At 47.0% G+C, this 55,484-nt stretch carries 65 protein-coding genes and 1 other annotated feature (2 of these 66 running past the window's edge); of the genes, 53 read left to right on the forward strand and 12 right to left on the reverse strand.

What is annotated here, in order from left to right; all coding sequences use genetic code 11:
- The 12 genes from ACRYI5_RS01695 to ACRYI5_RS01750 form a co-directional block, all read left to right on the forward strand.
- On the forward strand, positions 1 to 320 hold the 3' end of the coding sequence (locus tag ACRYI5_RS01695; protein ID WP_448224053.1) for an APC family permease. The gene continues 1,084 nt to the left of window position 1, outside the view; only the last 320 of its 1,404 coding nucleotides appear in the window; the start codon falls outside the window, past its left edge; the stop codon is at positions 318 to 320.
- Entirely contained in the window at positions 320 to 1,414 is a 1,095-nt protein-coding gene (gene aguA, locus ACRYI5_RS01700) for an agmatine deiminase (protein WP_448224054.1), read from the forward strand. The genes ACRYI5_RS01695 and aguA (ACRYI5_RS01700) overlap by 1 nt, the downstream gene beginning before the upstream one ends.
- Positions 1,415 to 1,423: 9 nt before the next feature.
- Positions 1,424 to 2,368 carry a carbamate kinase gene (gene arcC / locus ACRYI5_RS01705; RefSeq protein ID WP_407878275.1) on the forward strand — a complete coding sequence of 315 codons (945 nt, stop codon included), beginning with the start codon at positions 1,424 to 1,426 and terminating at the stop codon, positions 2,366 to 2,368.
- A 142-nt stretch (positions 2,369 to 2,510) separates the two neighbouring features.
- Positions 2,511 to 3,608, forward strand: coding sequence for an agmatine deiminase (gene aguA / locus ACRYI5_RS01710; RefSeq protein ID WP_448224055.1), 1,098 nt, complete (start codon positions 2,511 to 2,513; stop codon positions 3,606 to 3,608).
- Positions 3,609 to 3,612: 4 nt separating this feature from the next.
- Positions 3,613 to 4,404: a MurR/RpiR family transcriptional regulator gene (locus tag ACRYI5_RS01715; protein ID WP_407878277.1), complete on the forward strand. Its 792-nt coding sequence runs from the start codon at positions 3,613 to 3,615 to the stop codon at positions 4,402 to 4,404.
- Positions 4,405 to 4,518: 114 nt separating this feature from the next.
- Positions 4,519 to 4,716, forward strand: a complete 198-nt coding sequence (locus ACRYI5_RS01720) for a LacI family DNA-binding transcriptional regulator (protein ID WP_448224056.1) — start codon at positions 4,519 to 4,521, stop codon at positions 4,714 to 4,716.
- Positions 4,656 to 5,507: a LacI family DNA-binding transcriptional regulator gene (locus tag ACRYI5_RS01725; RefSeq protein ID WP_448224057.1), complete on the forward strand. Its 852-nt coding sequence runs from the start codon at positions 4,656 to 4,658 to the stop codon at positions 5,505 to 5,507. The genes ACRYI5_RS01720 and ACRYI5_RS01725 overlap by 61 nt, the downstream gene beginning before the upstream one ends.
- A gap of 281 nt (positions 5,508 to 5,788) precedes the next feature.
- A complete protein-coding gene (gene speC, locus ACRYI5_RS01730; RefSeq protein WP_407878279.1) occupies positions 5,789 to 7,954 on the forward strand; it encodes an ornithine decarboxylase in 2,166 nt (721 codons plus the stop codon).
- Between the two features lie 62 nt (positions 7,955 to 8,016).
- Positions 8,017 to 9,339: a putrescine-ornithine antiporter gene (gene potE / locus ACRYI5_RS01735; protein WP_407878280.1), complete on the forward strand. Its 1,323-nt coding sequence runs from the start codon at positions 8,017 to 8,019 to the stop codon at positions 9,337 to 9,339.
- A gap of 70 nt (positions 9,340 to 9,409) precedes the next feature.
- Positions 9,410 to 10,201, forward strand: a complete 792-nt coding sequence (gene thiD / locus ACRYI5_RS01740; protein ID WP_448224058.1) for a bifunctional hydroxymethylpyrimidine kinase/phosphomethylpyrimidine kinase — start codon at positions 9,410 to 9,412, stop codon at positions 10,199 to 10,201.
- A gap of 235 nt (positions 10,202 to 10,436) precedes the next feature.
- Positions 10,437 to 10,658: a hypothetical protein gene (locus ACRYI5_RS01745; RefSeq protein WP_407878283.1), complete on the forward strand. Its 222-nt coding sequence runs from the start codon at positions 10,437 to 10,439 to the stop codon at positions 10,656 to 10,658.
- A gap of 12 nt (positions 10,659 to 10,670) precedes the next feature.
- Entirely contained in the window at positions 10,671 to 10,913 is a 243-nt protein-coding gene (locus tag ACRYI5_RS01750; protein WP_407878284.1) for a hypothetical protein, read from the forward strand.
- Positions 10,914 to 11,035: 122 nt separating this feature from the next.
- Here ACRYI5_RS01750 and ACRYI5_RS01755 read toward each other — a convergent pair whose 3' ends face one another.
- The gene (locus ACRYI5_RS01755; RefSeq protein WP_448224059.1) at positions 11,036 to 12,085 is read right to left on the reverse strand and encodes a hypothetical protein; all 1,050 of its coding nucleotides are present in this window, start codon (positions 12,083 to 12,085) and stop codon (positions 11,036 to 11,038) included.
- 378 nt (positions 12,086 to 12,463) lie between these two features.
- Here ACRYI5_RS01755 and ACRYI5_RS01760 point away from each other — a divergent pair, with 378 nt between their 5' ends.
- The 3 genes from ACRYI5_RS01760 (at position 12,464) to ACRYI5_RS01770 (ending at position 15,279) form a co-directional block, all read left to right on the forward strand.
- A complete protein-coding gene (locus tag ACRYI5_RS01760; RefSeq protein WP_448224060.1) occupies positions 12,464 to 13,417 on the forward strand; it encodes an alpha/beta hydrolase in 954 nt (317 codons plus the stop codon).
- A 156-nt stretch (positions 13,418 to 13,573) separates the two neighbouring features.
- On the forward strand, positions 13,574 to 13,795 hold the full coding sequence (locus ACRYI5_RS01765) for a hypothetical protein (RefSeq protein ID WP_448224061.1): 222 nt from the start codon (positions 13,574 to 13,576) through the stop codon (positions 13,793 to 13,795).
- Positions 13,796 to 14,088: 293 nt separating this feature from the next.
- The gene (locus ACRYI5_RS01770) at positions 14,089 to 15,279 is read left to right on the forward strand and encodes an MFS transporter (protein ID WP_448224062.1); all 1,191 of its coding nucleotides are present in this window, start codon (positions 14,089 to 14,091) and stop codon (positions 15,277 to 15,279) included.
- 74 nt (positions 15,280 to 15,353) lie between these two features.
- Here the strand turns inward: ACRYI5_RS01770 and ACRYI5_RS01775 are convergent, their stop codons facing one another.
- Together ACRYI5_RS01775 and ACRYI5_RS01780 are read right to left on the reverse strand one after the other, a co-directional pair.
- Positions 15,354 to 16,097 (reverse strand): sugar phosphate isomerase/epimerase family protein, encoded by a 744-nt coding sequence (locus tag ACRYI5_RS01775; protein WP_448224063.1) that lies wholly within the window; start codon positions 16,095 to 16,097, stop codon positions 15,354 to 15,356.
- 138 nt (positions 16,098 to 16,235) lie between these two features.
- A complete protein-coding gene (locus ACRYI5_RS01780) occupies positions 16,236 to 16,535 on the reverse strand; it encodes a hypothetical protein (protein WP_448224064.1) in 300 nt (99 codons plus the stop codon).
- Between the two features lie 221 nt (positions 16,536 to 16,756).
- On the opposite strand from ACRYI5_RS01780, the gene ACRYI5_RS01785 reads away from it, so the two are divergent.
- From ACRYI5_RS01785 to ACRYI5_RS01825, 9 genes are all read left to right on the forward strand, one after another.
- The gene (locus ACRYI5_RS01785; RefSeq protein ID WP_448224065.1) at positions 16,757 to 17,521 is read left to right on the forward strand and encodes an IclR family transcriptional regulator; all 765 of its coding nucleotides are present in this window, start codon (positions 16,757 to 16,759) and stop codon (positions 17,519 to 17,521) included.
- Positions 17,522 to 17,645: 124 nt separating this feature from the next.
- Positions 17,646 to 18,491 carry a 5-dehydro-4-deoxy-D-glucuronate isomerase gene (gene kduI / locus ACRYI5_RS01790; RefSeq protein WP_448224066.1) on the forward strand — a complete coding sequence of 282 codons (846 nt, stop codon included), beginning with the start codon at positions 17,646 to 17,648 and terminating at the stop codon, positions 18,489 to 18,491.
- 27 nt (positions 18,492 to 18,518) lie between these two features.
- The gene (gene kduD, locus ACRYI5_RS01795) at positions 18,519 to 19,334 is read left to right on the forward strand and encodes a 2-dehydro-3-deoxy-D-gluconate 5-dehydrogenase KduD (RefSeq protein WP_448224067.1); all 816 of its coding nucleotides are present in this window, start codon (positions 18,519 to 18,521) and stop codon (positions 19,332 to 19,334) included.
- Positions 19,335 to 19,454: 120 nt separating this feature from the next.
- Complete coding sequence (locus ACRYI5_RS01800) at positions 19,455 to 20,447, forward strand: 2-keto-3-deoxygluconate permease (RefSeq protein WP_448224068.1); 993 nt, start codon at positions 19,455 to 19,457, stop codon at positions 20,445 to 20,447.
- A gap of 81 nt (positions 20,448 to 20,528) precedes the next feature.
- Entirely contained in the window at positions 20,529 to 21,779 is a 1,251-nt protein-coding gene (locus tag ACRYI5_RS01805) for a PTS ascorbate transporter subunit IIC (RefSeq protein WP_448224069.1), read from the forward strand.
- Positions 21,780 to 21,827: 48 nt separating this feature from the next.
- Positions 21,828 to 22,175, forward strand: a complete 348-nt coding sequence (locus tag ACRYI5_RS01810; RefSeq protein ID WP_448224070.1) for a cupin domain-containing protein — start codon at positions 21,828 to 21,830, stop codon at positions 22,173 to 22,175.
- Positions 22,176 to 22,220: 45 nt separating this feature from the next.
- Positions 22,221 to 23,195, forward strand: a complete 975-nt coding sequence (locus ACRYI5_RS01815) for a sugar kinase (RefSeq protein WP_448224071.1) — start codon at positions 22,221 to 22,223, stop codon at positions 23,193 to 23,195.
- A complete protein-coding gene (locus ACRYI5_RS01820) occupies positions 23,192 to 23,833 on the forward strand; it encodes a bifunctional 2-keto-4-hydroxyglutarate aldolase/2-keto-3-deoxy-6-phosphogluconate aldolase (protein ID WP_448224072.1) in 642 nt (213 codons plus the stop codon). The genes ACRYI5_RS01815 and ACRYI5_RS01820 overlap by 4 nt, the downstream gene beginning before the upstream one ends.
- A gap of 532 nt (positions 23,834 to 24,365) precedes the next feature.
- On the forward strand, positions 24,366 to 25,733 hold the full coding sequence (locus ACRYI5_RS01825; RefSeq protein WP_448224073.1) for an FAD-dependent oxidoreductase: 1,368 nt from the start codon (positions 24,366 to 24,368) through the stop codon (positions 25,731 to 25,733).
- Positions 25,734 to 26,092: 359 nt separating this feature from the next.
- Here the strand turns inward: ACRYI5_RS01825 and ACRYI5_RS01830 are convergent, their stop codons facing one another.
- Positions 26,093 to 26,506 (reverse strand): hypothetical protein, encoded by a 414-nt coding sequence (locus ACRYI5_RS01830; RefSeq protein ID WP_448224074.1) that lies wholly within the window; start codon positions 26,504 to 26,506, stop codon positions 26,093 to 26,095.
- A 144-nt stretch (positions 26,507 to 26,650) separates the two neighbouring features.
- Here ACRYI5_RS01830 and ACRYI5_RS01835 point away from each other — a divergent pair, with 144 nt between their 5' ends.
- Positions 26,651 to 27,661, forward strand: a complete 1,011-nt coding sequence (locus ACRYI5_RS01835; protein ID WP_448224075.1) for a helix-turn-helix domain-containing protein — start codon at positions 26,651 to 26,653, stop codon at positions 27,659 to 27,661.
- Positions 27,662 to 27,848: 187 nt separating this feature from the next.
- Positions 27,849 to 28,352: a hypothetical protein gene (locus ACRYI5_RS01840; RefSeq protein ID WP_407878291.1), complete on the forward strand. Its 504-nt coding sequence runs from the start codon at positions 27,849 to 27,851 to the stop codon at positions 28,350 to 28,352.
- Positions 28,353 to 28,439: 87 nt separating this feature from the next.
- On the opposite strand, the gene ACRYI5_RS01845 is transcribed toward ACRYI5_RS01840, so the two are convergent.
- Positions 28,440 to 29,186, reverse strand: a complete 747-nt coding sequence (locus ACRYI5_RS01845) for a glucose 1-dehydrogenase (RefSeq protein WP_448224076.1) — start codon at positions 29,184 to 29,186, stop codon at positions 28,440 to 28,442.
- 195 nt (positions 29,187 to 29,381) lie between these two features.
- Here ACRYI5_RS01845 and ACRYI5_RS01850 point away from each other — a divergent pair, with 195 nt between their 5' ends.
- Positions 29,382 to 29,984 (forward strand): nitroreductase family protein, encoded by a 603-nt coding sequence (locus ACRYI5_RS01850; protein ID WP_407878293.1) that lies wholly within the window; start codon positions 29,382 to 29,384, stop codon positions 29,982 to 29,984.
- A gap of 272 nt (positions 29,985 to 30,256) precedes the next feature.
- Complete coding sequence (locus ACRYI5_RS01855; RefSeq protein WP_448224077.1) at positions 30,257 to 30,793, forward strand: hypothetical protein; 537 nt, start codon at positions 30,257 to 30,259, stop codon at positions 30,791 to 30,793.
- A 71-nt stretch (positions 30,794 to 30,864) separates the two neighbouring features.
- On the opposite strand, the gene ACRYI5_RS01860 is transcribed toward ACRYI5_RS01855, so the two are convergent.
- The 4 genes from ACRYI5_RS01860 to ACRYI5_RS01875 all read right to left on the reverse strand — a co-directional run bounded on the left by ACRYI5_RS01860 (position 30,865) and on the right by ACRYI5_RS01875 (position 33,066).
- Positions 30,865 to 31,050, reverse strand: a complete 186-nt coding sequence (locus ACRYI5_RS01860) for a hypothetical protein (protein WP_407878295.1) — start codon at positions 31,048 to 31,050, stop codon at positions 30,865 to 30,867.
- A gap of 343 nt (positions 31,051 to 31,393) precedes the next feature.
- A complete protein-coding gene (locus tag ACRYI5_RS01865; RefSeq protein WP_448224078.1) occupies positions 31,394 to 31,642 on the reverse strand; it encodes a DUF2922 domain-containing protein in 249 nt (82 codons plus the stop codon).
- Between the two features lie 34 nt (positions 31,643 to 31,676).
- Entirely contained in the window at positions 31,677 to 31,880 is a 204-nt protein-coding gene (locus ACRYI5_RS01870) for a DUF1659 domain-containing protein (RefSeq protein WP_407878297.1), read from the reverse strand.
- 148 nt (positions 31,881 to 32,028) lie between these two features.
- Positions 32,029 to 33,066: a DUF3114 domain-containing protein gene (locus ACRYI5_RS01875; RefSeq protein ID WP_448224079.1), complete on the reverse strand. Its 1,038-nt coding sequence runs from the start codon at positions 33,064 to 33,066 to the stop codon at positions 32,029 to 32,031.
- A 127-nt stretch (positions 33,067 to 33,193) separates the two neighbouring features.
- On the opposite strand from ACRYI5_RS01875, the gene ACRYI5_RS01880 reads away from it, so the two are divergent.
- The 19 genes from ACRYI5_RS01880 (at position 33,194) to recN (ending at position 46,411) form a co-directional block, all read left to right on the forward strand.
- Complete coding sequence (locus ACRYI5_RS01880; RefSeq protein WP_448224080.1) at positions 33,194 to 33,529, forward strand: thioredoxin family protein; 336 nt, start codon at positions 33,194 to 33,196, stop codon at positions 33,527 to 33,529.
- Positions 33,530 to 33,629: 100 nt separating this feature from the next.
- Positions 33,630 to 34,415 (forward strand): alpha/beta fold hydrolase, encoded by a 786-nt coding sequence (locus ACRYI5_RS01885; RefSeq protein WP_448224081.1) that lies wholly within the window; start codon positions 33,630 to 33,632, stop codon positions 34,413 to 34,415.
- A 97-nt stretch (positions 34,416 to 34,512) separates the two neighbouring features.
- The gene (locus ACRYI5_RS01890) at positions 34,513 to 34,728 is read left to right on the forward strand and encodes a hypothetical protein (protein WP_448224082.1); all 216 of its coding nucleotides are present in this window, start codon (positions 34,513 to 34,515) and stop codon (positions 34,726 to 34,728) included.
- A 343-nt stretch (positions 34,729 to 35,071) separates the two neighbouring features.
- On the forward strand, positions 35,072 to 35,581 hold the full coding sequence (locus tag ACRYI5_RS01895; RefSeq protein WP_407878303.1) for a hypothetical protein: 510 nt from the start codon (positions 35,072 to 35,074) through the stop codon (positions 35,579 to 35,581).
- A 138-nt stretch (positions 35,582 to 35,719) separates the two neighbouring features.
- A complete protein-coding gene (locus tag ACRYI5_RS01900) occupies positions 35,720 to 35,863 on the forward strand; it encodes a hypothetical protein (RefSeq protein WP_448224083.1) in 144 nt (47 codons plus the stop codon).
- A 175-nt stretch (positions 35,864 to 36,038) separates the two neighbouring features.
- Positions 36,039 to 36,124: a sequence feature (ribosomal protein L21 leader region), on the forward strand.
- A gap of 18 nt (positions 36,125 to 36,142) precedes the next feature.
- The gene (rplU, locus tag ACRYI5_RS01905; protein ID WP_407878305.1) at positions 36,143 to 36,466 is read left to right on the forward strand and encodes a 50S ribosomal protein L21; all 324 of its coding nucleotides are present in this window, start codon (positions 36,143 to 36,145) and stop codon (positions 36,464 to 36,466) included.
- 45 nt (positions 36,467 to 36,511) lie between these two features.
- Positions 36,512 to 36,841: a ribosomal-processing cysteine protease Prp gene (locus ACRYI5_RS01910; protein WP_448224084.1), complete on the forward strand. Its 330-nt coding sequence runs from the start codon at positions 36,512 to 36,514 to the stop codon at positions 36,839 to 36,841.
- Between the two features lie 15 nt (positions 36,842 to 36,856).
- Complete coding sequence (gene rpmA, locus ACRYI5_RS01915; protein ID WP_407878308.1) at positions 36,857 to 37,150, forward strand: 50S ribosomal protein L27; 294 nt, start codon at positions 36,857 to 36,859, stop codon at positions 37,148 to 37,150.
- A gap of 79 nt (positions 37,151 to 37,229) precedes the next feature.
- On the forward strand, positions 37,230 to 38,300 hold the full coding sequence (locus ACRYI5_RS01920) for a M24 family metallopeptidase (protein WP_448224085.1): 1,071 nt from the start codon (positions 37,230 to 37,232) through the stop codon (positions 38,298 to 38,300).
- A gap of 79 nt (positions 38,301 to 38,379) precedes the next feature.
- A complete protein-coding gene (gene efp, locus ACRYI5_RS01925; RefSeq protein WP_407878313.1) occupies positions 38,380 to 38,940 on the forward strand; it encodes an elongation factor P in 561 nt (186 codons plus the stop codon).
- Positions 38,941 to 38,958: 18 nt separating this feature from the next.
- Positions 38,959 to 39,426 carry an Asp23/Gls24 family envelope stress response protein gene (locus tag ACRYI5_RS01930; protein ID WP_407878314.1) on the forward strand — a complete coding sequence of 156 codons (468 nt, stop codon included), beginning with the start codon at positions 38,959 to 38,961 and terminating at the stop codon, positions 39,424 to 39,426.
- Positions 39,426 to 39,854, forward strand: a complete 429-nt coding sequence (gene nusB, locus ACRYI5_RS01935) for a transcription antitermination factor NusB (RefSeq protein ID WP_407878316.1) — start codon at positions 39,426 to 39,428, stop codon at positions 39,852 to 39,854. Before ACRYI5_RS01930 ends, nusB begins: the two co-directional genes overlap by 1 nt.
- A 187-nt stretch (positions 39,855 to 40,041) precedes the next feature.
- A complete protein-coding gene (locus ACRYI5_RS01940; protein WP_448224086.1) occupies positions 40,042 to 40,911 on the forward strand; it encodes a bifunctional 5,10-methylenetetrahydrofolate dehydrogenase/5,10-methenyltetrahydrofolate cyclohydrolase in 870 nt (289 codons plus the stop codon).
- On the forward strand, positions 40,911 to 42,263 hold the full coding sequence (gene xseA, locus ACRYI5_RS01945; RefSeq protein WP_448224087.1) for an exodeoxyribonuclease VII large subunit: 1,353 nt from the start codon (positions 40,911 to 40,913) through the stop codon (positions 42,261 to 42,263). Before ACRYI5_RS01940 ends, xseA begins: the two co-directional genes overlap by 1 nt.
- A complete protein-coding gene (locus ACRYI5_RS01950; RefSeq protein WP_448224088.1) occupies positions 42,253 to 42,507 on the forward strand; it encodes an exodeoxyribonuclease VII small subunit in 255 nt (84 codons plus the stop codon). The genes xseA and ACRYI5_RS01950 overlap by 11 nt, the downstream gene beginning before the upstream one ends.
- Positions 42,497 to 43,387, forward strand: coding sequence for a polyprenyl synthetase family protein (locus ACRYI5_RS01955; RefSeq protein WP_448224297.1), 891 nt, complete (start codon positions 42,497 to 42,499; stop codon positions 43,385 to 43,387). Before ACRYI5_RS01950 ends, ACRYI5_RS01955 begins: the two co-directional genes overlap by 11 nt.
- A gap of 17 nt (positions 43,388 to 43,404) precedes the next feature.
- Complete coding sequence (locus ACRYI5_RS01960) at positions 43,405 to 44,241, forward strand: TlyA family RNA methyltransferase (protein ID WP_407878322.1); 837 nt, start codon at positions 43,405 to 43,407, stop codon at positions 44,239 to 44,241.
- Positions 44,234 to 44,695, forward strand: a complete 462-nt coding sequence (locus ACRYI5_RS01965; RefSeq protein ID WP_407878324.1) for an arginine repressor — start codon at positions 44,234 to 44,236, stop codon at positions 44,693 to 44,695. Before ACRYI5_RS01960 ends, ACRYI5_RS01965 begins: the two co-directional genes overlap by 8 nt.
- Before the next feature lie 12 nt (positions 44,696 to 44,707).
- Positions 44,708 to 46,411: a DNA repair protein RecN gene (gene recN, locus ACRYI5_RS01970; protein ID WP_448224089.1), complete on the forward strand. Its 1,704-nt coding sequence runs from the start codon at positions 44,708 to 44,710 to the stop codon at positions 46,409 to 46,411.
- 81 nt (positions 46,412 to 46,492) lie between these two features.
- Here recN and ACRYI5_RS01975 read toward each other — a convergent pair whose 3' ends face one another.
- On the reverse strand, positions 46,493 to 46,879 hold the full coding sequence (locus ACRYI5_RS01975; protein ID WP_448224090.1) for a hypothetical protein: 387 nt from the start codon (positions 46,877 to 46,879) through the stop codon (positions 46,493 to 46,495).
- A gap of 305 nt (positions 46,880 to 47,184) precedes the next feature.
- Between ACRYI5_RS01975 and gmk the strand changes: the two genes are divergently transcribed.
- From gmk to ACRYI5_RS02000, 5 genes are all read left to right on the forward strand, one after another.
- Positions 47,185 to 47,808: a guanylate kinase gene (gene gmk / locus ACRYI5_RS01980; RefSeq protein WP_407878330.1), complete on the forward strand. Its 624-nt coding sequence runs from the start codon at positions 47,185 to 47,187 to the stop codon at positions 47,806 to 47,808.
- Positions 47,809 to 47,845: 37 nt separating this feature from the next.
- Entirely contained in the window at positions 47,846 to 48,106 is a 261-nt protein-coding gene (gene rpoZ, locus ACRYI5_RS01985) for a DNA-directed RNA polymerase subunit omega (RefSeq protein ID WP_407878331.1), read from the forward strand.
- Between the two features lie 314 nt (positions 48,107 to 48,420).
- Entirely contained in the window at positions 48,421 to 48,921 is a 501-nt protein-coding gene (locus tag ACRYI5_RS01990) for an MmcQ/YjbR family DNA-binding protein (protein ID WP_448224091.1), read from the forward strand.
- Positions 48,922 to 49,005: 84 nt separating this feature from the next.
- Positions 49,006 to 49,839: a Cof-type HAD-IIB family hydrolase gene (locus ACRYI5_RS01995; RefSeq protein WP_407878333.1), complete on the forward strand. Its 834-nt coding sequence runs from the start codon at positions 49,006 to 49,008 to the stop codon at positions 49,837 to 49,839.
- A 4-nt stretch (positions 49,840 to 49,843) separates the two neighbouring features.
- Entirely contained in the window at positions 49,844 to 50,353 is a 510-nt protein-coding gene (locus tag ACRYI5_RS02000; RefSeq protein WP_448224092.1) for a YbhB/YbcL family Raf kinase inhibitor-like protein, read from the forward strand.
- Positions 50,354 to 50,415: 62 nt separating this feature from the next.
- Here the strand turns inward: ACRYI5_RS02000 and pgmB are convergent, their stop codons facing one another.
- Together pgmB and ACRYI5_RS02010 are read right to left on the reverse strand one after the other, a co-directional pair.
- Entirely contained in the window at positions 50,416 to 51,096 is a 681-nt protein-coding gene (gene pgmB, locus ACRYI5_RS02005) for a beta-phosphoglucomutase (protein WP_407878335.1), read from the reverse strand.
- Between the two features lie 37 nt (positions 51,097 to 51,133).
- Positions 51,134 to 53,851, reverse strand: coding sequence for a glycoside hydrolase family 65 protein (locus ACRYI5_RS02010; protein ID WP_448224093.1), 2,718 nt, complete (start codon positions 53,849 to 53,851; stop codon positions 51,134 to 51,136).
- Between the two features lie 257 nt (positions 53,852 to 54,108).
- Here ACRYI5_RS02010 and priA point away from each other — a divergent pair, with 257 nt between their 5' ends.
- Positions 54,109 to 55,484, forward strand: the 5' portion of a protein-coding gene (priA, locus tag ACRYI5_RS02015; protein WP_448224094.1) for a primosomal protein N'. It continues 1,051 nt past the right edge of the window; 1,376 of the gene's 2,427 nt are visible here — the first part of the coding sequence; its start codon is at positions 54,109 to 54,111; the stop codon falls past the right edge of the window.

Genomic DNA, 55,484 nt, shown 5'->3' on the forward strand with positions numbered 1-55,484 from the left:
TGTCTTACACGATGATGTTCCCAGCATTCTGGAAATTACGGAAGAGTGACCCTGCCCGTGAACGGCCGTTTAAGGTTCCTGGTGGTAAAGTGATGATCAACATCATGACCTGGGTGCCTGAAGTGCTCCTGATTGCCACAATTCTCTTATCAATTCTGCCGTTAAACGGGTCCAGCGATGAGCTTAGCAATAAACTCCCAATCCTGATTGGCACAATTGTTGCGGTAGTTATCGGTGAAATCGTGGTCCGGGTTGCTGAACATAAAGAAGTTCAAGCAATGGTAAAACCAACGAGTAACGGAAAGGAACATGTTGAATAATGAAAACTTTAACGAGTACACCTAAACAAGATGGTTACCGGATGCCCGGTGAATTTGAAGAACACACTGGTGTGTACATTATCTGGCCAGAACGGACGGATAACTGGCGCAACGGGGCCAAACCCGCCCAGCACACGTTTGTGAAGGTTGCCGAAGCCATTTCTCAATTTGAACACGTCACGGTTGGGGTCAATGACGACCAGTACGAAAACGCCCGAACCATGTTGCCTGATCAGGTGGAAGTTGTGGAAATTTCCAGTGACGATTCATGGGTTCGTGACTGTGGTGCAACGTTTGTGAAGGACGACAAGGGCGGCTTGCGGGCCGTTGACTGGACGTTCAACGCTTGGGGCGGCTTGGTCGATGGGTTGTACTTCCCATGGGATAAAGATGACCGCGTGGCCCAAAAGATGGCTGAACAAGAGCGCGTTGACCGGTACCGTTTGGATGACTTTATCCTTGAAGGTGGCTCGATTCACGTTGATGGGGAAGGCACCCTGATCACAACCGAAGAATGTTTACTTTCGAAGGGTCGCAACGCCCAATTATCAAAAGAACAAATCGAAGAAGTCCTGAAAGAACACTTGAACCTGGAAAAGGTCATCTGGTTGAAGGACGGGATTTATAACGATGAAACTAACGGTCACGTGGACAACATTGCTAACTTTGTTCGTCCTGGTGTGGTTGCCTTAGCCTGGACTGATGATGAAAACGACCCTCAATACAAGATTTCAAAGGAAAACTTGGACATCCTTGAAAATGCAACGGATGCAAAGGGTCGTAAAATCAAAGTTGTGAAGTTGGCTGTGCCAAAGCCTGTTCTCATCACGCAAGAGGAAAGTGAAGGGGTTGACGCCGTTGACGGAACGTTACCGCGTCAAGCCGGTGACCGGTTGGCTGCCAGCTACGTGAACTACTACACGGCTAACGGCGGGATCGTGTTCCCAACGTTTGGTGACCCAGCGGATGAAAATGCCCAAAAGGTTCTGGAAGAACTCTATCCTGACCGCAAAGTTGTCGGGGTTCCCGCTCGTGAAATCCTCCTTGGCGGTGGGAACGTGCACTGCATTACGCAACAAATTCCAAAGGCATAGGTGACAGCAATGGCAGGTAGAAAAATCGTGGTTGCCCTGGGCGGAAACGCCATCTTAACGGATGACGCCAGCGCACAGGCCCAACAAGAAGCACTTCGGAAAACGGCAGCGGCCCTCGTTCATTTTGTGGCACAGGGTGATCAACTGGTCGTTTCCCACGGGAATGGTCCGCAAGTCGGGAACCTGTTACTCCAACAGGCGGCCGGTGCGACGGCAACTAACCCCGCAATGCCCATTGATACTGCGGTCGCAATGACCCAGGGGAGCATTGGTTACTGGCTACAAAACGCATTAAATGAAGCGTTGACTGAACAGGGGTTAAGCCAATCTGTTGCAACGGTGGTCACCCAGGTGGAAGTCTCGCCAACTGATCCCGCCTTTACGGATCCATCAAAGCCAATCGGTCCGTTTTATACGGCCGATGAAATTGCGGATCAGCGAGCTGCGCACCCAGACTTTACGTTTGTTGAGGATGCCGGTCGTGGGTTCCGGCGGGTCGTGCCATCACCGAAGCCAATCAACGTGGTGGAAGCCGACGTTGTGAACCATTTGGTTGATGACGGCATCATTCCCATCAGCGTTGGTGGCGGTGGGGTGCCCGTTGTGAAGGACGGTAACCGTTATGTGGGTCGTGAAGCCGTTATTGATAAGGACTTTGCGTCTGAAAAGCTGGCTGAGTTGATTGACGCGGACTTGCTGATCGTGTTGACAGCGGTCGATAACGTGTATGTCAACTTCAATAAGCCTGACCAAAAAGCACTCACGGATGTTACGGTGAGTGAACTGGAAGCCTACATTGAAGAAGGTCAGTTTGCCCGCGGGTCCATGTTGCCAAAGATTCAGGCAGCCAATGACTTTGTGGCGCACAGTGCGAACGGAAAAGCTGTGATCACATCCTTGGATAACGTGGAAGCCTTTTTGACAGACGGTTCCGGGACCATCATTAGTAAATAGTTTGTAAAAGAGTTGAGGATGCAATCCGTAATGGCGGTGGTGACACAGTTAAGCCATGGTTAAGGGATTGTTGAATCAACTCTTTTTTTATGGGCAGTTGTCCAGTATGCTTAATTTATCAGGAAAGTTCAGGAGGGTTCTTATGAAGAACGTGATGAAAACGACTGCCAGACGGATGGTGGCCGAGTTCGAGCGCCAGGCAGATGCGTACATGATTTGGCCGGAACGACCAGACAACTGGCGCAACGGTGGGAAGCCCGCTCAAGCAGCCTTTGCACGGTTGGCAAGCTTGATTAATGAAGTTGAACCGGTAACAATGTTGGTTTCGAACAAACAGTACCTTAACGCCCGAAAGTGGTTGCCAAAAGGGGTCCGGGTGGTGGAAATGAGCGCTGACGATGCGTTTGTTAAGGACACTGGGCCCGTGTACGTCGATGAAAACGGGCGGTTGGCCGCAACGGACTTCGGGTTTAACGCATGGGGCGGCTTACTGGACGGCTTGTACTTTCCGTGGGCAAATGATCAATTGTTGGGACAAAAGCTGGCGGAGTTAAACCGGGTGCCGTACACCGTGAACCATGAGTTAATTATCGAAGGGTGTGCCATCATGACAGACGGCCAGGGCACGCTGATCACGACGGAGGATGTGTTGTTATCAGAAGGCCGGAATCCTGGCTTCACCAAAGCAGAAGTTGAATTTGGGCTAAAACAGGAGTTGGGGATCAGCACCGTTATCTGGTTGAAACATGGTTACTTTTTGGATGAAACCAATGGGGACATTGATAACATGCTGAACTACATTCGCCCAGGCGAAGTGGTGTTGACCTGGACGGAGGATGAGGCCGATCCCATGTACAGCATTGTTCGAGAAGCGGAGACAACCCTGTTAGCCGCTCGTGATGCACAGGGGCGGAAACTGGTCATTCATCACCTGACCATGCCAGCTGCTCAACACGTGACACAAGCAGAAAGTCAGGGGATTGATCCAATTAATGGATTGTTACCACGGTTAGCGGGACAACGGCTCTTTGCCAGTTACGTCAACTTTGTGACGGTCAATGACATGATCATCGTGCCCGAATTTGACGATGAACAGGACGCGATCGCCAAGGCGACACTGGCCAAGTGTTTTCCGGACCGGCGCGTTGTTGGGTTTGATGCACGGGAAATGATCTTAGGTGGTGGCAACATTCATACAGTGGTGCACACGCGGCCAGATGCCGCAGCGTTTGGGGGTTAAACACATGAATTTCTTTGAAATCGCGAGTGCGCATTTGAAAAGCCTCACCGATAATGAACGGAAACTCTTTGATTACATCGTGAAAAACATGAACGATGTAAAGGGGATGTCAATTCGTGAAGTCTCAGCCAAGTGCTTTGTCTCCACGGCCACCTTTTTGCGGTTCGTTCGTAAAATTGGCTTTTCTGGTTACAGTGAACTCATCACTGTACTGAAATTCACCACGCGCGATGCCGTCATGACTCAAACCGCGCATCCTGAAACGCAGTTTGTTGTGCCACAAAAGAACTACCGTGAAGAATACCTAAAAAACATCGAGGAAACCGTTCACGTCTTGCGGCCAGAACTGCTGCACCAAATCACCGCAAAGATGAACACCATGCATACACTGTTCATCTTTGCGACTGGTATTAGTAAAGGGGCAGCCCATTACATTGCGGATCAATACCGGCTGGCCGGATTTAACGTGGTCTTTCCATCGGATCGCTTATACAGAAAGGCGGCCATTGGGCACATTGAACCTGAAGACCTTGTGCTAATCATTGATTACAGCGGTGAAGAACCAGAGTTCATCAGCCTCATTCAGCAATTAACGGATCACCGACCGTTACATCCCATGATTATGTCCATCACAGGTGCAGATAATAACGCGATTCAGAACCTTAGTGATGCCAACCTATACACCTTTGTTGATGAGGTTACTGGTCCGCAAGGGGCAACCATCACTTCACGCGTGAGTGCAGTGGTCCTAATGGAATTAGTCTTGTACCAATGGTTGGAGGATCAAGGAATATAAGTGGTCTAAATAGATAAGTAAAATATTTGTGCTATTTTTTTACTGGAAGCTGACTTATTATAAAGAAAAGGTAAAAGAGTATAGATTTTAAAATCGATGACTGAGGTTAAAATAATGCCTAAAAAAACAACGATTACTGATATTGCAGAAGCAGCTGGAATTTCTGTAACTACTGTGTCACAAATTTTGAATGGAAAAGGTGATAGATTTAGTGCAGTCACCCGCCAAAAGGTCTTAGGGTTGCAAAAAAAATGGGCTATCACAATACAAATAACGATCAACCATTTGAGGCTAAAATTACGATTGGAATGATTGTCCCTGATTTGGATAGTCCGTATTATCGTGAACTGATTCAGGGTGTTCAATTAGGAGTGAAAGCGCATTTTGCAGAGCTGTCAGTAGAATTTTCAGATGATTCTAAGGGTATCGGATATCACATTAATGAATTTATGGAACGTCCAGTCGATGGGATTATCGTTTGTGGAAACAATATTGATTTGGCCTATGTCCAAACTTTATTGATAAACACAGGGCTACCGACGGCTATTATGGACCCAGAACAAGATTCGGAATCTACTTTTGCAATCGATGAGTTAGAGGCAGGTAGCAAAGCGGCCGAGTATTTATTAGATAACGGTCATCGTAAAATCGCTTTATTAATGAAAAAAGGTAATAGTGAAAGTAAACTCCATAGAATTACAGGTTTTACTAATGGGTTAAAAGAATATCATTTGGATTTAAACCCGTCGCTATTTTTTGAACAACGTGATGAATCAAAAGTGAGTGGGTTCGATGCAGCAAAGCAAGTTATTGATAGTGGTGTGACTGCTGTTTTTGCATTTTCCGATGAATTGGCTGTTGGGTTAAACCGTGGATTACTTGCTCATGGTAAAAGAGTGCCAGAGGATATTTCTATTTTGGGCTTTGATGATATTGAATTAACGAGGTATGTTCAACCTGAGATGTCAACGGTTCACCAACCGCTTGAAGAAATCGGGAAAGCACTTGCGAATGAGCTATTTCAAACTAAAAACTCAACAGAAGGCAATAAAAGACAGTTTAAAGTCGTTCTTAAAAAGAGAGGTAGTATAAAACATATATAAATTTATCAATCTTTAATGCTCTGGGTTTATTTAAAAACTCGGGGCTTTTTATTTGGTAAAAAATGAGTAAAAATTAGAAAACGATGAAAACGCTTACGACAATGGAATGTCTAGTAACGCCGTGTTAACAAAGCACTCTTCGAATTTTATAAATGTAAAATCTAGGTAAAATAAAAGCGTTTTCAAAAAGCCTTGTTGTCATTCAATGTTTGTTGTAAAAATAAGTTGTAGTAATTTTTACTAGAGGTTTACTTGCACTTATTCTTAGGAGGACGATTAACATGGATCAAATGAAGATAGCGTCTACTGAGCAGGCAATGCAGTATTTTGAAACGGATCGTGAAATTGTTTCAGCGTTAGATACTGATTTTGTTGACTCAGCAGCAGTAGTGGTAATGTCAACGGAAGTTGATGCTATCAATGCAGTTAATGACACCAAGTTTGGTGTTCCTGTATTTGTACTTGCAGATGAAAATGCCACAATTGATGCCGGAATGATGGCAAAGATTTATCATATTTTGGACTTAAATAACAAATATGATCACCAACTATATAATCGTGAAATTGAAGCAGCTGCAGCAAAATATGAAGAAGGCGTGTTACCTCCATTCTTTAAGGAATTAAAATCCTATGTTGGCCGTGGTAATATTCAGTTTGACTGTCCTGGACATCAAGGAGGACAGTATTTCAGAAAGCATCCGGCTGGCCGTCAATTTTATGATTTCTTTGGCGAAAATATCTTCCGCTCAGATATCTGTAACGCTGATGTTAATTTAGGGGATTTACTGATTCATGAAGGCCCTGCAATGGCAGCTGAAAAGCATGCAGCAAAGGTTTTTAATGCGGATAAAACATACTTTGTTATGAATGGAACGACAACCTCAAATAACATTGCGATTACAGCAGCAATTGCTCCTGATGATCTTGTGTTATTTGACCGGAATAACCATAAATCTGTTTACAATGCAGCGTTGGTTAAAGATGGTGGTCGCCCAGTTTACTTAGAAACATCTCGTGACCCTTATGGCTTTATTGGTGGAATTTACTCACGTGACTTTGATGAAGACTATATTCGTAAGCAGGCTGCTAAAGTCGACCCAGAAAAGGCTAAACAAAAACGGCCATTCCGGTTAGCTGTTATTCAATTGGGGACTTACGACGGTACCATTTATAATGCTAAGCAAGTTGTTGAACGAATTGGTCACCTGTGTGATTACATTCTCTTTGACTCCGCCTGGGTTGGTTACGAACAGTTCATTCCAATGATGCGTGATTCATCACCACTATTGCTAGACTTAGGACCTGAAGATCCTGGTATCTTGGTTACTCAATCAACACATAAACAACAAGCTGGGTTCTCGCAGGCCTCACAAATCCATAAAAAAGATTCTCACATTAAGGGTCAGAAGCGCTATATCGATCATAAACGTTTCAATAACGCATATATGCAATATGCTTCAACATCACCTTTCTATCCATTGTTTGCAACGCTCGACATAAATGCAAAGATGCAAGAAGGAGAAGCCGGAAAGAAGCTTTGGCATGATGCATTGGTTACTTCGGTTAATGCTCGGAAGAGCTTGATGAAGAACGCAACCATGATCCGTCCGTTTGTTCCACCAGTTGTCAATGGGAAGAACTGGGAAGACGCTGACACAGAGAAGATTGTTGAAGATATTGATTACTGGCGTTTTGAAAAGGGTGCTAAGTGGCATGCCTTTGACGGTTATGAAGACAATCAATACTTCGTTGATCCAAACAAGTTCATGTTAACAACACCAGGAATTAACGTTCAGACCGGAGAATATGAAGATTTCGGAATTCCTGCTACGATTTTAGCTAATTATTTACGCGAGCACGGGATTATTCCTGAAAAGAACGATCTTAATTCCATCTTATTCTTAATGACTCCAGCAGAAACGCCAGCTAAGATGGATAACTTAGTTTCTCAAATTGTTAAGTTTGAATCATTAGTGAAGGAAGACGCTCCATTGGAAGACGTTTTACCATCACTTTACGAACAAAACAAAGAACGTTATGCAAATTATACGATTCGTCAACTTTGTCAAGAATTACACGACTTCTACAAGGGTAACAATGCTAAGGAATATCAAAAAGAAATGTTCTTAGCAGATTACTTCCCAGAACAGGCAATGACACCATATGATGCTAACGTTGAATTATTGCACAACAATGCAAAACTAGTCGCATTGAAAGATATTGAAGGTAAAATTGCACTTGAAGGTGCGCTTCCTTACCCACCTGGTATCTTCTGTGTTGTCCCAGGTGAAAAATGGAGTAAAGTTGCCCAGACGTACTTCTTGATTTTGGAAGAAGGAATTAATCGTTTCCCAGGATTTGCACCTGAAATTCAGGGTGTCTATTTCGAAAATGAAAATGGCAAGACAACAGCATACGGTTACACGTATGACGCCGAAAAGAAATAGGACCAGAAAAGCATGGTTAAATAATCATGCTTTTCATTAAATAAGGGAATCGAGGAAACGTCATGGCACAAGAAAAGAAAAAAATGAGTGTGGTTCAATTAACCATCATAACGGCCATTAATATGATGGGTTCTGGGATTATTATGCTCCCAACTAATTTGGCGCAAGTTGGGACGATGTCAATCTTATCCTGGATTGTAACCGCCGGGGGCGCAATGTGTTTAGCCTATGCATTCTCTAGAGCTGGAATGTACACTCGCCACTCTGGTGGGATGGGTGGTTATGCCGAATATTCTTATGGAAAAGCTGGTTCTTTCATGGCCAACTATACGTACGGGGTGTCACTAGTCATTGCCAATGCTGCGATTGCGATTTCAGCGGTTGGGTACTTGGATGTGCTGTTTAAGCTGCACATGTCACCAGTTGAAGTTGCCATTGCTACAATTATCACTCTGTGGTTAGCAACGGTTCTTAACTTTGGTGGTGCACGAATCACTGGCCGGATTAGTACGTTTACGGTTTGGGGCGTGATTATTCCAGTGTTGGTCATTTCGATTGGTGGGTGGTTCTACTTTAGTGGGCATCTATACGCCGCTTCATGGAACCCACACAACATGGGCTTTTTCACTGGGATTAGTCAGTCAATCTCCATTACCTTGTGGGCCTTTCTGGGATTGGAATCTGCTTCTGCAAACATGGATTCCGTTGAAAATCCAAAGAAGAACGTGCCAATTGCTGTGCTTGGTGGGACGATTGGTGCCGCAATTATGTACATTATTTCAACCAACGTTATGCAAGGAATCGTACCAAATGCAAAGTTAGCCGCTTCAAACGCACCATTTGGGGTTGCTTTTAGCCAAATGTTTACGCCAATGGTTGGGAATATTGTTATGGGATTAATGATTATCTCATGTTTTGGGTCCTTACTGGGGTGGCAATTTACAATTGCAGAAGTGTTCCGTAGCTCTGCACATGAAGGATATTTCCCGAAGATTTTTGGTAAGACTATCGGTAATGGAACTCCCCTGGTTGGGATGATCATTATTACATGTTTGCAATCGTTATTGGCCTTAATGACAATTAGTCCATCACTTTCTAAACAATTTACAATCTTAGTTAATTTGGCGGTGGTTACAAATGTTATTCCATACCTGCTATCAATGGGGGCGCTTAAGACAATGCAACTCGACGCAGGAGTTACGGCGTCTGCCCGACGGACGACAAATATTATTGCAACGATTGCATCAATCTACAGTTTGTATGCATTGTACGCAGTCGGTGCTGAAGAACTTGCCTACGGTGCGCTTGTAACCTTTGTGGGCTGGACCTTATATGGCTTTGTATCTCATAAATATGACTTAGAAAAAAATGAAGCCAAGGTGTAGTTAAACGATAGAGAAGAGTGGGTCGATTAGGTTCGATTCATTCTCTTTGTGGTTCAAAGGAGGTGTAAAGTTGGCTGATAAAAAAACACCAGTTCTGACGGTAACGGGCGTACAGACACTTGGAAACCGATGCTTACAGGCAGACTTAGCTGCTTTTAATCACCGCTCTGTTTATGGAGTATCAATTATTACTGGAGTTGTTACCGAGGGTTTAAATCCGTTAGAAGCAGAAATTTCGTTACCAGGAACAGCAATCACTCGACAATTTGGTGAAGTGTTTCGAAATTTCGATATTAAAGCGTGTAAAATTGGCAGCTTGCCCAACTTAGAATCCATTATTGCTGTTGAACGAGCTTGTTCTGATGGTGCTGTTGGCCCGGTTGTCCTTGACCCATTCCTTTTTAATGAAAATCATAAGTTGATATTAGATGAGCAGACGCTTTTGCAGTACGTCAAACGGTTACTGCCGATTACAAGCGTGATTACGCCAAGTGTTGAGGAAGCTGAAGCGTTAGTCGGATTTCCGATTAATTCAGATGAGGATTTGATCCATGCAGCAAATGAATTGCGCGGTTCAGGTGTTCGCAATGTCTTTATTACGGGAGAACATAAATCGGAAAATCCTCAGGTGATTCATGATTATGTGTTGCTTCAAAATGGCGACGACTTCTGGTTAACAGGCGAGTACATTAAAGATGTTACAAATGTTGGTGCCGGGGATACATTGTCTGCGCTTGTTGCGGCTGGTTTGGCGAAGAATGATAATGTTGAAATGGCATTACGAGATGCTAAAGAGTTCGTAACAGTAGCATTAAAATCAGTTGTTCAAGTTAGTAAAGCAGTTAAAGCACTTAGTTATTGAAGAGGATATTCAGTGCTCAAATAGCGTCCAGCGTTTGTCAGATATAGTCTGACAAACGCTGGACGTTATTTGTCTTTGGTAAGCCGTTATTTGACGCGCAAAATTGATTAATATTTATTTTTAATAATATTTTTGAATAATAGCATGTGTACAAGCATATAGCGCAAATGTGTTATCATTCACAATCGTGTGCTACAATTTATTTGAACAACATTGATGTTAAGGAGGAGGGGTTATGGAAATTTCAGCATTTAAGCCAATTATTAACGATGAGACAGAAGTGACATTACCGCAGATTGGCGCCATTAAAGTAACAACACGTAAACTTGGAAGTGACTTTTATCAATTTGACATTGTAACATCTGACGATAAGGTCCAAGTGGTTGAAAAGGTGATCAACGATCATTGCATGCTCCATATCCACGAAATTCCTGTTATCGCAGCATTTTCAGATTAGGGAGGGTGAATAATGGAGAAGGTAACCATTCAAGTTGGCGATTACACCTGTATAGGGACAGTTGCTGGCAACGGCATTGAAGTCATTGATCATCGCTATGCCATTAGTGAAGCCGCTTATGATGAAATTCTTCATAATGCTGGACCAACGATTGATGTTGATGGGCGGACCTATGAACTATGGAGTCTGAGTAGTTTGGACATCCGTTATCCCGGTATGCCAGCGTTCTTCATTAATGTCTTAAAGCAATCCTGATGTTTCTGCTAGTGCAATTATTTTTATATTCGGATCCAACAAAAGGCCATGTTCATGCGAACATGGCCTTTTGTTGATGGCACATAAAACCCCCGTCTTCGGTAAAGGACGGAGGTTCAGGGTTAATGTTTGTAATGTGTGCGTTTCTTAAAACGGAAGTAGCCGATTCCAGATAGGAGCGTCACCCCAAGTAACATGAGCATTTCAGCAAAGCCTGCTGAGCGCTTGACTGTTTGACCAGTACTTGGTAATTCAGCGTGTTTTGCGGCTAATGTTCCGGTACCAGAGTTACTGCTAGAAGAGTTACTCTGTGCAGGAGCGACCGTAGTTGTTGATTGACTTGAACTGGTGGCATTACTGACAGTGGATGACTGAGTGTTACTATTAACGCTCGATTGATCGGCGTTTGTTGTTGAACTCATTGATGAAGAGCTGCTTGAACCGTTCGATCCAGGGGTCGAGCTCGTTGACGAGGAACTACCACTGTTGGAAGACGAACTTGAGCTAGAACCTGAACTACTTGACGAGCTGCCGGATCCGCTTGAACTTGATGAGGACACCGGATCGTAGTTGACAGTAACAACGTTTGCACCAACGCCATCTTTGCTAACAACGTATGATGTCGGTTGGTTTGCAACAACGGTGTAGCCCTCAAATATTGGTTGGTCAATGGTGATGGTCCGGCTAAACTTCGTTGCGACCGTCTTTGTATCAAGTGTTTTACCATCGGTAGAAACATACTTGATTGTGACCGTTTCATCGTTTGGAATTAACACGCTATTGAACGTGGTGGTTAGGCCGAGTTCGTCTTCTGTGACAATACTAGGATTTTGGTTGTTCAATGCGAGGAATCCATTGACTGAATCGACATTAAGTGAGGAAAAAATATCGGCGTAGGATTGTGTATCATCGCCAGGGAACTTAACGAAGGAGTTAACGGGATCGATGGTGTACCCCGTGTAGTCCATTAACGGCAAAATGGTCTTGTCATCAAGCTGAAAGTTAGTGACGACCGGCTCTGGTGTCTTTCCCTCAGAATCTGAATTTGACCAAGAGTAGATAAATGTTTCAACAGTTGGGTCTGCCCGAGCGGGTGAAGCCACGGTTGAGAAGACTAACAGTGATAAAAACATGGTCAGGGTAACTGCGAGCAGCGGCTTGAATGTTTTCATATCCTTTCCCTCTCCTAAGAAGTATTTGTATAACAACGAAACGATAAATTAAAAGTTATCTTGATGATTAATTAAGTATACATGATGAAAAATGGGTTCACAAAAGTTCTTCCTCGTGAACGTGTCTATTTATGGAAAAAGTTAAGGTCCTTGATAAAACGGTATCAATAAAAGCTAATTCAAAATGTGGTGGGAGAAATGGTGAGGGTTAATGCAAATGGTTCAGACAATAGAATATTTTACGCAGTTAATTTATTTCTAATGCTACCAAAACTTTTTATTTGACGTACAAACGAAGGTGTCTATAATATTCATTGTGCAAAACGTTTTGTGCCAGGTTGTTCATTATGTCAAACGAATATCGGAGAGGATTAGAACATGTCAAAGAAAATTGTTTTGGAACCTGCTGCTCAGGAAGTTAGTAATGATAGTAAAGCGCACCCAAGAATTTATGAACTGGTGCCCACTAAGGGGCGTGAAGTCCTGGAACAGGCCCAGTCAACCGACGTTGAAAAGGCGCCCGCTACTGATGATGTCGTCGAGATTTCGACAGGGGAATGGGGCACGATCAACGTGCACTTCATCCGCCCAGTCGGTAATGAAGGCACATTGCCCGTTATTTTTTACATCCACGGGGCCGGTTGGGTCTTTGGGAGTGAACATACGCATGACAAATTAGTCCGTGAGTTGGCTGCGCGGACGCAGGCCGTGGTGGTCGTCCCAGAGTACACCCGGTCACCAGAAGCGAAGTACCCAACGGCCATTGAGCAGAACTACGCCGTTTTGCAACAGTTGCCAGACTTTGCGGCAGCCCATCGGTTTAATGTTGATCAACTCACGGTCGCTGGGGATTCTGTCGGAGGGAACATGGCCATTGTCATGACCCTCATGACAAAGAAGCGCCAAGGGTTGCCAATTCAACAACAATTGTTGTATTACCCCGTAACGGACGCCAACTTTGAGACCGAATCATACATCCAATTTGCAGATGGTTATTACTTAACGAAGGCGGGGATGGAATGGTTCTGGAATCAGTACACAAACGTTCCAGCCGAGCGCGCAGAGATCACGGCCTCACCATTGCGGGCAACGCTTGATGACTTGAAGGGGTTACCGGCAACGATGATTTTAAACGGTGAAGCGGATGTGCTCCGTGATGAAGGAGAAGCCTACGCAAACAAATTACGTGAGGCCGGTGTTCCCGTCACACAAGTACAGTTCCAAGGCATGATTCATGACTTTGTAATGTTAAACTCACTTGATCAAACGCACGCTACCCGTGCTGCGATGGACCTTTCAACGACCTGGCTCAACGAAAGAAATCACGCGTAAGATCAAAATGACATTTAACCAGGATTTTTCCTAATTACACGCCATTTTGATGACCGATAAACGCCGCCAGTATCGTGTTTAGGCACATCTGTATGTGTGTGCATAATTGAGCGATATACTTACCCATGCAAAACATTAACTTTGGAGGCGTTCGTTATGGATATACAGAAGTTCCGTGTGATTTTGGATGATGTCATTGAAACCGTGGTCCCAGACGTGGGGCCAATTCGGGTGATCACCCGTAAACTTGGCAGTGAGTATTATCAATTTGATATTACGACAGCCGAGGATCGCTTTAGTGCCGTGGAACAGATCGAAAATAATCAGTGCATCTTGCACATTAATAACGTCCCAGTATTAGCAGCATTTGTAGATTAAAGTGAAAAATTGAGAGACGGTTAGCCACGATGGCTGACCGTCTTTTTTGTGTTGGTTGGTAAAATGCGGATGAAAAGTCGGAATGGTATCACGTTGAATCTTTGAATCGAGATAGAGATGAAATGTTATACCGCGCCCATTTTGAATGATTATGGGTCATGGTTTTACATCCGGGATGCCATGCAGATGATATACTAGTTCTTAAGGAACCTACCATAGGAGCAATGGCAGTTTTTGGCCACTTTGTTCTCTGCAATTGGGTCGCTCAATAATAATTTCTAGGATGGCTCACGATGAATCGACACCTAACCCTCAAAAAAATCTTGATCATGGCCTTTCTGATCAACACGATCTATAGCCTGATGTGGCCGCTCAGTACGCTGTACCTGACGACTGAGTTTGGCCGCTCGTTGACACAAATCGGGCTAGTGCTACTGGGCTATTCCGCAGCCAACGCGCTCGGCAGCATGGCGGCGGGCGCCTTGTTTGATCGCGCAAATCTGTGGTGGGTGGTGATGAGCGGTCTGTGGGGTCTTTCCACGGTAGGACTTATTGGTCTTTTGTGGCACAGCCTCGTTGGATTCACCGTTTTCCTAATTTGTTTTGGTTGGGCAACTGGTTGGGCACTGACGACCCAGTACGCACTGGTCAGCTATTTAAACGCCGGTCGGGATGCACGCCATGATTTCAACGTGCTGTACCTGTGGATCAACCTCGGCCTTGTGGTGGGGACCGGAAGCCTTGGTTTATTGTATCGGGGCCACGGGGTCACCATGGTGATGATGGTCATCATTGGCCTTGCGGTGGTCGCAGCATTGGTGGGGGGCCGTTTACCCCGTCAATTGCCACGCTTAGCAGCAACTGTCACAGATGATGACGCACAGGAGCAAGCAGCTACCGCGCCATCCGCGCAACAAGTTCCTGTCGCCCGGCCAGTCGGTCAGCTATTTATTGCCATGTTGATTGTCTGGTTGGCGTATTCCCAGTGGATGACCAATTTGTCGGTTTATGTGGTTCACTCCGGCTTCACGGCCGGCTTTTATAGTCGACTGTGGGTGATTAATGGCATCGGGATCGTTCTTGTGCAGATGACGTTGTTACGTCATCCCCACGTGTTTCGGCATGTGATGACCCAAGCACGCTGGGGTGTTTTATGCCTGGCCGGGTCGTTTGCCCTTTTGTTAATGGGGCATGAAGCAGTCATTTTCATTGTGGCGATGTGCTGTTTAACACTGGGCGAAGCACTGTTTGTGCCGGCAATTCCGGTGTTGGTGGATGAACGGACAACCGTGGCCATGAAGGGGCGCAACCAAGGGTTTATCAATGTGTTTTCCTCGTTGGGAAAAGCTGTTGGCCCACTTATTGGTGGGGCATTCATTGAGGGCGCCGGCTATCCGCACGTCTTTTTTGGGGCGGTGGTATTGCTATTGATCGCTGAGGGTACATTGTGGTGGCAACGCCGTCCTCATGGGATTAAAGGATAAATGATTTAACGCCAAAAGCGCCAACAGGTTTCATCGAGAGGATGAGCCTGTTGACGTTTTTAGTTTGATTAGGATTACTTGGTTAAGCGGTCAATGGCGTGATGAATTTCAGCGTCTGTCGCTGGGTATTCAAGCGCAACGGGGACGTCTGTCGGTAACAGGGTAAGCGCCTTTTGCCAGTCAATGACCCCGGTATCCAGAGCAGTAACGCTGGGTTTACCATCTTCAATGGTCACATTTTTAACGTGGATATAGCGGGTGAATGGGGCCAATTCGGAGGCCACTGTCAGTTCGTTTTCAGCCACGAACCGCCAGTTGCCAAGGTCGAAGACGTATTGAATGTCAACGCCGGCTGCTTTAGCGGCGTTAAGGAACGTCAAAATGTTGGCAGAACTGCCACTTTGGACGGTTTGATCATTTTCAATGTTGACCTGAATACCGGTTGCAAGCAGTGGCCCAAAGTCAGCAGTAAGGTCGCCCTGGTAGTGGGCAAAATCGCCAATGTTTAACTTAATGGCAAACATTCCCATGGCCTGAGCTTCATCAAAGTATTGCTTCAGATTCGGATTTAACTGGCCACCGTCCAAAAAGAGGACTTCTGGAACGCTATAGAACAGTCGTAAGTGGTTGGTATCCGCAGCCGCTTTAATGGCCGGGATCTCCGTCGCAAAATCACTGATGTATTCGCGGCGAATTTCGGCATTACTGATGCCAAAGGTCGGAACCGCAGCGAGAAGTGTCGCCTGTAAGGTGTGTTCATTGGTCACTTGATCCGCAAAAACCAGGGTGTTTAAGACAATCTGTTGGGCATTCATCATGACAACCTCCAAAGTGTGGTTTGAAACACAGGCATCGTAAGCGCTTTCTGAAAATGTGTCAAGCGTCAAAAAGACCCTCACCAAGAATTGATGAGGGTCAAAGCCGTTATTTATCAGCAGGTTACGCTGATTAGTAAATTATTTTGGAAGGATGTTCGTCGCTTCCTCGTTAATGTCAGCCACTTTTCTGAAAATTTCGCTGAAGGACATATCCTCGTAGCTCCGCTCAGTGGGGGCCGTTGTTGCCTTAGTTCCGAACGTTTTGGCTTCCTGCCGGTTAAACTTTTCGATCAAAAAATAGGTGGATAGGTAGGCGGCTAACCGCACTTTAGCGGCCCGTTCCAAGTCACCCGTACCAGGTTGTGGCATTTTTTCAAGGGAGTCGATGAAGTGGTAGGCGAATTTTTCTGGATCAATGAACATTGCTTTGTCGGACATGAGGTAACCTTGCCTTTATTTAAGTTAATAAGCATAAGTTTAGCGGGACTGTGGTATCTGTCAATTATGCACATTTTGTAACGTATCCAAAATCGTGATAAAAGTTGACCGGCCGGCGTTTTTCGTGATTCTAAATGGTTGATTATTTTCAGAATTGTTATAACATGAACGTGAAACCAAATTTCCTATTTGGAAATATTTTATTGCGAACGGAGAACATGATGACAGAGACAACCACCCCGAAACCCTATGGGACCGTGTTAGTGCGGGCCAAAGAGATTATGGACTATTTATTGGCCAATGAGGGTACTCAAACGCTGAAAGAAATTAGTGACGGGGTTGCAATGTCAAAGCCCACAACACTAAAGATTTTGACCACCATGGAAACATTAGGGTTCGTTACCAAAACTGCTGAGACAAAAAACTATTCCCTGGGCATCGCCTTTTTAGCGTACGGGCAAAAAGCAGCAGAGAGTTTTGACATCAAGACATTAGCGGCCCCGGCGTTGACAAAACTTCGGGATGAGACCAACGAAACCATTAACCTTGGCATCGTCAGCGGAACGGATGTCATTCTTCTCGGGAAGTTTGAAAGTCCGCGAAGTGTTAGTTTGAAATCACGGATCGGTGGCCGAATGAATTTGTATTCATCATCCATGGGGAAGGCCATTTTATCCGAATACGATGGGCAGACCATGGCGGACTATCTGGCAACCGTCGATCTTCGCCAAATTGCACCAAATACAATCACAGAATCACGCGTGTTACTTCAGGATGTTGCGGAAGTCCGTGAGCGCGGGTACTCCATTGACGATGAGGAAAACGAACCTGACATCTACTGCTTAGGCTTTCCAATCAAAAAATACGGCAAGGTTTACGGTGCGTTTAGTATCACGACACCAAAGTTTCGGATGAATGACGAGAAACAAAAACAATTTATTATCGCGGCAAAGCAGGCGCAGAGCGAGATCGAGAAAGCGCTTTAGTTGCTGATTTAAAGGCAAGTGCAAAAAAGCACTTGCTTTTTTTGCGCCGCCGTTTATACTTTGGAGTGTTCAAAGCAAATAAGAAATACGGTTTCCAAATAAGAAATAAACGGAGGATTTCACGATGACTTTCAGTATGGTAACGCGTTATGCACACAGCCCAGAGGATATTGATCATTACAACACGGATCAAATGCGGCAGGAATTTTTGATGGAGAAAATTTTTACCCCGGGCGACATTAACTTAACCTATACCTACAACGATCGGATGATCTTTGGTGGGGTCACCCCAACTACCGAAGCACTGGAAATTGTGCTTGATAAGGGGCTGGGCGTTGATTTCTTTCTGCAACGGCGTGAACTAGGGTTCATCAACATCGGCGGTGAAGGGACTGTGACCATCGACGGCAAGAAGGATCACATTGTGACCCATGATGGCTATTACATCAGCATGGGGACAAAGCACGTGGTCTTTGAATCAGATGACGCGGCCAATCCTGCTAAGTTTTACGTTGTTTCAACACCTGCGCACCGTGCTTATCCAAGTAAGAAGTTGCCATACGCAGAAGCCATTGCAATGCCAATGGGTGACCAAGAACACATGAACAAGCGGACGATTCATAAGTACATCGACGCTTCACAAATGGACACCTGCCAACTCCAAATGGGTTACACCGTTTTGGAACCAGGGAACTCATGGAACACGATGCCAGCACATACGCATGCACGGCGGATGGAAACCTACATGTACTGTGAATTTGGTTCAGCGGATACCCGCGTTTCACACTTTATGGGAACTCCGGAAAATACAAAGCACGTGTGGATGGAACCAGAACAAGCCATCGTTAACCCAAGTTATTCCATCCACTGTGGGGTTGGGACGACGAACTATTCATTCATCTGGGCAATGTGTGGTGAAAACCAAACTTACGATGACATGGATCAAGTGGACATGCACCAATTACGGTAAGTCATTCATTTAAAGGGGAAGAAACTGATGGCAGAATCACAAGAAGAAATTAAGCAACGTGCCGACGAACTGAACATGTTTAACATGAACTTCTTCAGTCTGGCAGGGAAGGTTGCAATCATTACCGGTGGCAATACTGGGCTAGGACAGGCCTATGCCGTCGCTTTAGCCGAAGCTGGGGCCGACATTTTTGTCCCAACGTTTGGCACACAAGGCTGGGATGACACCCGTGCGCTGATTGAAGCCAAGGGACGTCGCGTCGAATTTATGAACGTTGACCTGACGAAAGACGGCGTCGCAACCGAAGTGGTTACCAAGGCGGTTGAGACGTTTGGGCACCTTGATATTCTGGTCAATAACGCCGGGATGATCAAACGGAATCCGTTACTTGAATCGACGGATGCAGATTGGGATGCCGTAATCAACATTAACTTGAACGCGGTGTATCATCTATCAATGGCCGCTGCAAAGGTCTTCGCTGAACAAAAGCACGGGAAGATCATCAACATTGGTTCAATGCTGTCCTTCCAAGGTGGTAAGTTCATTCCATCCTACACAGCCTCAAAGCACGGTGTTGCCGGGTTGACCAAAGCCTTTGCCAGTGAGATGGGGGCGTATAACGTTCAGGTCAACGCCATTGCGCCGGGCTACATCAAGACAGCCAATACGGCACCGATTCGCGCTGATAAAGCCCGAAATGACGAGATTTTAGGGCGCATTCCCGCTGGGCACTGGGGTGAAACCTATGAGCTGATGGGCGTTGCCGTCTTCTTGGCCTCAGACGCTTCTAACTATGTCACCGGGCACATTATGGCCGTTGACGGTGGGTACCTCGTTCGCTAATTTATTTAGAACAATAACCAAAATAGATGCAGAGTGGTGAGCTCTGTATTTATTTAGCCATTATTTGTGAAAAAAATTCAAAATAACGCAAAACAATCATTTTTGAAACGAGTTGATATCATGCAGATTAAAAAGCGAATTGATAAAATACCTGGTGGAATTATGATCATTCCATTGCTAGTTGGTGCAGTTATTCACATAGTCTGGCCGAAACTAGACCTTGAACTCGGCGGGGTAACCGGCTCTTATATGCTTGGAACATCGGCCCTGTTGTTTGTGTTCTTTTTCTGTATCGGGACAAGCATCAACCTGAAAGCGTCCGGTAAGATTGCGGCCAAGGGGGCTTCACTACTGATCGTGAAGGTGTTATTAGCAGCTGTGATCGGAATTGCTTTAAACGCTGTCTTGCCAACCGATGGAATCACAACCGGGGTGTTGTCCGGATTCTCTGTTTTGGCGGTGTTAGCTTCCTTTAATGCCGCTAACGGTGGGTTGTACGCCGCCCTCATGTCATCCATCCCGGGCCGGGATGTTGATCTAGCAGCGTACCCATTCTTCAGCATTCAATCGGGACCGTTTTTCACCATGATTACGTTAGGAATCGCTGGAATTGGTGCGTTTCCATGGCAGGCGTTGGTTTCTACATTGGTTCCGTTCGTCCTTGGCGGTGTGCTTGGCGGCCTAGATCCAGACATTCGAAAGATGTTTGCACCAGTGGGGGGCGCGCTGATTCCGTTCTTCGCCTTCACCATTGGGTACAGTATGAACTTTGACATGATCGTGAAGTCTGGGGTTGTCGGCATTCTGATGGGGGTCGCCGTGGTCTTTATTTCTGGCTACGTGTTGTACTTAGCCGACCGTTACCTGGTTCGCTCAGATGGGTTGGCCGGTTGGGCAGCATCATCAACCGCTGGGGCCGCCGTTTCTGTGCCGGTAGTTATCGCGCAAATGGACGCAAAGTTTAAGCCAGTTGCGGAATCTGCAACGGCCATCGTGGCAACGAGTGTTTTAGTTACGGCGATTCTCACGCCAATTGTGACGATGTGGTATTACCGCCGCTTAGTGAAGACAGGCCGGATCAAGCAACAACCAACGGCGAAATCAGTCGATTAATAGCTGGAAGCCAGTGAATCGAAACGATGAACAAGAAAATTCCGCCAAGACTGGTGGCGGTCATTATTGGGGATCGAAATCATGAAAACATTTCTATCGATTATTCAGACACCATCAATCATCATTGCGTTGGTGACATTTCTAGGATTATTGTTTCAGCGAAACAAACCAGCAAAGATCGTGACCGGGACCGTTATTTCGTTCATGGGCTTCACCATGATCAAAATGGGTGGCGCAATTCTGGGGCAGGTGCTAACGGACTTCTCTACGATTTTCAGTCATGCCTTTCACATTCAGGGGGTTGTGCCGAGTAATGAGGCCATGATGGCCTTAACCATCAATAAGATTGGTGGGACAGCGGCAATCATGCTTGTGGCAGCGTTAGTGATTAATATCTTGATGGCGCGGTGGACTCGGTTTAAGAACATTTACCTCTCACTGCAAATGATTGTCTTCATGTGTTTTGCCGTAACGTCAGTGCTCCAGGGCCTGCATTACAGCAAAACAGCAACCATCATTATTGGGGCCATTTTTATTGGCGCGTACATGACGTTCATTCCGTTTGCGTTACGGCACTACAGCAAAAAGGCCATTGGAAACGACGACTACACAATCGCCCACTCTGGGTCGATTGCCTACATTGCCGGGGCCTGGCTGGGTGAGAAGTTTGGGAACAAAGAAAACGACGCGGAAACGGTCGAGCTCAACCAAAGTATTTTGTTCTTGAAGGATTCAAACGTAGCCACCTTACTTACAATGCTGATCCTGTTTTTGGTGGCCGGTCTCTTTGCGGGGATGCCATACGTGGAAAGCGTCGCTAAGGGGCAAGAATTTTGGGTGTACATTTTAACGCAGTCCGCAACATTTGCGGCTGGGCTGTACGTCGTGAAGGCCGGGGTTAAGTTATTCATCAACGAAATTGTGCCGGCCTTCAAAGGTTTTGCTGACGTCTTTGCACCAGGATCAATTGCTGGGGTTGATCCGATGGTTTTGTTCGATAAATCACCGAACTCAGCGTTGATTGGGTTTATCGTGACATTTTTGGTGGGGGTTGCCTGCATCTTTATCTTTCCGTTTGTTGGCCTCCCAGTCATTGTTCCAGGCTTAATGGCCTGCTTTATTACTGGGGGCGCGGCGGCCATTTTGGGCAACGCGACCGGAGGATTACGTGGTGCCATTATTGCCAGTGCAGTCGATGGCTTGTTCCTCGCACTGCTGCCAGCACTAACACTGCCACTATTTGCCTCACTGGGTGTTCACGGAACAACCTTTGCTGACCCAGACTTCACGTCAATTTCCATCTTGATTTGGGGCATTTTTAAGTGGTTTTAACCATCGCGAAAACAACTATTTAAGACGTATTTATAGGAGGATTTCAACATGTTTTACAAAATTGACGACATTAACATGGACACCATTGATGACAACTCGACACGGAAAGTTTTGGCTCATGAAGGTGGGCTAATGTACGCACGTGTGTACTTTAAAAACGCAACGCCAAACGACGTGATCCCACCACACCACCATGTTCATGAACAGGTGACTTATGTTTTGAAGGGTGCATTTAAGTTTGAAATTATGTATCCAGACCACACAGAAGTGCAGGAAGTGCACGTGGGCGATAGCATTTACTTCCCAGCAAACGTCGAACACGGCTGCATTCCGTTGGAAGATGATAGCCAAGTGCTCGATTGCTTCACGCCCCAACGAGACGATTTTCTGAAATAAGGATCTTAGGACATGATTAATCAACATGGAAATGAGATGAAATAGATGAGTGAATTTCTCACGATTGGCGAACCCATGGCCGTTTTAGCGGCACAAGATCCAGATGTAACGTTAACAGAGGCAACCCACTTTGAGAAGTTTTTGGCGGGCGCAGAGTTAAACGTCGCCGTTGGTGTTGCCCGGCTGAATCACGATGCTGCGTACGTTTCGGCGGTGGGGAGTGACCCGTTTGGCCAGTTCATTATTAATGCGGTCCATAAAGAGGGGATTAATACAGATTATCTGACAACAAACGCTGCTTTCTGGACGGGATTTTACCTGAAACAGCGGGTGACACACGGTGATCCCAGCACACACTACTTTCGGAAAAATTCTGCGGCTGCAAACTTTGACATCAAGCAAGTTGAGAAACTTGATTTAAGTGACGTCAAATTGGCGCACCTATCCGGAATCTTTGCGGCACTTTCGGCGGGAGATTTAGCGGCGTTTAAAAAACTGAATCAGCGGTTAAATGATGCGGACATAATGGTAACGTTTGATCCAAACTTGCGGCCGGCCTTGTGGGATTCCACAGAAGAGATGATTCGCGTGACCAATGAACTAGCCCGTCACGGGAACATCGTGATGCCGGGAATTAATGAAGGTGAGATTCTCATGGGGTCACGGGAACCGGAAGCCATTGCGGACTTTTACCTAAACCAGGGTGTGGAGACTGACACGGTCATCGTGAAACTGGGCACGGCGGGGGCCTTTGTCAAACAGCGCAACGGGGGCACGTTCATGGTACCTGGATTCACAGTGGATCATGTGGTCGACACGGTTGGCGCAGGTGACGGGTTTGCCGTCGGGTTGATCACCGGCTTACTTGAAGGAAAATCACTGGAAGAAGCGATTAACCGGGCTTGCGCTGTTGGAGCGTTAGCGGTTCAAGCACCTGGTGATAATGACGGTTATCCAACTCCGGCACAATTAGAAACATTTTATCAATCACAAAAGGCAAAGGAAGGCGTACGTTTATGAAACGCGCAGAATTATTGAATAAACTTGCTCACGTCGGGGTTATTTCCGTCGTCCGGGCAGAAACGCCTGAAAAAGCGGTTAAGGTTGCGGATGCGGTCATTAAAGGCGGTGTAAAGGGAATTGAACTCACCTACACGGTGCCACACGCAGACAGCGTCATTGCAGAACTAGTGGCGAAGTATGCCGGAACAGACGCAGTGATCGGGGCGGGAACGGTGCTTGACGCAACCTCAGCCCGGTTGGCCATTATCGGTGGTGCCCAGTTTATTGTGAGTCCGACGTTTGACCGTGATGTGGCAAAGATGTGTAACCTATACCAAGTTCCGTACATTCCTGGGGTCTTCACGCCAACAGAAGCCCAAACGGCCATGGAGTACGGTTCTGAAGTGGTCAAACTGTTTCCGGGTTCCTTGGCAACGCCAGCGGCCATTCGCGAATTTAAGGGACCGTTCCCATACATTAACGTCATGCCGTCTGGTGGGGTCAATGTAGCAAACATGGCCGACTGGTTTGCGGCGGGGGCCGTGGTTGTGGGCGCCGGTGGTGGTTTGGTCGGCCCCGCAAAAGAGGATGACTTTGATGGCGTGACAAAGAATGCGGCTGCTTACATCGCAGAATATCAACGGATTAAACAATAGGGAGCGAAGACGCATGCGGTTAGGGTTGCTCATATAAAGATTCAGCCTTCGATGACAGTTTTTGAGGCGTACTTCAAAAGTTAACGTGAATATTTTGTTTTCTAGGCGGTAAATTGTCGATATTGAATCGGCGATTTACCGCCTAGTTTCATTTAAATTCGATCGTTATTGGAGTCTCTCATCCATTTGTTCCAATCATGATTTATGGAGATCGTGTTGTTAGCTATAAAGTGGATCATGGGGGTGCCGTCAAAAGGTCGTCGGTGGCGAAAGGAATCCATGCGTTTGGTGTGGATTCGCAAGAAGTTAATTGATCACGGGCTGTAAGATTTACTGGGCTTAATGGTCCGAAGAATGGCCGCCTAATTTGTTAACTGCATAATGATTTACAGGAAGAAAGATATTTTTAATTGTGTGAACCTTTAACTTGCATAAATAGGTAAATGCGCATACAATGCCGGTGTTTAAGTAACTTTGATGTTGTGAAATATGGTCGTTTGTGTCGCCAAGATGATAGAAAGAAGGAAAAATCTTGGAAAAATATGACAATATTTTTATTGGTTTCGGCCAAGGCCCAAAGGTTCTTGCTAACACATTCAGGAAGCATGGCGAATCCGTCCTCAGTATAGAAGCAGATAAGTCTAAATATGGTGGTACATGCTTTACAGAAGGTTGTATTCCTTCAAAGGAGCTACTTTTCTTATCACAGCAGCAACAGAACGGTTTACCCCGTGAAAAGTATCGACAGGCCATTCTTGATAAAGATCGGACGGTCGAAAGTCTGCGGGATTATGGGTATCATATGATTGCAGATGGGGGAACCAATGTTATTAACGGAACCGGTTCTTTCATTGATAATCAACACGTTAAGGTCGTTTTCCCGGATGGTACTGATACAACATACGAAGGGAAACGGATTATTATAAACACCGGATCTGTCCCAATTATTCCGGATATTCCTGGTCTTGCTGGTAGCCGACATGTTTATGATAGCAAACGGCTGATGGATGAAAGAGAGTTGCCGGAGCGGCTTGTGATTATTGGTGCTGGCGCAATTGGACTTGAATTTGCGACGATCTATAGTAATTTTGGATCTAAAGTGACATTGGTTGAATCTGCTAGTCAATTTATGAGCAGAAGTCCACGTTCTGTGGCAAATGCAGTTCAAAAGAGCTTGGAGTCGCATGGTGTAAGGATTGTAACGGATGCGGTTGTTGATAACATTCATGATGCAGACATTGGGACAGAGGTCTCTGCAACATTGCATGGCGCAGAACCCATTTTACTCACGACTGATGCTGTTCTTGTTGCAACAGGACGTAAACCCAATATTTCAGGGCTTGGTTTGGAGAAGACAGATGTCCACGTTGTTCAAGGAAAAATCAGCCACGATGATCATCTTGAAACGGATGCTACTGGTATTTTTGTTGAAGGTGACGTCAAAGGTGGGCCCCAGTTAACCTCCATCTCTCTATCCGATAATCGGATTATTACAGATTATGTTTACGGTGATGGAACCAGCAGTGTCAGCGAGGAACAGGATGTCTTTCCGAGGACCGTTTTCTTAAATACACCATTATCGACTATTGGGATGTCTATCGATGAAGCAAGAAAAAGCAATCGAAAAATTGGGATTGCACGGATGACAGCTGCCGACACCTTACGTGCACGAATCACGGGTAATAACGATGGGTTTATGGAAGTATTGATCGATTTGGACACAAATCAGATTGCTGGTGCGACATTGTACATTGAGCATTCAGAGGAAATGATCAATTTGATTGCACTCGTAATCAAAGAACACTTACCTTACACCGTGTTGGCTCATATGACGTATACACATCCAGTTTCCAGTGAAATGCTTTCCTTTATGATGAATGCTGTCGAACCGTTAGAATAATAGTTATCTCCAATCAAATTTAAGAAACGGCATATCACAAAGCCCCCGTAATTGGATAAAAACCAGTTTCGGGGGCTTTACTGTAACCAAAGATAATTATGAAGTAAAAAAATAATTGCTAAATATTAAGTGGTGAAGCCGTCTTTGATATGAACGATGCTATGAACCAATTATTCACAGGTGCCCACAATTAAATAAAATAATTTAAAAGCTACCGACGATGACTAACATTTTAGTAGAGTTTAATATTAACCTGACATAAATCAGCATAAGACGTGCAAATGGCCGACAACTAGTGGTGGTTGTCGGCCATTTTTGTTTTATTAAATAGTTATCATTGTACGCTAAAACAAAGATGGTTAGAAACGTTGATAATTTAAGCGGTGAATTTGCCATCGCTTATTATTCTGGTGTTTAATCAGGCAATCTGAAATGAGTGTCATGGTGAAGTTGTAAGGTTCTGGCTCATTATCGATGCCGTGAATTAAAACTTGACCATGAACAAGTGCCACTAAGTCAAAGGTCGGTACGTCAATTGTCATGGTAACCAGTGTTTGTGGATTTATTAGGAACGACTGAATCATTTCGAGAATGGCTGCTTGACCAGCCCGTTCATGGCCATTGAACCTAAAGAAGGATTCAGTGCAAAATAATTCGGTTAGATTTTTTGCGTCCATATTCCTCCCAATTGTGGCGAAATACGTTTCTACAGTTTGCTTAACGGCAAGTTGCTTGTTTGCTCGTTTTGAACGGGCTTCATTTACATTAAACATGATCATTTCCTCCCAAACTTAGTAACGATTCATTAAAGCACTTGTTTTCAGGAACTAGGTTTACATTAATTCAATAGGACAAAAGTAGATATTAAAAAACCGATGTATCAGTTAAATTCCGATTGAAAATGTAGGTGGAGAACAATGGATAAAAAACGGGAAGATTTGAAAAATGAAATCGCTAAATTGATGAAATTCAAATTGTTTGAAATTGATCAAACAGGTCATGTATCTAAAGTTTTGTTGAGAGGAGAAATTGATGAAGGCGACCAAGAAATGATTACAGTCGCACACAGAGATGTTAGTGAGAAACAAGTGATCCTCCTGAATGTGGCGGCAAATCAGCGTAAGGGATTTTGTTTCATGGAAGAATCCGGGCAAATTCTATGTGGCATTTCACATGGTGGAATAGAGGAGTGGCAGATTCATTTAGCGGCACTATGCTTATACATTGGAATTTTGGGACAAGTACCCGTGGTTAGTTCAGTGACAATAAAGACCACGGTGCAAGATCAAAATAACGCTGAGGTTATTACTGCGGCTGAAGCTGTTGCGACTGAAAACTGGCCGCTAATGGCAGAAATTTTTCAAAGAAAGTTAATGAAAACGACTAACACTCAGGAGTATCTTGTTAGTTTGTCGTTAACGGTTGGTTTGTTCTTTGGGAAGCAATTACGAATTAATCAAGGATTGAAGCATGTGGCAAACCAAGTTCATCGATGGTGGATTCGCTTGCGAACGGGCAATGATGCTAGAAAACTGACGCGGCAACTTGTTACAGAGATGAATGTTGCCGCTGACACGTCTTTACAACATGTTGGTGATCGATTGGTTAACGAAGTTTTCACCGATATTAAAGAACACCTGACCGAGCGCTTATTAATTTCTGAAATTGCGCAGCACCTAGGTGTTTCTGCGGACTATTTAAATCGGCACTTTCATCAACAAACAGGTTGGAGACTTAAACAATATGTAACAAAGTGTAAAATTGAGCGTGCCAAGCAACTGTTAATGACAGAATCGGTCGCTGAGGTCTGCTATGACCTTAGCTTTAGTGATCAAAGCCACTTTGCCAAAGTCTTTCGTCAACAGATAGGAATGAACCCACTTGAGTTTAAGCGGGAAGAACGACAGTTGCAGATAAAGGAGCAGTAGAAATCGTGGCAGCCGTTGCAGGTTTTTGGTCATCTCGGGGGTGGGGCTTTAAGCGAGATAAGCTTGTGCATGTGGTTTCGCGTTTATGAATGTGGTCACGCATTTTTTGAAAATCTCCGGTTATCTTGAGAAATTTCTTCTATAATGGAAACTATTATAGTGGCTTTGAAATGGGAGTGAACGACTAGTGGCAACAATCACGACACAATTGCAGATAAACGCAAAGCACCACCAACGGTTTGTCCTGAGTGGGGAAGACGGTCAGGTTCTTGGGTGCGTTGAAACCCACGGGCTAATCGGGACGTGGAACATGTTTTTGGGGTGGCTGGTGTCACTGCCAATTCATGACGAAATGCAGGTCATGGAGAATCATTTACTGGTCGAATCAAAAGTGCGCTGGTTGGGCGCGAAGTACCGGATTTCGGTCAATCATCAGCCAGTTGCGGTGGTGGTGACACATAATTTTCGGGCCGGGTATCTGATTAACATTAAGAATGAATACTATCAATTAACGACAGGCCCTGGGGAAACGTCCTTTACCATTACTGCACCGGGCGTAACGCAGCCGTTATTGGCCCTGCGGCAATTACCGGGAACTGATGATCGATTTGTGATGACGGTCGGGCCAACGTTAGGCCTGTTAACTGGCACTGGGTTGGCCATGGCAATTCTGGCAGGTCACGGGAAATAGCTTTTACTGACAATTAGAAGAACAAAAAAACCGGGCGCAATGGATAATTATTACATCCACTGCGTCCGGTTTTTATTGGCGCTTTGTTTATTGAGCTGTGTATCCGCCGTCAACGACAAATTCTGAGCCAGTTGCAAATTTCGATTCATCTGAAGCAAGATAAACACAAATGTTGGCAATATCATCAGGTTCACCGATGTGGCCAACTGGCGTTAACTTCGCTTGCGCTTCTTCCATACCAGGGTGCGCATTAACCAATGGTGTCTTGATGTAACCAGGGTGGACCGTGTTAACACGAACACCGTAGTTTTGTTGAGCGGCGTACAATGCGGCTGACTTACTGAACAGCCGAACGCCACCCTTTGAGGCATTATAAGCGGCCAGTTGAGGATCACCAATGAAGCCTTCGATGGAAGACATGTTGATGATGGAACCACCGTGATCCTTCATGGCGATCATGCCGTACTTTGTCCCGTAAAAGACACCATCGAGGTTGATCCCCATTAATTGGTGCCATTCTTCGGCAGTTGTGTGTTCAACATCTTTTGCGATGGCGATTCCGGCGTTGTTGACGATGACGTCAAGTTTGCCAAAAACGGCCACCGTTTCGTCAATGACCTGTTTAAACCGTGCTTCGTCTGCTGCATCTTGTTGTAAATAGATGGCGTTATCGCCACCATTCAAGCCGGCAAGCGCTGCTTGACCATCCGCGTCATTGCGTGAGGTAATCACCACTTTTGCGCCTTCACGCAAGAAAGCGGCGGCACACGCGAGCCCAATACCCTTTGTCCCACCGGTGATGATTGCGACTTTATCCGTTAACCGTGCTGTCATGAATAAATCCTCCTCAATTGTAAGTGATTAGTGTAACCGCTTTTATTATCGCAGATTTATGCTGAGAATGGGAATAAATTCACAAAAAATAAATTTTAAATTTATCTTGCTTACTTTTCATAAGTAGGGTAAAGTAATCTCATCGACATACATAACCCGCTCTCGAACGGGAGCAAGTAACGGAGGAACAGGAAAATGAAGACAGATTTATTGGATTTGATGAAGCAACGGCGTTCAGTTTACAACTTGGGGAAGGATGTTAAGTTATCTCAAGATGAACTGACAACGATCGTACAGGACATTGTGAAGGAAGCCCCATCTGCCTTTAACAGCCAAACAACCCGTGTCGTTTTCGCTTATGGTGAATCACACAACAAGGTTTGGCAAATTGTTGAAGACACCTTGGAAAAGATCGTACCAGCAGATCAATTTGAAGGTACAAAGGCAAAGATTGAAAACTCATTTAAGGCCGGTTACGGCACGCTGTTATGGTTCACAGAAATGGACACAGTTGCTAACCTGGCTGAACAGTACCCAGCGATTGGCGAAAGCTTTGGTGACTGGTCTGAACAACACGTTGGGAACGCTCAATTTGCAGTGTGGACAGCCTTGGCTGAAAACGGTGTTGGGGCCTCAATTCAACATTACAATCCATTGATTGATGACGCCATCAAGGAAGCCTTTAACATCCCAGCTAGTTGGCGGTTGCGTAGTGAAATGCCATTTGGTTCAGTTGAAACCATGCCTGAAGACAAGGATTACATGGCAACGGACGACCGTTTCAAGATTTTTAACTAATGTAAAAGGGAGCAATCGACAATTGGGTCGGTTGCTCCTTTGCGTTATAAACCAAACGTTAGTGCTGAAATCGGTAAATTGGTCTATTTTTTAAGCGGGATGATTATCCTAGCAACTAAATAGTTTTGTTGCTGAGATTAATGGATTAAGAACCACTTTGATAAAGCATTGTAAACAATTTAATTTTGTAATATGTCATTTTGGTCTATAAAAATTCTGGTTAAATCGGTATAATGATAGTAATTAAACGACAATGTTAGGGGGAATCGATCATGCGAACATTGTTGATTGTGGCTGATGACCAGACGAACGTGCATCAATTAGTGGACCGACTCCAGAAATTTGGGAGCGGGTTCCGTTTCCGTTTGGCAACTGCTGATCCACGGGTTGCACGAAGCTGGCGGCAAAAGGGCCTTGAGGTCATGATTGGTGACCCAACGGACTTGCTATTTGTGGCCCAAGCACTGGTTGATGTCGAGATGTGGTATTTGGCTGTTTCAGACCACGTGAGTCGCAGCTGGTTAAAGGCGGCGTTATGGGTCCAAGCCCACTTCAACCGCCCGTTACAACGACTTGTCATTGCGGCAGTTCCGTTTGCACCGGCACTAACACAACGACTTCGCCAAAATGGCCTTCAGTTTACGTTTTTATATGAAGTTCAGTCGTTACCGTCAGGCGCGCTGATCGAAATTGCGGATGAACAGCGGCGGGTCGCCCGGCAGACAATGAGTGTTGCCGAACAGATTGACTTAGTGGCGACGTTATTGATCAGACCAGTGGTTGCAACAACCCTGGAAATCGCAAATTAATTTGTTTATAAACGAAAATCGGCGTCACCCCACAGCAGTTAGTGGGGTGACGCCGATTATTTAATTGTTGATTAATTATTGATCCGGGCAAACTGTAAGCTCAGCAAGCTGTTTGCTAAGGACCGATCGAACCGAGTGTTTTCAGGCCGGACGGTTTGAGGTACAAGGACAGCCCGATCTTGCTTAACGGCTGGCTTTGATGTAAATAGCCGGCGTAATTTTGTTGTGATGAGATTGCGGTGTTCTTCGGTTTCCATAACAGGTCCCTCCATTGAAAATAAAATTACTCCTTATAAATACCATCTTTTAACCGTATGGTCAATCAATAGCATTGCGAAAAGTCAAAATAGGTCAAAAATTTATAAATTGAGTGATTCATCTGAGTTGATTATCCTCAATTTGGTTGGGCATGTCGACCATTTTGCTCTGACATGGGCAGCTGTGCTCAATGGGAAAGCTCTCTGAGGTCACAAGTTGGTGGCTAAACCAACCAGAACCTAATAATAGTAGTGATACACAAATCTGTTTAAACATGTGAGCCTCCTGGCAAAAAAAGACGGCCGCCAACAGTAAGTGTCGGCGGCCGTCAGTAGGTTGATGTTAGTGTGCTGTGGTGGCAGATGCGGGTTCCTCATCGAAAATGGGGGTGGTGACAGTTTCACTATAGTGTGCGCCAACGGCCTTTGCATATAGCAACTGGCCGTTTTTATCCACGATGATGCCGGCAGCAATCATGTTTGCCATGGCCGTCTTGACGACCTCCGGGGTCAACGATTCGTTAACGGTCCGCAACTTGAGCCGGGCTGTCTTACCGGTTGCTGTTTTGAATTTCAAGTTAAGCTCTTTCATGTGGGTGCTCCTCCTTTTATGTGAACGAAAGCGGTTAGTCAGTCAGCGTTTGCTTGGATAAGATGGTGGTATCCGTGACCTGGTCATTTGACAGTGACGCGATGGCCTGACCAAATTGACGTAACTGAGCATCCGTTGCCGATTGGCTAACGCCAGCGTAGCTCCGTTTCAGTGGTGCAGGGTGGCTATCGCCGGTTAGTTCGAATTGGACGGTGCTTTTAAGCCATTTTTGAGCCATGAGAAGTCTCCTTTGCCTTGTGGGTGAGTGGGTGATGGATTGCAAGTGTGGCCACGCTTACAGTAATAGTAACGATTGAACCACGGCAAAGTGTAAATATAAAAAACACGACGTCTAAAGCAACTGGCGTCGTGTCTGATCAAAACGGTTATTGTTCGAGTCCTGCTTCGTATTGTTGTTGTAGCATGGTGATTGCCCGTGGCTCAACTTTTGGACTCACGTAGGGCTTGAAGGCCAACCGTCGCACCATGGGGTCGTTATCGCCGTACTGAAGGTCAAAGAGATCATGAACGCTGTTTGGTTCACCATGGTCGTTACTGTCGGCATAATTAAATGAAGCCCCGTTGACGAGGGCATTTCGTTCCGCCAGTGGGAGGGCCCGCACGTAAGCCGGGACGTCATTCACATTAGCAATCGTGGCCAACGGAACCGTTAAAAACGTTGGGACGGGAATTGTCGTAATGATGAACTCACTATGAAAATTGATGACCCGTTTAAAATTAGCCATTGGCAGTGCGGGGAGGACCCCGCGGACTAAAGTTTCTGGTTGCTTGTTGTGTAATCGTGACGAACTGGCCGTTGTGGCGGCTTGACCATGACGACGAGCGTCGCGGTCAAAGGCCATCAGGGCGCCGAGATCGGTTGTTTCGTCTTTGCCAAAGTGTTGGCGGATGAAGGCAACGTTATGATTATCAATGACGTAGCGCAACTGGTGGGTCATGCGGACATTTGCATCGTCTTGGGCCAGTCCTGATGGATATGCGGCCCGGACTGTTTGGGCCAGGGCGTGCCAAAACGGATCATTTGGGGCAAGGTCATCGGCAAACGGATTATCACTGATCAGATCACCGGTCGTCGTGCTCAAATGGGCGCCAAGCCCCGTGAACAACCGGTTTAATTTATCTCTGGCAGGGAGTGTACTGGCCGTAAACAAGGTTTTGAAGAGCACCCCGCCAGCGGTCCGGCTGCTTGCCTGCCAGTCACTGAACCCTGTGACAACGTTTGCGTCGTTGACGGTGGTTGCAATTCGTTTGGCAAGTGCCGTGAGGGCGGCTTCATCCCATCGCTGGTGATCGGCTAATTGAGTGAGCAGGTCAAAGGTTCCGTTGACATACTGTGGCATGGCGTCACCGGAAAGACTGGTGGGCGGTTGAATGAGTGAAACTAAAGTTTTGTGTTGAACCATAGGAAAGTCCTCCGTTTTAGCGTAAGGTTAACATATAATCGTGGGTGACGGAAAATAAACGCTGACAATGGTTGACATTTTGAAAGAACACTATAAAATAGTAAGTAAATTAATGGAGGGCACAACAATGACACCAATGGAAAATTTAAGTAATGCAGAATTGGCTGCGGCCATTAAACAACCCGGGAAGAAAATGCTATTCTTTACCGCAACCTGGTGCCCGGACTGTGCTTTTATCAAGCCAGTAATGCCAGATATTGAAAGTAAATATGATCAGTACCAATGGTTACACGTTGACCGTGATGCTAACTTGGACTTTGCTCAAGAACTTGGTGTAATGGGAATTCCAAGTTTTGTTGCGTTTGAAGATGGTCAAGAACTTGGCCGGTTTGCCAATGCAGACCGGAAGACCCGTGCAGAAGTTGAAAGCTTCATCAACACACTCGAAGGTCAACCAGCATAAATGACTAAATCAGAGTCACCCAGCTAATTTGCCGGGTGACTTTTTTATTTCAACGCGCACCGTGTGGTATGCTAAGTGAAAATAGGAGTGGGGTGCCGGAATGTTTTTTACAACAAGTGATCACGTACGATTGTCATATACAGATGAGGGGAGCGGGCAACCAATTGTCATCTTGACCGGCTTTGGCGGTGCTAAAGAAATTTGGCGTGCACAAGTGCCCGTTTTAGTGGCAGCAGGTTACCGGGTCATTAATGTGGATGCAAGAAATCAAGGTACCTCGCAGCATACAAGTAAGGGGTGCCGAATCAGCCGTCACGGGATGGATCTGGCGGAAATCATTGACCAATTGGCGTTGAGAAACGTCATCTTATTGGGGAATTCAATGGGCGCCGCAACCATTTTTGCTTACCTCTCACTATTTGGTGATGAGAATGTTGCCGCCGTTATCGACGTTGATCAGAGTCCAAAAATGATTAACGAACCGGGGTGGTCGTATGGCTTTAAGGATGTGACGTGGGCGGAATTTCCAGATTACTTCCGGATGCCGTTAGGGTCAGCGACGTTTAAGCACATTGACAACGATACGTATGCGCTGGTGCAACAGGTAGCGGCAACCCATCCGTTTGACGCGGCCATAAATGAACCCTTTTTATTCGATCATGCGTTCGCTGACTGGCGCGATGTTATTCGGCAATTAACCGTGCCACTACTGGTTATTGCGGGTGCCAAGTCGCCGTATTTCAATCCGGAATTTGCCCCTGTTGTGGCGGCGATGGCGCCAAGGGGCGCGGCGGTGATCATCCCTGATGCAGGTCACATTGTGATGGCTGAACAAAGTGCCGCGTTTAATGAAACACTGATGCCCTTTTTGGCGACGCTTGTTTAAGGACCGTTGAGCAAAACGTTTGTCTCAGTGACCACTCGTGATATACTGAACAAGATGAAGGCAGGCATGTTTAAAATCACGGAGGGTGTGTTTCGTCATGAGTGAACCAGAGTTGAATTATACAGAACAGGTATTGGCAGATGCACCAGACGGGAAGGACTATGTGTGGACGTCTGAGTATACGGGGCATAAGACGATGCCCATGAAAATTAAGCACGTTGATAACTGTGGGTTTGAATTTGATTTATCGCCAGCAGACTTTGCGGCAGGAAAGCGGTGCTACATCCATTTGCACTGCGGCTGGGTCGGATAGCATTTTATTGAAAAACGGTCGGCAATTACCGGATGATCAGGGACTCCGGAATTGCCGACCGCTTTAATTAATTGTAAGAAAAAAGACGTCCTCAACGGGACGCCAGCAAATGATAAACGACTGCTCGCTCACAGTTGGCGTTCATCGTGGATAGAAAACCTCTCCTATACTAATGACATTGTAACACGATAGTCTTGCTTATACAAACGATAGACCAATTTTAATAGTAATTTTGATTGTCTAAAATCAATAATCAGTAATTGTGGGTCTTAACTAGCGGCACCGTGAATTTCTGGTACAATTGAATTACGGGTTAAGTTTGCTGAAATAAGGAGAATGGATTATGTGGAAAAAAGTTGCGGCAGCAGTGACTGTTTTAATGTGTTTAGTGGTCTTAACTGCTTGTGGACGGAAAAGTTACGCAGGGGTTCAGTTATCGGACAAAAAGTATGAACGGGTCCAAACCTCAAACAAAAACATTGAGGCGTTAGTAACTGCGCTACAGAAGTTTCGTTATGATGATGATAAAAGTGCCCAACGGGTTTACAATGCCGCTGATAAATTAAACAAATCGTTGCAACCAGGATTAAGCACGAACCAACGGCACCATTTGGATGTTGCTTTGGGTTCTGGCACAACGGGTGTCAAAGGGATCGTCCAAAACGCCGCTAGCAAAGAATACGACTTTGACGATGAAGTCGCATCACAATTTCATGCGAACTTCCGGATTGTCTTTGATTTAGCTGCCTTCCCAATTGGCCATTCTGAACAACAACGCAATAAGGTTGAGACGCAAATGCGGAAAGACACCAATGCGGACACAGAATTGTACAAAATTGGTGGTCAGGACTAGATTGTTGGCAATCAATTTATAATGATTTAGTAAAGAAAGGGCCATAAACCTTAAGAAGGCTTATTAATTGCGACTTCGCCAAATAAATTGCTACACTAGATTTAATAAAGAGCGGCAATTTAGTCAGGAGGGGTTTAGATGATTGCAGTTGTAATCCTAGTTGTTGTGTTAATTGGTAGTGGCGTATGGGAAATGATGAATCATTCATCTACTGCCCATTTGACGACAAATAAAACAACGACGCGACCAGAGGGCCCTAAGCAACGGTCATTACGTCATTAATAATGAATAAAGCTTGATAAAAGTGGACCCGCCGCTGGTGGGGTCACTTTTTTGTTTTTACGCCGCCACGTGCCCAGAGGAGGCGGGATTAACTAAACTGATTTAAGAAAAATCTGGTGATGTGTTGACGCACCAGTTGTTATTTGGTAAACTCGTAACGTTGTAATTGTGGACTTCCACACTGCAACCGCACATGCTAAGTCTTAAGTTTAGTTCATTTCGGTGGGCTGGCGCTTAGTTTTGGCGAGTCTGAGATTCTAATTTAAGGAGGTGCACAACGTGTACGCAATTATCAAAACTGGTGGTAAGCAATACAAGGTTGAAAAGGGTTCACCTATCTTTGTTGAAAAACTTGATGCAAAGGAAGGCGACAAGGTTACCTTTGACGAAGTTGTTTTGGTTGCTAGCCGTGCCATTAAAGTAGGAACACCTTTTGTTGAAGGTGCTTCAGTTACTGGGACTGTTGAAAAGCAAGGCAAGGAAAAGAAGGTTGTTACCTTCAAGTACAAAGCCAAGAAGAACCAACACACTAAGACGGGACACCGTCAACCTTACACGCGTGTTATGATCGATGACATTGAAGGCGCTGCAGCCTCAAAGTAATGTCGTTTGCTTCAGAACCGCTCGCTTAAACCACGCTAAGAAGATATGATAAAAGTTGATATTTCAAGAAATGCCCAGCACCAGCTGACCACGTTTATCATGACGGGTCACGCTGGCGCGGGGGAATACGGTGAAGACATTGTGTGCGCTGCTGTGTCAGTGCTCGCAATAACCACTGTTAATGCTTTAGATGCAGTGGCCGGGGTTCACCCGGAAATTACATCAGATGATGATAACGGTGGCTACTTGAAAGTGGTCATGCATGATCGCAATCAAGCCGCGGAGACGATTCTCGCAACGTTCACATTGGGACTAACGCAGGTCGCTCAGAAATACTCACAGTTCATGACGATTAGTGATGGTCACTTTATTTAATGGAGGTGTAACCACATGTTATTGGATATGAATTTACAATTCTTCGCTCACCATAAGGGGGGCGGATCAACTGCCAACGGTCGTGATTCAGCTGGTCGTCGTTTAGGGACTAAACGTGCCGACGGTCAACAGATCAACGCCGGTTCCATCATCTACCGTCAACGCGGTACGCACATCTTACCAGGCCTTAACGTAGGTCGCGGTGGCGATGACACGTTATTTGCATTGACTGATGGTGTTGTTAAGTTTGAACGTAAGGGTAAGGATCGCCGTCAGGTATCTGTTTACCCAGCTGTTGAAGCTGAATAATTAAGCAGTCAAACGGGTTTAATGTGCAAACATTAAGCTCGTTTTTTTATTTTGTTAAGTCGCGAGAGGAGTGGGGTTAATGATCAGTGAACAACGCACAGCCCTGGTTCAAGCCCAGTTGGCTAAGTTTCGGATCGATGCGCTATTGGTGACGGATGTGACTAATTTGCAGTATCTAACCGGACTGGCTGACTTAGAGGGTTGTTTAGTGATAACCCAAACGTCAGTGGCCCTCATTACCGACCGCCGGTTTGAAACGGTCGCGCAAGCGGTTCTCCCAGCAACAGTTGACGTTATTTTGACGCGAGACTACTGGCAAGCCGTGGTGAATTTCACCCAATCTGCACGCATTGATGTGCTTGGCTTTGAAGATTCAATGCCGTATGCGGTGTGGTCGTGGCTGGACGAAATGCTCCTGGCGGACTTTGTCGGGTTAACGGGTGTTGTTGAGGCCGTTCGTCGCTTTAAGGCACCGGCAGAGCAAGCGGCGTTACGTAAATCGTGTGCAGTGGCCGTTGCTGGCTACGCAGCCCTCGTGGCCCATGTTCACGTGGGGATGACGGAACGTGAAGTGGCTAACTGGCTGGACGCATGGATGCGTGATCATGGGGCGGCACACGCCTCGTTTGAAACGATTGTCGCTAGTGGTGTCCGGGCGGCTGAACCCCATGGTGCGGCAACGACCAAGCCGTTAGCACTAGGGGAGCTTGTCACAGTCGATTTCGGTTATTATGTTGATGAGTACACGTCGGACATGACGCGGACGTTTGCCTTAGGAACCCCCGCACCGGAATTGGTGACGATCTATAAGGCCGTTCAGACGGCAAACGAAGCCGTGATCAATGCGGTAAAACCGGGGGTTACCGGGCCAATGTTGGATCAAACCGGTCGTGAACTCATCGAAAATGCCGGTTATGGCGCAGCATTTAATCACGGGATGGGGCACGGAATTGGGTTGTCGATCCACGAAATGCCGGTAAGCTACAGCGCCATGAGTGATTATGTGGCTCAAACCAATGAAATTCTCACGGTTGAACCCGGAATTTACGTTCCTGGCCTTGGTGGCGTGCGGATCGAAGACGATGTACTGGTGACGGCAACCGGTGTTGAAATCCTCACACCAGCCCCAAAAACGTTACAAATTTTGTGAGTGATTGAATCCCCTGCTATTGCAACGGCGGGGCGCGTTACTGTATACTGAACAAGAATGAATTTTAGGAGGAACAATTATGTCAATCTCAACTGCAGATTTTAAAAACGGCCTTACGATTGAAGTCGATCATGCTATCTGGCGGATCGTGGAATTCCAACACGTTAAGCCCGGAAAGGGTGGCGCGTTTGTCCGTTCTAAGTTAAAGAACTTACGGACTGGTGCCGTTCAAGAAAAGACTTTCCGTGCCGGTGCAAAGATGGAATTAGCTGAAATTGCCCAGGCAAAGATGCAGTACCTGTACAACGATGGTGCTAATTACGTGTTCATGGACACGGATACGTATGACCAAGTTTCCATTCCAAACGATCAAATGAAGGATGCTTCTAAGTACCTGTTGGAAAACATGGAAGTCAGCGTAACGTCATTTGGTAACGAAATCTTGGGTGTTGAAGTGCCTAACACCGTTACATTAGAAGTTGCTGAAACAGAACCCGGCATCCGTGGCGACACGGCTACTGGTGGCTCAAAGCCTGCAACCATGGAAACTGGTTTGGTTGTTCAAGTGCCATTCTTTGTTAACGCAGGGGACAAGTTGATCATTAACACGCAAGAAGCTTCATACGTTTCTCGCGCGTAGTTCAGATTGGAGGCCATTATGCCTGAAGTCAATAACATTACATTGAACCAACCGGCTGATGCTTTAGGAACCATTGAAATCGCGGCGGACGTTTTGGAAATTATTGTTGGTGCAGCGGCAAGCCAAGTAGACGGTGTGAACCGGATGCGGGGCACGATTGCAAACAACGTTTCCGAACTGTTCGGCCGGACGGAACTTAGCAAGGGTGTTAAACTCAGCATCGATCACGACACCATTTCTGTCGATGTGTTTGTTTACCTTGACTATGGGGTTAATGTGCCTAAGGTTGCTTTAGCAATGCAGGATAAAGTGAAGCAACAAGTTTCATTGATGACTGAATTAGCCATCAACGAAGTGAACGTGCACATCGTTGGCATCGTTCCAGAAAAAAATGACTCAGAGATTGACCCTGACGATATTTTTGGCGATCATGCACAGGCCACGGATGTAACGGGGACCCAGTCTAGTAAAGATGGTGACCGGTAGTGGAGTTAACGAGACATCAAATTAGAGCAATCGCGTTTCAAGTTCTTTTTGCAAAGAATGCGAACGCCGACGCTGATTTAGACGCGTTGTATCGGCAATTATTGTCGACAGCAGACGATCAGCCAACCATTGTGCCAGAGTACCTCGTAACCTTGGTTAACGGTGTTTTGGCGAAAACGCCAGAGCTAGATGAACAAATTGGTCAAAACTTGGCTGACAAGTGGACGGTTAAACGACTGTCAAATCCCGATTTGATCATTCTCCGGTTAGGTTTGTACGAGATGGAATTTTCCGCAGAAGTACCAACCCGGGTTGCGTTAAACGAAGCCCTGGAGCTTGCTAAAGAATTTTCCGATGATACATCACGCCGTTTTGTTAACGGGGTGCTTTCAAAACTCTTCGATGAGGCTGATCGCACCGCTGAATAGTCGGCTTAACACCAGTTTTTGTTGTAACGAAGTTCCGTTGATGAAATTCGCGGAGCCGTTATGAGAAAGACTGGTGTTTTTGTGTCAACTGGGCATAATTGAGCGAGGAGATTGGTCCGGAATGTACATTTATCGGGGCTGAATGTGGTAAAATTTATGCAGTATAAAATAATAAAGGGGCGATGACATGACGGCGACAATCATTGATGGACGGCAAATTGCCAAGGAATTAAACGAACAAACAGCTGTCCAAACGGCAGCATTGACGCAACAAGGTGTCATTCCTGGCTTAGCAGTCATTATGGTCGGTGATGACCCAGCAAGTGCCATTTATGTCCGTAACAAGGAACGACGGGCGGCTAAATTGAAATTTAATTCAGTGGTTAAGCGGCTCCCGGAAACTGCTTCGCAGGCGAAAGTAATTGCCCTGGTGGAACGATACAATCAGGATCCTGAAATTCACGGAATCCTTGTTCAGTCGCCAATGCCAGCACAGATTGATGAGGCGGCGGTGGTGCTCGCCATTGATCCGAAAAAGGATGTCGATGGCCTTCACCCAACTAACTTGGGACGGCTGTTTGCTGATATTGGGGATCATTATCCAGTGGCTTGTACCCCAAAGGGGATCATGACGATGCTTCACCATGAACAGGTGCCACTGGCAGGTAAACAGGTCGTGATGATCGGCCGGAGCCGACTGGTTGGAAAACCCATGATGGCACTACTGAATAATGCAAACGCAACGGTGACACTGGCGCATCGGTATACGGATGACTTAGCATCACTTACCCAAGCGGCAGACGTGGTGATTGTTGCCGTTGGTCAGGCCGATTTATTAACGGCGGCCATGGTGAAACCTGGTGCCACGGTGATCGACGTTGGCATGAACCGGCGTGAAGACGGAACGTTAACGGGTGATGCTGCCGCTGATGTTGAAACAGTGGCTGGTCGGCTAACGCCCGTTCCTGGTGGGGTTGGCCCAATGACGATCGCAACGTTAATGCAGCAGACCGTGCAGTTAGCGGCGTGGCAAACGGGTAAGCAGGTGACCGACTAATGTCAGAACCAGAGTATTTAACGGTCACCACGTTGACCCGGTACCTCAAGCGTAAGTTTGACGCTGATCCATACCTTGGCCGGGTTTACCTAACGGGTGAAATTTCTAACTTTCGCCCCCGGCCCAATGCCCATCAGTACTTCAGTTTGAAGGACGACCACGCAAAAATTAGTGCCATCATGTTTAAATCAGCGTTTAGTAAGGTGAAATTTCAGCCTGAAGAAGGCATGAAGGTGCTGGTGACCGGGCGGATCTCCTTGTACGAGGCGTCTGGAAGCTACCAAATCTATGTGGAGCGAATGGAGCCAGATGGGGTTGGGGCACTGTACCAAGCGTACGAGCAGCTGAAGAAGAAGCTGGCGGCGGAAGGCTTGTTTGCACAGGCCAAACGACCACTTCCTCGTTATCCAAAGCGGATCGCAGTCATTACGAGTCCTTCCGGTGCCGTGATTCGGGACATCATTACGACAACGAGACGCCGGTATCCCATCGCGCAGCTGGTGTTATTTCCCGCCCAGGTTCAGGGGGATGCCGCAGCCGCAGAATTAACTGCGCGCATTCAGCAGGTAAACGCCCGTGGCGATTTCGATACGCTAATTATTGGCCGTGGTGGTGGGTCCATCGAAGACCTCTGGCCGTTTAACGAGGAAATAGTGGCGCGGGCAATCGCTGACAGTGCGATTCCAGTGATTTCATCCGTTGGGCATGAAACGGATACGACAATTGCCGATCTTGTGGCCGATGTACGGGCGGCAACCCCGACTGCGGCGGCCGAATTAGCCACACCGGTACTGAGTGAAACACTTTTGGGGTTAACCCAATTACGGAACCGTTTATTTCAAACCCTTGAAACAAAGGTGAAGGTGGGGCGGCAACAGTTGGCCCGGGTCCAACAGGCCTACGTCTTTACGCAACCCCAGCGGTTGTACGAAGGGTACGCACAGCGTGTGGGTCAATTGACCGACCAATTACAGCACGCGCAACAACAAATTCTTGCGGGGAAACAGCAACAGTTTGTCACCGTCCATGCCCGTTTAAATAGTCGGTTGCTATCGACACGACTAACGCGGTTACAGGATCAATTGACCCGGCAACAGCAACAACTTGACCGCGTGCAAACAACGTTTATTCAGGAGCGGCAGACGACAGTGGCTGGTTTAATTGAACAGCTCGATCTTTTAAGCCCGCTCAAGGTGATGACCCGTGGATATAGCTACGTGACGCAGGATGATCAGGTGGTTAAATCTGCCCGCCAATTAGTTGTTGGCGAACAGGTAACGTTGCACCTAGCTGATGGTCAAGCACAGGCAACCATTAAAACAACAACAGAGGAGCAAACAGATGGCAAGTGAAGAAAAGAAGCAGCCGACCTTTGAAGAAAATTTAGCGACCCTCCAAGAAATTGTGAATCAATTGGAACAGGGTGATGTGCCGTTAGAAACGGCGTTGACGCAGTTTCAAGCGGGCGTTAAATTAAGCAAGCAGCTGCAAGATACCCTGACTAATGCTGAACAGACATTGACCAAAATGATGGATGAAAATGGCAATGAGACCGCCTTTGAAACGGCACAACCAGCGGATGGCAATGATGAATGAGCGACTAACGACGTTTGAAACAACCTACGGCCCGCAAATTGAGGTCTGCTTAGCAGACCGGATGTCATCAGCGGCAAACCAAGAACAACTAGCGGCGGCCATGCGGTACTCGGTTATGGCGGGTGGCAAACGGTTGCGACCGTTGCTGACACTTGCGGTGCTGATCAGTGCCCAGGTTTCGGTAACACCAGCACGGTTGCAGGTGGCCTGTGCGTTGGAGTTGGTTCACACGTATTCCTTGATCCATGATGATTTGCCAGCCATGGATAATGATGATCTTCGCCGTGGTAAGCCAACCAATCATAAGAAATATGGTGAGGATGTTGCCATTTTGGCCGGTGACGGGTTGCAAACGTTGGCATTTGATTGGCTGGCCCACGTTGAACTCCCTGCTGACGAACGGTTGGCGTTAGTTCAGGCATTAGCGACTGCTGCCGGTCCGTTTGGGATGGTGGCTGGTCAGGCCGAAGACGTCACCACAACGGGCCATCGGATCGACTTGGCGCGGTTACAAGCCTTGCACCGCCGCAAGACCGGCGCGTTACTGATTGATGCCGTGGAGGCTGGGGCCATCATGGCCCATGTAACAGCAGCCCAGCGGCAGCGCTTGGTGGCGTTTGGTAATGCGTTTGGGCTAGCCTTTCAGATTTATGACGACATTTTGGATGAGACCAAAACGGCGACTGAATTGGGGAAGACACCGCATAAAGACGAGGCAGAGGGGAAGAATACCTACCCACAACTGCTTGGGATGGCTGCGGCACAAGCAGCGTTACAAGAAGGTCTGGCTCAGGCTGAGGCAAGTTGCCGTGAGCTAACAGCATTGGGCTTAGACGGGGCCGTTTTGGCCGCCTTATTGAGTTATTTTGAGGTTAATTAAGAGAGGAAAAATCAGTAATGGAAAAGCAACGGGTGGACATTCTCCTAGTTGAACAGGGGCTCTTCACATCGCGTGAACAGGCTAAACGGGCCGTTATGGCTGGTGAAGTGTTGGGTAAAAATGAAGAACGATTAGATAAACCAGGAGAAAAGATCCCAACGGATACGGAGCTGCACATCAAAGGTGCACCCATGCCGTATGTGAGCCGTGGGGGCTTTAAGCTGGAAAAGGCACTGACTGTGTTTGACATTAGCGTTGCCGACCAGGTCGTGTTGGACATTGGGTCATCAACTGGTGGATTTACGGACGTGATGCTTCAAAACGGGGCCAAGTTATCATACGCCCTGGATGTTGGGAGTAACCAACTGGTGTGGAAGCTCCGTGAAGATCCCCGGGTGGTCGTGATGGAACACACGAACTTTCGTTACGCTAAGCCAACAGACTTTACCCACGGATTGCCAACGTTTAGTAGTATCGACGTGTCGTTTATTTCACTGCACCTGATCCTACCGAACCTTAAAACGATTTTACAGCCTGAAGGGCACGTGGTGGCCTTGATCAAACCGCAGTTTGAAGCCGGAAAAAACAAGGTCGGCAAGCACGGGATCGTGAAGGATCCAGCGGTTCACGAAGCCGTCTTGAACGATATTGTCGCGTTTGCAACAGAAACAGGGTACGATGTGGCCGGTCTTGATTTTTCACCCATTAAAGGTGGCGGCGGGAACATCGAATTTTTGATTCACCTGGTGAATGCAGAAACGACCGGGACGGTTGCGGCAAACGTTTCGGTAAAAGAGACCTTGGCAGCGGCCAACACACAGTTAAATCAAAAGGTGAATGAAGCGGATGATTAAAAAACAGGAACGACAAGCAGTGATTCGCCGGGTGGTCGCCAACAACGTTGTGCGCACCCAAACGGAACTTGTGGGTTTACTTGGTGATGAGGGCCTGGATGTCACGCAAGCGACCGTGTCGCGGGACATCACAGAGCTACAATTAATTAAAATGCCGGATGACGAGGGCCACACCTACTACACGTTTGCTGCTGACCGGCCGGTTGATGGTGAAGCCAAGCTGCGCCGCAACTTAAACGGAAACGTCATCAACATTAGCGTGAATGACCACTTTTGTTTGCTCAACGTCTTGCCTGGTAACGGACCCGTTATTGGTAGTTTGATCAAACAATTAAAGTATCCCGAAGTGTTTGGCGTCTTGAGTGACGATAGCACCGTTTTGGTCATCGCCACGGATGCTGCCAGTGCGCAAAAGACACAGGACCGGTTCATCACCCTGGGAACACAGCGATAAACGGAGGGCGCAATGTTACAGGAATTATCGATTAAAAACTTTGCAATTATTGAACAACTGAACATTGCCTTTGACGACGGAATGAGCGTTTTGACGGGAGAAACTGGGGCCGGGAAATCAATCATTATTGATGCCGTGGGTCTTTTGGCCGGCGGGCGGGCTTCCAGTGATTTTATCCGGAAGGGCGCGACTAAGGCGGTCATTCAGGGACTGTTTGTCCTTCCTGACACGTCACCGACGTTTGCGCTGTTAACCACCCTGGGCATTGATTACGAGGATCACCAAATCGTCATTGACCGCGAATTGAACCGCAACGGGCATAACACAAGCCGCGTTAACGGGTCGTTGGTCAACACCACCACGTTGAAACAGGTGGGTGAGACGATGGTCGACATTCACGGGCAAAATGAACATCAGGAACTGATGCAGCCGGACAAACATCTTGCCCTCCTTGATGAATTTCAACCACAGGCGCTGGCTGACTTAAAGGCAACGTACCAAACGCAGTATGCCGAGTATCGGCGCCTATCTGCGCTTGTGACGAACAAACGGGAACACGCGCAGGAATGGGCACAACGGTTTGATATGCTAACGTTCCAGGTTCAAGAAATTGATGACGCACAGCTACAACCGGATGAAGAGGATGCGCTAATTAGTGAGCGGGATCACCTTGCGAACTATCAAAAGATCGTGACAGCACTAGAAATTAGTCACGAAGCCATTGATGGGGGCGAAGATCAATCTGCTTTGGACCGCATCGGAAGTGCAATGACGGCAATGCAAGACATCGAACCGTTCGATCCAGCTTACGCCACGTTATCGGAAACGTTAGCAAATGCGTATTATGGCCTTCAGGATGTGGCTAACGGCCTTTCGACCCAGTTAGACGCACAGGAATTCGATGAGGGGCGCTTGGATGAAATTGAAGCCCGGCTAGAAGTGATCCATCAACTTAAACGAAAGTATGGGGATTCGATCACTGCGATTTTGGCCTACTTCGATAAGATTAAGCATGAACGTGACAATATGCAGGGCGCCCAGGCGGATGATGACACACTAACGGAACAATTGGCCGCTGCGAAAGCTGCCTTGCAGGATTCTGGTGCCCGGCTAAGTGAGAAACGTCATGAGTTAGCCGGGCAATTAGAAACGGCGATTCATGAGCAACTGGCAGCGTTGTACATGGCGAAAGCTGTCTTTAGTGTTCGCTTTTTAGCGCACCCAGACACGACGTTTTACAGCACGGGGATCGATCAAATTGAATTTTACATTCAGACCAACCCTGGGGAAGACCCCAAGCCATTGGCCAAGACGGCTTCTGGTGGGGAACTCTCACGAATGATGTTGGCATTAAAAACGATTTTTTCTGAAACGCAGGGTGTGACCAGCATCATCTTTGATGAAGTGGATACCGGCGTGTCCGGGCGTGTTGCTCAGGCGATTGCAGAAAAAATCATGGTTATTGGCCGTCATTCGCAGGTGCTTTGCATCACCCACTTACCACAAGTGGCCGCCATTGCGGACCATCAGTTCTACATTCAAAAGCAGATCGTTGGGACACGGACCAAAACGACGGTTGAACGGCTCACAACAGCTAACCGGGTCAATGAACTTGCCCGGATGTTGGCGGGCACAACGGTCACTAAATTGGCAACTGAACATGCCTCAGAGCTCTTAAAACTCGCTGATGCCGAAAAGGCAGCACTTGAGGATTAAATGCCCACGATAAAAAGCCCACAACCGCATGTTGAAGCGGTTGTGGGCTTTATTTTGGTTTTATTATCGTTGGCGGTGTGATTAAGCCACCATCTTGCCATAGCAAACATCACGAATTTGTTCGGGTAAAATGATGTAGACGACTTGGCTCGCATGGTTAGTTAACGTGAGGACCCCGTGGTCTTGACGTAACGTGCCCGTGACCGCTGTGAGGTGCCGGGCGAAGACGTCTGCTTGGTTGAGCATGATGGAGACGACTGCATGATGGGCAAGTGCGTCATCTAACGTCTCGATGATGGCATCAGCTGACAGTTGTGGGTGGGTTAAGGTATCACCGCGTTCAGCTGTAAAGAAACTGCGGAGGCGTTGCTTCATTGTTGGTTGAGTGTGCCGCTTTGCAACCTTAGCTGGGCGAACCAACCGGTGCTTGGCGTAACTAATGTAAGTGTTGGGTAATAATTGATCCATGATAACTGACCTCCGCAAGAATGTTCGTTTAATGCGAACACGTGTTTGAATAGATTTATTATACGAACAACCGTTCGAAAAAGCAAGCCGCAATTAACAATAAATTTTTGGTTCAAACATAAGTCGATTGATGCTGAGCTACTGATGGTGAATTGATAAGTTGCCAGGCCGGCAATGAATGAAAACCTGTTGAGTGAGAAAAAACGGTATTGGGCACGGAAAAGCGCTTGAAATTAAGGCTAAAAAAGTTCAGAATGGTTATTAAATTCTTTTGATGAGCGCTTTTGAAAGGAACGAAGTTGTTGATGTCGAAACAGGGAATGTTGATCGTCTTATCTGGGCCATCTGGCGTGGGTAAAGGGACGGTTCGTAAAGCAATGTTTGAACAGGGGGGCACTGACTTTCAGTACTCCATCTCCATGACCACGCGACAACCGCGTGATGGGGAAGAAGACGGGAAGGATTACTTCTTTGTCAGCAAGGCCGAATTCGAGGATCATATTGCCAATGGTGGGATGCTTGAATACGCGAAGTACGTGGACAATTACTACGGCACACCACTTGGCTACGTTAAGGACACGTTAGCATCCGGTAAAGACGTCTTTTTAGAGATTGAAGTCAACGGTGCGATGCAGGTTCGTGAGAAGATGCCAGACGGGGTCTTCATCTTCTTAACGCCACCAGATTTAATGGCATTAAAGCAACGACTGATTGGCCGGGGCACAGAACCCATGAACATCATTGATGAACGGGTGCACCAAGCTGTTAATGAAATTAAAATGATGCGTAATTACGACTATGCGGTGGTCAATGATGAAATTGATTTAGCAGTCGGCCGGATTCGTGAAATTATCCGTGCAGAACGTTTACGTGTGCCACGGGTTTACCCAGAGTATGCTCAAATGTTAGAATCAAAGGTAGAAGATTAATACCGCAATAGTGAAATGAGAAGGGATCTTACACATCATGATTTTATACCCATCAGTTGATAACTTATTAAAAAAAGTGGATTCACGGTACTCCTTGATCATGTTGGCCTCTAAGCGGGCCCATGAACTGGACGCCGGTGCTCAAGAATTATTGCCACGTTACCAGTCAGACAAGTCTGTTGGCCGTGCGTTAGAAGAAATTGAGGCTGGTGAAGTCACGATCGATCCTGATCACGAAGAAGACTTAGGGACAATGACACCACTACCAGAAGCGCCTAAAGCACCAGAAGCTGAGTAATAATTGAAAGAGGCATAATTGAAGCGACTAATTTTCCGAAGCTATTTTTGGAGAGTTAGTCGCTTTAATTTAGCTGTCATTGTGCCGTTTTGGTAGGGCCCAATGGAACTAGGAGAATGGGAGAAGACGCGAGATGAGTGATCGGTTCATTGATGAAATTTTTAAAAATCGGCAACTGGATGTGAGTGCACTACAAACGTTTGGTTTTCATGAAAAGACGAAAGGTGAGCTCTTGTTGACGCAACCGTTAGCGCCGCTGACATTGATCGTTACGTTAACGGTGACCGCCGCTGGCCAGTTAACGGGTGTGTTGGTTGACCGATCCAGAAACGGCGACACCCTATGTGCTGCATGTGAGCGAATCACAGGGGCGTTACGTTGCGAAGGTTCGGAAAGCGTATACCAGCTTATTAACCACCATTGCTGAGCAGTGCAGTCACCCGCAGGTCTTTACCAGCCCACAAGCACAGGCAGTCATTGCGGCGTGTGCTGATCAGTTTGATAGTCACCCTGAATTCTTATGGGCAAGAACGCCAAATAACGCGATTTTCCGCAAGGCCAGCAATCAAAAGTGGTTTGCGGCGCTGCTAACGGTCCCCAAAAATAAGGTTATCGGGACCGATTCGACACCTGTTGAACTGATTGATGTCCGTGTCCCAAGTGACCAACTAACGACCCTAGTGGACCACCAGACGGTGTTTCCAGGTTACCACATGAACAAACAGCACTGGGTGACCGTGTTGCTGGATGGGTCAATGGCAACGGAGCGACTCTTGACGTTAATTGCCGCCAGTTATGAATTAGCCGTTAAATAATAACGGGTGGCAAAGCGTCTCGGTGGCTTTTTCATGAGAATGCGCTATGCTTAATTAGTAGTCAATCGTGAAGGAGCTGAGGATATGGAAACAAAAGCAGTTGTATTCTTTGATCTTGATGGTACGTTATTTGATGACGATAAGCGGGTGCTACCTGAAAGCATCGCAGCCATTAAGGAAATGCAGGAAAATGACATTTTACCAGTCATTGCCACGGGACGGAATATTTTTGAAATTCAGGATGTCCTGGACCAAACGGGCATTGATTCTGTCGTGAGCGCCAACGGGTCTTATGTCCAATACCAGGGTCAAAAGCTGTTTCAGGAGACCATCGACCCAGCACTGATTGCTGAATTCACAGCCTTTGCACAAAAACAAGGCGACGTGGTGGCGTACTATAACAATGAAGGGTTCGCCGTTACGGGCTCGACACCAGACGTTGTGCGCAACTATCAGGCATTGCGGTTGGCTGTCACGGTTGATCCAGATTACTACAAGACCCGGGCAATCAACTTTATGAATGTGTTTAACCACGATAAGGAAGATCTTTACAATGCCCAGTTTGCTGGTCAGTTAGCGTTGGTTCGTAATAACCGGGTATGTTTAGACACCATGAATAGCGGCATTACCAAACGAAGTGGTTTGGAACGCTTGCTAAAGGAAGCCGGGCTAGTGGGCGTACCCACCTATGCATTTGGTGACCAACTGAATGACCTGGAGATGTTTGCTGGTGTTGATACCGCAATTGTGATGGGCAACGGGCACCCACGGGATAAGGCCGTGGCCGATTACATCACCACAACGAACACGACGGATGGCATTGTTAATGGCTTGCGGCATTACCACCTGATTGCGGCGCCCGAAGTTGCTAACCAGGCCACTACGGGGGCTTCACTGAAAATGGCTGAGGGAGAGTAGTTGCATGAAATTAACAATTCCCACTGAAAACGGTTTTATTGACGAGCACCACGGGAACCAGGCACAACCGGCGGATCGTTACGCTGGCTGGCCAGCTGTTTCAATTCCGATGACGTTTAGTGATGTGCCGGAAGACGCCAAAACACTGGCATGGACATTAATTGATTTTGACGCGGTGCCGGTATCTGGCTTTGCGTACATCCACTGGCTGGGCGCAAACTTACCGGCTGATCAGTTGAGTGTGCCGGCAGATGCCAGTCGACATGCGGATGGTCAGTTTATTCAAGGGCGCAACAGTACTGCTGGTCGACTGGTGCACGCCACTGATCCGCTAACGACCCAGCGCTACGTTGGGCCGATGCCACCAAACGGTCCGCATGAATACCTCGTGACTGGTTACGCACTGGACACCACGTTACCGCTGACGGAAGGGTACTGGTTAAACGAGTTCCGCCGTGCCATTGACGGCCATGTGGTGGGTTACACAACGGCCACGTTCTTAGCTAAACCATAATGACACCAAACAAAAAAGACCAATCATTGTGATTGGTCTTTTTTGTTTGGTGTCATTAAAGCCTAAGCGTTGGCATCCATTTGTGCTTCGATGTTTGCTAGTGTAAGGGTACTTGTGTCGGCGAAAAGGACGTCAGCTTCGCTGAGTTCATCGCGGTCACCGATCCCGATGGATGTTTCATGGGCACCATTGATGCTGGCAACACCGGCTGCGGCATCTTCAACACCAGCACAGACGCGCGGATCCAGAGCTAAGATTTCAGCCCCCCGGGTGTAGATCTCGGGATCCGGTTTCCCCTTCGTCAGGGTTGCGGGATCAACGATCTTTTTGAAGTAATCGGCAAGACCGATGTGGTCCAAGATAACGGGCGCGTTCTTAGAGGCAGAGGCCAGCGAAATTTGGTAACCATGCGCTAACAAATCATCCAAGAATTCTTTGATGCCAGGGAAGACATCGGCGGGGGTCATGTTTTTGATCAATTCAAGGTAGTTATCGTTTTTCTTGGTGGCGTAGGCAACCTTTTCTTCTGGCGTGTAGTCATTTTCCTTGCCACCAGCGGCTAAAATCATTTCCAAGGAGTCCATCCGTGAGACGCCTTTAAGGCCATTCGCTAGTTCCGTGGTCCACGTAACGCCCAGTTCATCGGCCAACTGGTGCCAGGCTTGGCCGTGGTACTTGGCAGTCCCGGTGATGACACCATCTAAATCAAAAATGAACCCCTTTAAATCTGCAAATGCGGTCATAAAAATTGCCTCCTAAAATAATTGAATAAGTGACTGATTACTTGTTTGAAAGCACTAGTGGCGTGTCTGGAACCACAGCATGCTCAGTGCCATTAACCGTTAGCGTTGCTGGTTTATCAACGGTGATCGTGATTTGATCATGGGTGAAAGTAAAGCCGTAGCGGACACCCTTGAACAGTTCGTGGAAGGCCAGCCGGTGCCATGATTCCGGAAGGTGAGGGTTAACACTGAGCTGGTTTTCAAATTCACTGACCCCGCCGTAGTTCCGGCATTCGAGCATTAACACGGCCCCCATAACACCTAAGTGGATCCCTTCAGCAGTGGTTCCACCCTGAATGTCGTAATAATCTGAACGAAGCGCCGTGTTGAAAAACGCAAACGACTGATCCATGTTGTTGTCGATCAAACTCAGTTGAGAGTACACAATTCGTGACAAGGTAGAGCCGTGCGTTGTCCGGGCAAGGTAATACTCGATGTTTCGGGTGAGGTAGTGCTTTGGCAATTTATAGCCAAGGGTCGTTAGGACGTTGGTGATGGTCCCGAAGCTGAGGTTATAAAACGCCATCAGGGCATCAGCTTGCTTAGCGACCTGGTAGGAATCTGGTGATTTACCCTCGGCCTTTAATAACCGGTCGATTCGGGAAATGTTGCCGTATTTCTTTTGGTACTTGTCAAAATCAAGGGTCGGTAGTTTGAAGTACCCCTCAAATTGACCAATGATGCCATCGCGGTTAATGTCGAGGCTTAAATGATGAGCAACGTCATTGAACCGGTCGATATCGGCGTCACTAAGGCCAGTCTTGGCTAAAATAGCCGTCCAGATTGCTGGTTTGACCGTTTTTTTGATGTTCGCCAGGGTGGTAAACAGCCAGCTGACCATGATGTTGGTGTAAGCGTTGTTTGTTAGGCCGGGCTCATCAGCGTTAGGGTAATCCTCATGAAATTCATCGGGGCCCATCACGTTCCGAATGTCGTAGCGATTGGTTGCCGGATTTTTAACGGCTTTACTAGACCAGAAGTGCGCGATTTCCAGTAGCAGTTCTAAGCCGTATTGCTCCATAAATGCCTGGTCATCCGTGGTGTGGACGTAAAGCCAAACGTTATAAGCAATGGCCAGAGAAACGTGGCGTTGCAAACGGCTGTTATCGGGATCGAACTTGCCGCTATCTGGATTGAAGTGAACCAGCTGTGATTGTTCATCACCAGTTTGGGCAGACTGCCAGGGGTACATGGCACCAGCGTAGCCCTCGGCCGTAGCACTTTCTTTCGCCGCCGCAAGTCTGTGATAGCGGTAGAGGAGTAATTGCTTGGTGAGGTCCGGCGTGTGCAACGTGTAAAACGGCAGAATGTACAGTTCGTCCCAGAAGACGTGGCCCCGGTAAGCTTCACCGTGGAGACCGCGGGCGCCAACGGAGGCGTCAAGGTGGGGGTTACTGATTGGTGACGCAGAGACAAAGAGGTGGTAAATGTTGACCCGTGTCAGTTTTTGGGCGGTCAGGTCGCCGTCGATCTGAATGTCGCTATCAGCCCACGTTTTCTCCCAGAAGGCAGCATTACTGGTAACGATGTCACTGAACGAAACGGTGGCAAGTTCCTTTGTGACCGCATCATTCAAATCGGTGGCGGTCTCTAAGGTGGTGTTGATGGCGATGAGCTTTTCGACAACGTAGGTCGTTTCACTTTGAGCCTTAAACGAAAAGCTTTGTTCCACCACATCGTTATCGACACTTTCGGTCATGTGGGTGGCCGGCGTTAACTCTTGACTGGTCAGTTGTGAACCAATGGCAAACGCGATGTTCGAGGTCTTTGTTTCACCACCAAGAATGGCCGTTCGCCCATTAATGGTTGTTTCAGTGACGTCAAAGTGACGGTTTGCAAAGGCTTGGTACCGTTCAACGTTGGCATTCGTCACGCTCCCATCAATGCGGGAGAAGATGGTCACGTCGCCCTCAAAGTTAAGCGGTGTGACCTCGTAGTGGATGGCAAACCGGTGCCACTCGTTCATGTCAGCGACCCGCTGTTCACAAAGTTTCAGTGAATGACCGGTGGGAAGTGACACGAGCATGGTGGTGGTTAGGACACCTGTATGTAAATCAAGTGAGCGGTAAATGTCCGCAATGTTTTCTTTTTTGATGGTAAACGGATCTTGATGATCAATGCTAAACGACAGGTATTGCGCGTTTGGCAGGTTAACAAGATCTTCATTAACGACGTCATGGCCGTTAATGGTCGTTGTTAACTGATTGTACAACCCAGCAACGTAGGTTCCCGGGTAGTTATCCGCGTCGGCGTTAGCGGCTAGGTAGGCGCCCCGAAGGCCGTAAAAACCGTTACCAATCGTTAGCATGGCTTCTTGCCCGTAGTTTCGTTTTGACGCGTATTCGCCGTAATAATCAAGGTGCCACTGATTATACTGCCGTTTGTGCTCAATGGCTTCTAAAAGACCGTCACGGTCGGCCGTTTCATGGCTAACAACCGGAATGTTAAGCATGTTTGATAGGGCCAGACCAAGATCGATTCGTTGGTGGTTGACCGCAATAATGGTGTCGGAAAAATCATAGGTGAGTGGATTTTCAATGATGGCCGCGTCAAAATCAATCCCGGCCAGCTTTTCACGAATCTTCTCCAAATTTTCACCAATTGGCACATCTGGATCACAAACAATCGTGATCGTCTTGGTTGAATTGGTCGTCGAATTTGGTTCATACGAAAGTTCAAACGCGTCATCTAAGACGCGGACGGAAAACGTACGCATAATGACTTACCTCCCCAAAAAAGTGATGATTCTGAAAGCATTCATCTATTATCGTAATTTTTATGGGCCAAGTTCTCAACCTTAACGCCTTAAATTCGTCAAAAAAACGTTTGTTAGGTAAATTGAACATTAGAAACGGCTTCTAAGCCGACAGGCCTTGCCAGGTCTGGTACAATTAATAAGATAGTCTATTATAATGAAGAAACGTTTTTAATCGTAACCGCCACAAGTACTGTGGTATGAAAGGAGCTTAACGAATGGCAACCATTGCAGAAGTTATTGTGGATGTCCCCACGATGCAAACAAACCGCCCGTACACGTATTTGGTCCCAGAAACACTGGTTGATGCGGTTGAACCAGGCATGCGGGTGTCAGTGCCGTTCGGAAAGGGTGGTCGTGAAGTCGGCGGCATGGTCGTTGGGGTTCAGTCCACCGTTGACCAGGATGATTCATTTGGTGGGCCACTAAAACCATTGGCAAAACTCTTGGATCTCGCACCTGTCTTAAACGCCGAATTGATGCAGTTAAGCGATTGGCTTGCGCAAAAAACGTTTGCGTTTCGAATTTCGACGCTCCAAACCATGCTACCAGCCGCCTTGAAGACCAAGAATCATAAACTACTGGTGGTGGATGGCGAGATCAGTGAACCGACGCTTGTCGGTTTATTCGATGATCAAGGCCGCCTGGACTTTACAGAAGCGTCATTGACCCCGGAAGTGATCGATCAACTGGCCCAATTGCAACGGCAGGGGGTCCTTCACGCCGATTACCAGGTCGAAAATAAGGCCAAGGTTAAAACGGCCACGTGGGTGGTCAGTACGTTAACGCCAGCCCAGATCAATGAACAATTAGCCCAAACGCGCGCGAACGCCCTGAAGCAACAGCGGGTTTTAGAACGGCTACGGGATTGTCAAACGCCACAGGCACTGCACGAATTACTTCAGGATGAACGGTTAAGCCGGGCGGACTTTACGGCTGCCGTGAAGAAGGGCTGGGCAATGTTTACAGAACGGGAAGTTTACCGGGCACCATACGCGGCAAAAACGGTGCCACCAACCAGTCCGTTAACATTGCAGCCAGCGCAACAAACAGCCGTGACGGCCATAACCACTGCGGTAACGGCCGCCAAACCAACGACATTTTTACTGGAGGGTGTGACTGGCTCCGGGAAAACAGAAGTGTATTTGCAAAGCATCGCAGCGGCCCTGAAACAGGGGAAAACGGCGCTGATGCTGGTCCCAGAAATTGCCCTAACGCCGCAGATGGTCAACCGGGTTCGCGGTCGGTTTGGTCAACAGGTGGCAGTCTTACACAGTGGATTGAGTAAGGGTGAAAAGTACGATGAATGGCGCCGAATCGAGCGGCACGAAGCCACAGTGGTGGTCGGCGCGCGGTCGGCGGCCTTTGCTCCGCTGACTAATCTCGGGCTGATCATCATGGATGAAGAGCATGAAACAAGCTATAAGCAGGATGACAATCCCAGGTACCACGCACGGGATGTTTTGGCATGGCGGGCGCAGTTTCATAGCGCGCCGTTAGTGTTAGGATCCGCGACGCCCTCGCTAGAAAGTCGCGCCCGCGCCGAACGGGGTGTCTACGAGCAGCTTGTTCTACCGGAACGGATCAACCACCA

The sequence above is a fragment of the Furfurilactobacillus sp. WILCCON 0119 genome (genome assembly GCF_053471565.1).

Bases quoted from the DNA above. Each gene is read 5' to 3' on its own strand.
- ACRYI5_RS01895 (WP_407878303.1), top strand. From the start codon at position 35,072: ATGTGGAAAAAAGTTGCGGCAGCAGTGACTGTTTTAATGTGTTTAGTG.
- ACRYI5_RS01750 (WP_407878284.1), top strand. From the start codon at position 10,671: ATGGAGAAGGTAACCATTCAAGTTGGCGATTACACCTGTATAGGGACA.
- ACRYI5_RS01930 (WP_407878314.1), top strand. From the start codon at position 38,959: ATGCCTGAAGTCAATAACATTACATTGAACCAACCGGCTGATGCTTTA.
- kduI (WP_448224066.1), top strand. From the start codon at position 17,646: ATGACTTTCAGTATGGTAACGCGTTATGCACACAGCCCAGAGGATATT.
- efp (WP_407878313.1), top strand. From the start codon at position 38,380: ATGTCAATCTCAACTGCAGATTTTAAAAACGGCCTTACGATTGAAGTC.
- ACRYI5_RS01920 (WP_448224085.1), top strand. From the start codon at position 37,230: ATGATCAGTGAACAACGCACAGCCCTGGTTCAAGCCCAGTTGGCTAAG.
- ACRYI5_RS01835 (WP_448224075.1), top strand. From the start codon at position 26,651: ATGGATAAAAAACGGGAAGATTTGAAAAATGAAATCGCTAAATTGATG.
- rpmA (WP_407878308.1), top strand. From the start codon at position 36,857: ATGTTATTGGATATGAATTTACAATTCTTCGCTCACCATAAGGGGGGC.
- kduD (WP_448224067.1), top strand. From the start codon at position 18,519: ATGGCAGAATCACAAGAAGAAATTAAGCAACGTGCCGACGAACTGAAC.
- ACRYI5_RS01715 (WP_407878277.1), top strand. From the start codon at position 3,613: ATGAATTTCTTTGAAATCGCGAGTGCGCATTTGAAAAGCCTCACCGAT.
- ACRYI5_RS01870 (WP_407878297.1), bottom strand. From the start codon at position 31,880: ATGGCTCAAAAATGGCTTAAAAGCACCGTCCAATTCGAACTAACCGGC.
- aguA (WP_448224055.1), top strand. From the start codon at position 2,511: ATGAAGAACGTGATGAAAACGACTGCCAGACGGATGGTGGCCGAGTTC.
- speC (WP_407878279.1), top strand. From the start codon at position 5,789: ATGGATCAAATGAAGATAGCGTCTACTGAGCAGGCAATGCAGTATTTT.
- ACRYI5_RS01755 (WP_448224059.1), bottom strand. From the start codon at position 12,085: ATGAAAACATTCAAGCCGCTGCTCGCAGTTACCCTGACCATGTTTTTA.
- ACRYI5_RS01940 (WP_448224086.1), top strand. From the start codon at position 40,042: ATGACGGCGACAATCATTGATGGACGGCAAATTGCCAAGGAATTAAAC.
- ACRYI5_RS01960 (WP_407878322.1), top strand. From the start codon at position 43,405: ATGGAAAAGCAACGGGTGGACATTCTCCTAGTTGAACAGGGGCTCTTC.
- ACRYI5_RS01845 (WP_448224076.1), bottom strand. From the start codon at position 29,186: ATGACAGCACGGTTAACGGATAAAGTCGCAATCATCACCGGTGGGACA.
- recN (WP_448224089.1), top strand. From the start codon at position 44,708: ATGTTACAGGAATTATCGATTAAAAACTTTGCAATTATTGAACAACTG.
- ACRYI5_RS01850 (WP_407878293.1), top strand. From the start codon at position 29,382: ATGAAGACAGATTTATTGGATTTGATGAAGCAACGGCGTTCAGTTTAC.
- gmk (WP_407878330.1), top strand. From the start codon at position 47,185: ATGTCGAAACAGGGAATGTTGATCGTCTTATCTGGGCCATCTGGCGTG.
- ACRYI5_RS01900 (WP_448224083.1), top strand. From the start codon at position 35,720: ATGATTGCAGTTGTAATCCTAGTTGTTGTGTTAATTGGTAGTGGCGTA.
- xseA (WP_448224087.1), top strand. From the start codon at position 40,911: ATGTCAGAACCAGAGTATTTAACGGTCACCACGTTGACCCGGTACCTC.
- ACRYI5_RS01965 (WP_407878324.1), top strand. From the start codon at position 44,234: ATGATTAAAAAACAGGAACGACAAGCAGTGATTCGCCGGGTGGTCGCC.
- ACRYI5_RS01860 (WP_407878295.1), bottom strand. From the start codon at position 31,050: ATGGAAACCGAAGAACACCGCAATCTCATCACAACAAAATTACGCCGG.
- ACRYI5_RS01765 (WP_448224061.1), top strand. From the start codon at position 13,574: ATGGATATACAGAAGTTCCGTGTGATTTTGGATGATGTCATTGAAACC.
- ACRYI5_RS01815 (WP_448224071.1), top strand. From the start codon at position 22,221: ATGAGTGAATTTCTCACGATTGGCGAACCCATGGCCGTTTTAGCGGCA.
- ACRYI5_RS01775 (WP_448224063.1), bottom strand. From the start codon at position 16,097: ATGATGAATGCCCAACAGATTGTCTTAAACACCCTGGTTTTTGCGGAT.
- potE (WP_407878280.1), top strand. From the start codon at position 8,017: ATGGCACAAGAAAAGAAAAAAATGAGTGTGGTTCAATTAACCATCATA.
- ACRYI5_RS01830 (WP_448224074.1), bottom strand. From the start codon at position 26,506: ATGTTTAATGTAAATGAAGCCCGTTCAAAACGAGCAAACAAGCAACTT.
- ACRYI5_RS02000 (WP_448224092.1), top strand. From the start codon at position 49,844: ATGAAATTAACAATTCCCACTGAAAACGGTTTTATTGACGAGCACCAC.
- ACRYI5_RS01885 (WP_448224081.1), top strand. From the start codon at position 33,630: ATGTTTTTTACAACAAGTGATCACGTACGATTGTCATATACAGATGAG.
- ACRYI5_RS01780 (WP_448224064.1), bottom strand. From the start codon at position 16,535: ATGTCCGACAAAGCAATGTTCATTGATCCAGAAAAATTCGCCTACCAC.
- ACRYI5_RS01995 (WP_407878333.1), top strand. From the start codon at position 49,006: ATGGAAACAAAAGCAGTTGTATTCTTTGATCTTGATGGTACGTTATTT.
- ACRYI5_RS01725 (WP_448224057.1), top strand. From the start codon at position 4,656: ATGGGCTATCACAATACAAATAACGATCAACCATTTGAGGCTAAAATT.
- ACRYI5_RS01865 (WP_448224078.1), bottom strand. From the start codon at position 31,642: ATGAAAGAGCTTAACTTGAAATTCAAAACAGCAACCGGTAAGACAGCC.
- ACRYI5_RS01760 (WP_448224060.1), top strand. From the start codon at position 12,464: ATGTCAAAGAAAATTGTTTTGGAACCTGCTGCTCAGGAAGTTAGTAAT.
- ACRYI5_RS01810 (WP_448224070.1), top strand. From the start codon at position 21,828: ATGTTTTACAAAATTGACGACATTAACATGGACACCATTGATGACAAC.
- ACRYI5_RS02010 (WP_448224093.1), bottom strand. From the start codon at position 53,851: ATGCGTACGTTTTCCGTCCGCGTCTTAGATGACGCGTTTGAACTTTCG.
- rpoZ (WP_407878331.1), top strand. From the start codon at position 47,846: ATGATTTTATACCCATCAGTTGATAACTTATTAAAAAAAGTGGATTCA.
- arcC (WP_407878275.1), top strand. From the start codon at position 1,424: ATGGCAGGTAGAAAAATCGTGGTTGCCCTGGGCGGAAACGCCATCTTA.
- pgmB (WP_407878335.1), bottom strand. From the start codon at position 51,096: ATGACCGCATTTGCAGATTTAAAGGGGTTCATTTTTGATTTAGATGGT.
- ACRYI5_RS01910 (WP_448224084.1), top strand. From the start codon at position 36,512: ATGATAAAAGTTGATATTTCAAGAAATGCCCAGCACCAGCTGACCACG.
- ACRYI5_RS01955 (WP_448224297.1), top strand. From the start codon at position 42,497: ATGATGAATGAGCGACTAACGACGTTTGAAACAACCTACGGCCCGCAA.
- ACRYI5_RS01720 (WP_448224056.1), top strand. From the start codon at position 4,519: ATGCCTAAAAAAACAACGATTACTGATATTGCAGAAGCAGCTGGAATT.
- ACRYI5_RS01800 (WP_448224068.1), top strand. From the start codon at position 19,455: ATGCAGATTAAAAAGCGAATTGATAAAATACCTGGTGGAATTATGATC.
- ACRYI5_RS01890 (WP_448224082.1), top strand. From the start codon at position 34,513: ATGAGTGAACCAGAGTTGAATTATACAGAACAGGTATTGGCAGATGCA.
- ACRYI5_RS01975 (WP_448224090.1), bottom strand. From the start codon at position 46,879: ATGGATCAATTATTACCCAACACTTACATTAGTTACGCCAAGCACCGG.
- ACRYI5_RS01950 (WP_448224088.1), top strand. From the start codon at position 42,253: ATGGCAAGTGAAGAAAAGAAGCAGCCGACCTTTGAAGAAAATTTAGCG.
- ACRYI5_RS01745 (WP_407878283.1), top strand. From the start codon at position 10,437: ATGGAAATTTCAGCATTTAAGCCAATTATTAACGATGAGACAGAAGTG.
- ACRYI5_RS01880 (WP_448224080.1), top strand. From the start codon at position 33,194: ATGACACCAATGGAAAATTTAAGTAATGCAGAATTGGCTGCGGCCATT.
- ACRYI5_RS01785 (WP_448224065.1), top strand. From the start codon at position 16,757: ATGACAGAGACAACCACCCCGAAACCCTATGGGACCGTGTTAGTGCGG.
- ACRYI5_RS01770 (WP_448224062.1), top strand. From the start codon at position 14,089: ATGAATCGACACCTAACCCTCAAAAAAATCTTGATCATGGCCTTTCTG.
- ACRYI5_RS01875 (WP_448224079.1), bottom strand. From the start codon at position 33,066: ATGGTTCAACACAAAACTTTAGTTTCACTCATTCAACCGCCCACCAGT.
- ACRYI5_RS01805 (WP_448224069.1), top strand. From the start codon at position 20,529: ATGAAAACATTTCTATCGATTATTCAGACACCATCAATCATCATTGCG.
- ACRYI5_RS01820 (WP_448224072.1), top strand. From the start codon at position 23,192: ATGAAACGCGCAGAATTATTGAATAAACTTGCTCACGTCGGGGTTATT.
- aguA (WP_448224054.1), top strand. From the start codon at position 320: ATGAAAACTTTAACGAGTACACCTAAACAAGATGGTTACCGGATGCCC.
- ACRYI5_RS01855 (WP_448224077.1), top strand. From the start codon at position 30,257: ATGCGAACATTGTTGATTGTGGCTGATGACCAGACGAACGTGCATCAA.